This is a genomic window from Peribacillus simplex (assembly GCF_900156045.1).
Taxonomy (GTDB): Bacteria; Bacillota; Bacilli; order Bacillales; family DSM-1321; genus Peribacillus; species Peribacillus simplex_D.
On sequence record NZ_FTMX01000003.1, the window covers coordinates 230,687 to 288,357 of the forward strand.

Below are 57,671 nucleotides of genomic sequence, written 5' to 3' on the forward strand. Positions count from 1 at the left end.
ATAGTGACCAGCCTCCAGCAATTGTAAAAATGAATCGGGTTTCAGGCTTGCACCGCCAACCAACGCACCGTCTATATCAGGCTGTGCCATGTACTCTTTAATATTCTCAGGTTTTACACTGCCACCGTACTGAATGCGGATGGCTGCAGCTGCTTCATTTGAAAATTTGTCGGCAACAACTGAGCGGATATGTGAACAAACTTCATTTGCATCTTGAGCAGATGAAGATTTTCCTGTTCCAATCGCCCAAATCGGCTCATAAGCAATAACGGCTTGTTTCAATTGATCGTCAGATAAACCTGCCAGGCCTTTTTCAATCTGGCTGCCTACGAAATCATTCGTTTCGCCAGCTTCCCTTTGCTCAAGTGTTTCACCGCAGCAAACGATCGGGGTCAACTGGTGGGCAAAAGCGGCATGAGCTTTTTTATTAACGGCTTCATCCGTTTCGTTGAACATTTCCCGGCGCTCAGAATGACCAAGAATGACGTAGGATACACCAAGATCAGCTAATGCGATTGGGCTGATTTCTCCTGTGAAAGCACCGCTTTCTTCAAAGTGCATGTTCTGCGCCCCGATTTTCACATCGGTTCCTTTTGCTGCTTGAACCAGCTGATCCAAAAATAAAGCTGGAGCACATACAACCGTATCAATTACATCTTGCTTCGGAATCAAATTGCTCACTTCTTCTAAAAAGGCAGTCGCTTCAGATAGTGTTTTATTCATTTTCCAGTTTCCTGCAATAATCGGTTTACGCATTTGGTTTCTCATCCCTTCTAAAGTTGAAATATGTAACGGATTGATCTTATTTATCGTTCAAGGCCACAACGCCAGGCAACTCTTTGCCTTCCATGAACTCAAGAGATGCACCGCCGCCAGTTGAAATATGGGACATCTTTTCTGCCAAGCCAAACTTTTCTGCAGCTGCGGCTGAATCTCCTCCGCCTACAATGCTGTACGTATCTTTTGCTTCCGCCAATGCTTCAGCAACCGTTCTCGTTCCATTCGCAAATTTATCGAACTCGAATACACCCATTGGTCCATTCCAAATGACAAGCTTAGAACTTTTGATTACATCCGCAAATAAATCACTTGTTTTTGGACCGATATCAAGAGCCATTTTATCATTTGGAATAGCATCGATATCGACATTCTCTGCCTCTGCATCAGGTGAAAATTCAGCCGTTACGACTGCATCGATAGGCAAATGAAGTTTTACGCCCTTTTCTTTTGCACTTTCGATGAAAGATTTGGCCAATTCTATTTTGTCTTCTTCCAATAAAGAATTACCGATTTCATGACCTTGCGCTTTAATGAATGTATAACCAAGACCACCACCAATGATCAAGTGATCGACTTTTTCCAAAAGGTTTTCGATGACGCCTATCTTATCCTTTACTTTTGCTCCGCCAATTATAGCTGTAAAAGGACGTTCCGGGTTCGATAGGGCCTTTCCTAGTACAGAAAGCTCTTTTTCCATCAGCAATCCGGCAACAGCTGGGAGATGGTGCGCTATTCCTTCAGTTGAAGCATGTGCACGATGCGCAGCTCCGAATGCATCGTTAACATAAACATCAGCCAGGGCAGCAAATGACTTCGCCAATTCTTGATCGTTCTTCTCTTCTCCTGGATAGAAACGAACGTTTTCCAACAACAGGATTTCGCCATTTTGCATGTTACCAATGATTGATTGCACGGTCTCTCCGTAAGCTTCTTCTGCCTTTTTCACGTCTTTGCCACTAAGTTCGCTTAATCTTTTTGCAACAGGTGCTAGACGCAATTCTTCAACGACTTGTCCTTTAGGACGGCCAAGGTGGCTGGCTAAGATGACTTTAGCTCCCTGTTCCGTCAGATAGGAAATCGTCGGCAGTGCTGCTTTGATTCTAGTATCGTCCGAAATCTTTCCGTCCTGCATCGGCACATTGAAATCAACACGGCAAAATACGCGTTTCCCCTTTAATTCAATATCTTTAATCGACTTTTTATTCATAATCCAAGAACCCCCTTAGATATTGTTATCATATTTTTGATTCTTTTAGCCAAAAAGGGAGAGGGTAAATTTCCCAACTCCCCTTTTCTCTTTTTCATTATAGTCGGTTTGCAGGAAATTATCCAAAAACAAGAAATGTAAACGCTTGACTGATTAATGACTTACTAATAATATCATCTTCTGCCAAGTTTTTTTAGAGGTGTGATAAAAAAAACCTCACCTTGGTGAGGTTTTTTTATTATTCTAATTACAATCCTTTTTTAGCCAAATAGTCGATCAAATCAACAACACGGCTAGAATATCCAGTTTCATTATCATACCAAGATAACACTTTAACCATGTTCCCTTCCATTACCATTGTGGAAAGGGCATCAATTGTAGATGATGATGGGTTACCGTTATAGTCAGTTGATACTAGCGGAAGTTCGCTGTACTCAAGGATTCCTTTCAATTCGCCTTCAGAAGCCTTTTTGAATGCTGCATTAACTTCTTCAACTGTTGTGTCTTTTTCAAGCTCTGCAACAAGGTCGACAACAGACACGTTTGGAGTAGGTACGCGCATTGCCATACCATTCAATTTCCCTTTAAGTTCAGGAAGGACAAGTGCAACAGCTTTTGCTGCCCCAGTTGTTGTAGGAATGATATTCTCGGCAGCTGCCCGTGCACGACGGTAATCTTTATGAGGCAAATCAAGGATTTGCTGATCATTTGTATAAGAGTGAACAGTAGTCATCATACCGCGTTTGATTCCGAATTGTTCATGAAGCACTTTAGCAAAAGGTGCCAAGCAGTTCGTTGTACAAGAAGCATTAGAGATAACATGGTGGTTTGCTGCATCATATTTGTCTTCATTTACACCCATTACAATCGTGATATCTTCATCAGATGCAGGAGCAGAGATGATTACTTTTTTCGCGCCAGCTTCTAAATGCTTAGCTGCATCCGCACGTTTTGTGAAACGTCCTGTAGATTCAACAACTACTTCTACACCCAGTTCACCCCATGCTAATTGTGCAGGATCACGTTCAGCCAATACTTTTACTTTGTGACCATCAACAACAAGGTAATCCCCATCAACTGTTACTTTTTCATTAAGAGATCCATGAATTGTATCGTATTGAAGAAGGTGCGCTAACATATTAGCATCTGTTAAGTCGTTAATAGCAACAATCTCTACCCCAGGATTACTCAATGCCGCACGAAATACATTACGTCCAATACGTCCAAAACCATTAATACCAACTTTTACTGCCATGAAAAATTCCTCCTTTTAAGTTCGCAATTATATTAAGGGGTGTAATTCCCCTGAATTAACTCTTGTGCCGCTGCTTCATCCGTGATCAAAACCGTTGATGAAGGTGCGCCTTTCATGTAGGAACGGATAGCCTTTGCTTTAGTTTTGCCACCTGCCACAGTTATCACTCGCTTTTCAGGGCTAAGGTCATCTAACTGGATGCCGACTGTCAAAACTTTATGAACAACTTTGCCGTTTTCATCGTAATAATAACCGAATGCCTCTCCTACAGCATTTCCATCTAACAGCTTCTTTAACATTTCTGGCGATGAATTTCTTCTCTCTGCCATCGCCATGGCATCACCGATTCCATGAATGATCATATCGGCAGATTTAATTTGGGATATCACTTCTTTAATTGCAGGTTCCTTCTGAAACGAAGCATACACCTCACCGCTTAATTGATCGGGTACATATAACACTCTGTATAAGGCCTGTGCCTTCTGTGCCATTTTTTCGACAATCGTATTGGCCTGATTCTGCACCGCTTCACCAATTCCCCCGCGGGCAGGGACAAATATCAATTTCTTCGACGCTTCATCAGGTGACAACGAATTAGCCACTTCCGCCATTGTCGATCCGCCAGTAACCGCAATGATATTCTTTGAGTTCCATTCCCGTTTCATACGGTTTGCACAAGCTTTACCCAATTCTTTTTTCACCCATGGGGTCTCATCACAATTTCCTGAGACAATAATGACCTCATTCACTTGTAACAAATCCTGCAATTGCCGTTCCATTATGTCTATACCCATTACTTCACGCATTATTCCTTCTAACTTATCCAGGATTTCAATCCCTTCATCAGTCAGCGTCATGCCAGAACTGAATATGTTAACCAGGTTCTGACTTTTCAGAAAATCAACCTCGCCTCTAAGCGTCCGTTCTGTCAAATTAAGGCTCACGGACAGACTGCGCCTTCCAACCGGCTGCATCATTTTGATATAACGCAGGATATCATATCTTTTTTGCATAACCAGAAGGAAATCTGGTAATAATTTTCTTTGTACCTCGAGTAATGTACGCATATTTAAAACTCCTAAAAAGTTAAGTTGGACATTTAATGTCCCGCGTAGTCATTTTCTGTCCCACTTAAAACAAAAAAATATTCCTGCTACATATTTTATTCTAGCAGGAACGGAATGTTTCTTCAAATGATTTGAAAAATTATTTTTCCAAAAGCCTATTTAGAGCTGATTTATCAACATTTCCGTATTGAACGATATCATCTTTCCATTCTACGACAGGAATCATCAGCCCGAATTTCTCTAGCAAATCATCATCCGTATGGATATCGATTTCCTTATAGCCTATGCCCGACTCCGCTTTCACTTCTTCAAGTACCTGCTTGGCCTTATCACATAACGGGCATTTATCCCTACTATATAAAACAAACGCATTTGATTCCAAACCACTCATCCTTTTCAATCATATCTTTTTCGTTTAGATGAAGAAGGGATCCCTAATTGTTCCCGGTATTTGGCAACGGTTCGGCGTGCCAGGATAATTCCATGCTCCTCTTTCAACCGTTCTGCCAGGTCTTGATCCGAAAGCGGCTTTTGTTTATTTTCCCCATTGATGGCTGCCTGCAGGCTCTTTTTTGCTTGCATGCCCGACATATCTTCATCAAGGCCGACTGACTGCAAAGAAGTAGTGAAAAATATCCGCATCTCTATCGTTCCAAATGGTGTCTGCACGTATTTCCCTTTAACCGCCCGGCTAACTGTGGACTCATGTATACCAAGTTCGTCAGCTATTTCTTTCATCGTCATCGGCTTCAAATAGTTCAGGCCATGATGAAAGCACGCCGGCTGTTTTTCGACGATGCACTGAATGACCTTCAATATAGTTTCTTTTCTTTGTTGGATCCCTCTGGAGATCCATTGGTATTCCTGCCACTTATCCTGGATAAACCGTTGAACTCCCTGATCCTTATGGCTCTTCATTCTGTTTAAATACCCTTTATCCACATTAAGGTTGGGTGTGTTACCATCATAATTCCCTACAAGCAGCATGCCATCCCGAACTTCCACGACCACATCCGGCACTATATAAGAAGGCTTTTCCTGAAAAAAGAGCGAAGCCGGACGCGGGTTCAACGTCTGGACATAATCAAATACTTCTTGAATCTCCTTCATTGTAACACCGATTTTCTTACTTAGGTCCTTCCAGCGCTTTTCAGCAAAATCGAGGAAATGATTTTCTATGATCGATTCTGCCAGCAGGTCCCCCCCTTCTGCTATCACCTGAAGCAAAAGGCATTCCTGAAGGTTTCTCGCTCCAATGCCATGCGGCTCGAGCTCCTGTAAAATCGAGAGACTCTCTTCCAAAACGGCCGGAGATATGCCTGGGACGCATATATCATCCAGCTGAATCCTCAAGTAACCGTTTTCATCAAGGTTATGAATTAATAGCAGCATTGCCTTCTGCTGCTCACCCGAAAACTGCTGGTGATTCACCTGGGACATGATATGCTGTTCAAGCGATAAAGTATCTTCACTGATCTGTTCAATCCAATAGTTGGCATCATACGTATTTTTAAGAGTCCGTTTACCCTTTTTCCGGTCAAAAGTTGGCTGAAATAAAGAAGATGTTGGCTGATCTATGGACAGTAATGGATTCTCCACCATTTTATTTTCTAAAAAAGCCGATAGCTCCTGCGAGGAGTATTGCAGCAATGTAATAGCTTGCATAAGCTCCTGGGTCATTGCCATCTTTAATGTTTGCTGTTGAAAAAGTCCTGCTTTCATATTCATACTCATCGATTCATCCCTCCCCCACTCCATTTTACATTATCAGGAGAAAATTCTACACAAAAACCCATGAAAACGCTTACGATTTTTTTCTGAATAGTTTATTTGTTTTAAATACTATATGTTAGAAATGCAAATTTAACAACTACTTTTATTGAAAAACCACCATTTTTCAATAGTGTGGGCGGATATTTTCAAGATAGGAATGGCATTACAAGATTCGATGGAATATTACGGAAATCGAGTGAATTCACCAAAAATCTTAGGGAATCGTTTAAAAATGCCCAATAAAAAATCCCCCACTTTATTAAGCAGAAGATTGGTAATGCCCTCGGCAGGAATCGAACCTGCATTTCAAGCTTCGGAGGCTTGCGTTCTATCCGTTGCACTACGAGGGCGTGATAGAAAATATTTTTTAACAGACTTCATTATATGATAGAATCCCCTTCTTTGCAAGGGGTATCAGGTTTAAAACTTTGTCTTTTGGGTATTATGGGTAATGTGGAAATTCATCCCTGTGCGGCATAAATATAAACTAATCTATCGGGAAGGAGCCTTAGCCAGAAAATTGTCGAACAAATTATCCAATATAGGGTTTGTTTTGTTTGACCTAAATTGACCAAAAAGTGTATCATACATACATAAAGAATTTAAATGATTCTCTTAATCGAAGGAGGAAATGAACATGAATTTAATTCCTACAGTTATCGAACAAACAAGTCGTGGGGAGCGTGCCTACGATATTTACTCCCGTTTATTAAAAGACCGGATCATTATGCTAGGAAGTGCAATTGACGATAATGTTTCCAACTCCATTGTTGCTCAATTACTATTTTTAGAAGCGGAAAATCCTGAAAAAGATATCACTCTATACATCAACAGCCCTGGCGGAAGCATCACTTCCGGTATGGCCATTTACGATACTATGCAATATATCAAACCTAATGTATCAACAGTATGCATCGGTATGGCCGCTTCCATGGGCGCTTTCCTATTGGCCGCTGGTGAAAAAGGCAAACGTTATGCGTTGCCAAACAGTGAAGTCATGATTCACCAACCGCTTGGAGGAGCTCAAGGTCAAGCTACGGAAATTGAAATTGCTGCCCGCCGTATCCTTCACTTGAAAGATAAACTGAACCAAATCCTGGCAGAACGTACTGGTCAACCTATTGAAGTCCTTCAAAGAGATACGGAACGTGATAACTTCATGACTTCCGAAAGAGCTCTTGAATATGGCTTGATTGACAAAGTCATCACGCGCAGCATCCTTGATGACAAAAAAGACTCTAAATAATTATGCAACAAAAGGCTCCGGAGATCGCCTCAAGCGACTTCCGGAGCCCTTTTTACATGATAAGAGAAAAGGATGCACTTTTAGGCATCCCTTTCTTTTAACCCTCTTGCTGAACGAATTCTTCCAATGCCTCTAACGCTTCTTTTTCATCGCGTCCTTCGACGATTAACTTCACGGACACGCCAGAACTGATGGCAAGGCTCATTAACCCCATTATACTTTTTGCATTCACTTTCTTTCCTTCTTTTTCAAGAAAAACATCTGAATGAAAGCGGTTAGCTTCTTGTACAAAAAGAGCTGCCGGCCGTGCCTGCAAACCTGTCTTCAATTTTACCTCAACTTGTTTTTCCACCATCTTGATCTCCCCTGTTAGCTTTATTTTTTCGCAGCAATAGCCTCTCCCCCACGGAGCCTGTCAGCTATTTCATCAATCTTTCTTAATCGGTGATTAATCCCGGACTTACTGATGGTTCCCCCGGATACCATTTCCCCAAGTTCCTTTAAGGTTATATCCTGAAACGCTATCCTAAGCTCCGCAATTTCCCTAAGCTTATCCGGTAAAATGCTTAATCCTACCGTATCCTCGATATAATGGATATTTTCAACCTGGCGCAATGAGGCCCCGATCGTTTTGTTCAAATTGGCTGTTTCACAATTCACAAGCCGATTCACTGAATTCCGCATATCACGGACAATCCGTACATCCTCGAACCTTAATAAAGCTGAATGGGCGCCAACTATACTTAAAAACTCGGCAATTTTTTCGGCTTCTTTCAAATAAATGATGTACCCTTTTTTGCGTTCAAGCGTCTTGGCCTTCAAGCCAAACTTATTCATTAGCTCACACAGGGCATCATTGTGCTCTTTATAAAGTGAGAAAATCTCGAGGTGATAGGAAGAAGTTTCCGGATTATTTACCGAACCCCCCGCAAGAAATGCGCCTCTTAGGTAAGAACGCTTACAGCATTTCTTCCCAACAATAGTATCGGATATATCATGAAGAATTTCAAAGCCATCGCCTAAAATTTCCAAATCGGTTAAAACCCGCTGCCCTCCGGATGACATCCTGACAATATATACATTATTCTTTTTAAGCTTCATCTTTTTACGGACCAACAGCTCGACCTGGACCTCATAACTTTTTTTCAGCAGCGTATAGATCCTTCTGGCAATCGCAGCATTCTCAGTTTGAATATCCACAACAAGCTTCCGATTAGAAAATGAAAGGGATCCGTTCATCCGGATAAGCGCACATAATTCCGCTTTTCCGCAGCAATCCTTTCCCTCTAATGTAGTAAGCTCTTTTTTCGTTTCTGAAGCAAAAGACATCCATTTCACCCCCAATCGAACGCAGGTAATCTATTTTTATCAATCAAAAAACCGTCCCCGCTTATATCTACGGTATTATGGGGCTTTTAGTTTCATTTACAAGCATATTATAAAGCAAATCCGCCACTTTTTTCGTATCATGGCGTATTACATTCCCCTCATAGCTGAAAATGCGTTCTTGTATGATTTCAAGACCCATCCGTTTTAAACTTTCCACATCATACATGACCGGTTTGGCATATTCAGCTTGATAGCGTTGCTGAATCTCGGTTGGTATTTCCTCATTATTAACAAGTATCCTGTCAATATATGCATTTCCCATATGGTCATATATCGCTTTTATATGATCGCTCGCACTATAATCCAGCGTCTCGCCGGCTTGTGTCATCAAATTGCAAATGTACACCTTCTTAGCCTTGGAACGGGCAACCTCTTCACCTAGGCCAGGGACAAGTAAGTTAGGCAGAATGCTAGTATATAGGCTTCCCGGACCTATGACAATAAGATCTGCCTGCTTGATTTCCTGGAGAGTTTCACTGAGCGGCTTTATATGATGAGGAGACAGAAAAACTTTTTTTATTTTCTTTCCTGAGAAGGGGATCTTGGATTCTCCTGTAACAATCGTTCCGTCATCCATCTTCGCATGGAGAACCACACTTTGGTTGGCAGCCGGAAGCACTTTACCGCGGACATTAAGGAATTTACTCATTTCCTGGATCGCATGGACGAAATCGCCGGTCAAAGAGGTCATTGCCGCCAGTATCAAATTCCCGAGCGAATGCCCGGACAGCTCATTTTTACTCTGGAAGCGATGTTGAAACATTTGTTCAACAAGGGGCTCTACATCCGATAACGCAGCCAGCACGTTACGGATATCACCCGGAGCCGGGATGTCCATATCCTCGCGAAGACGGCCTGAACTGCCGCCATCATCGGCTACCGTAACGATTGCCGTAATATCCACTGGATGCTTCTTTAACCCTCTCAACAAAACGGGAAGGCCGGTTCCCCCTCCAATGATCACAACCTTAGGTTGTTTCTTATTATTTAACATCTGCTTTCCCCTTACTTTTTTCGATATCGCGGTGTGATACTTGAACCCTGTAATCCTTTTTGAAGTGGTTTGAAATATACTCCGTCAACGCTACTGAACGGTGCTGCCCGCCTGTACATCCAATTGCGACAACAAGCTGTGCCTTCCCTTCACGTTTATAATATGGAAGCATGAATGCAAGCAGATCGGTCACTTTTTCCAAGAATTTTTGCGTCTCACTCCATTTTAAAACGTAACTCGAAACTTCTTGTTCCAAGCCAGTCCTTGGCCTCATATGGTCAATATAATATGGATTTGGCAGGAAACGTACATCAAACACAAGATCGGCATCTATGGGCAGGCCATGTTTGAACCCGAACGACATGACATTGACTGTAAACCCGACACTTTTATCGGCAGAAAATTCCGAAGCGATTTTCTCCCTCAATTCACGCGGTTTCAGTTGGGAAGTATTAAAGATCAATTGAGCCCTTCCCTTCAATTCGTCCAAAAGTTCCCGTTCCATTTTAATGCCTTCCAATGGCCGGCCTAATGGAGCAAGGGGGTGGGTCCTTCTCGTTTCCTTATATCTGCGTACCAAGGAATCATCATCAGCATCAAGAAAAAGGATTCTTGGTGATACTGCAGCTGTATCCGTTAAATTATCCAGTGCAAGAAATAAGGAATCAAAAAACTCCCTCCCCCTTAAATCCATGACAAGAGCCACTTTATTCATCTTATTCCCGGAGTCCTTCATTAACTCCAAAAACTTTGGCAATAGCGTGGGCGGCAAATTATCGACGCAAAAAAAGCCGAGGTCTTCAAAACTTTGAACCGCCACTGTCTTACCTGCTCCGGACATTCCGGTAATGATGACCAATTGCGTTTCACTCATCTGCCCTGTACTCATAGTTTCTCCGCCCCCATGTATATCTTTTTTTATATTTAAAATTAACCTGGATCCAATCGGTAAGAAAGCAGCTTGAATTCAGGCGTATAGGTAAATGTTCCATAGATGATCCCACTTCCATGAACCATATAGTCCAGAATGTGAAAATCACCCTCAGCCATCATCAGCCTTTTAACATCTTCAACCGGATGCCAGCTAAGTTCCCCTTCTTCACAAACATCCACATTTACACCATCGGAATCCGTTGCAAAGAAAGTGAACATCATCCATTCTGACAAAACTTTATCTCCGTCCTTCATAATGAAGGTGAAAATACCTTTGATGGAAGGGTTTTTTAAATAAACGCCCGTTTCTTCGCGATATTCCCTAATGCAAGCATCGCGTACAGATTCCCCAGGTTCCATCTTGCCGCCTGGAGCTACCCACCATCCGCGTCTAGGCTTTTTCAATAAGAGGATTTGATTATCTTTTATCAATACACAGTTTGTGACACGTTGCACGTTCTTCACCTCAATTGGCTCTGCTCGACTATAGAAACCTTCCCCCCATAATGAAGAGATTCAGTTTATATCCTTAAACCGCCGCTAGATATCCATTTGGCGATTTACAAATGCTAATAGTTCAAACAAGTTGTATTTTTCATCTTCTTACCATTATGAAAGATTATGTTTAGTATATCTTATCATTATACTATTTTTGAAATGAGCTAACAATAAAGTAAACTTCCTGCATTGGGGGAATATTCATTCGCAAGGAATCACATCGGTAAGCCTTTATCCTGCTTAACTCCTATTCTTCTCCACTTTCGCTGCCTAAATGCAATGGGCTTGCTTACTTCACATTAAAAACCATTTAAAAATGTCCTAAAAATTGGAACCAAAGATATAGTCTCAAAGCAGGAAAACAAAAAAAAGACACAGAAACTCAATCTGTGTCCTAAACGTTTATAATTAAAGGGGGTCAACTTCTACCCATACTATACCCAATTATTATTTCACGCGTGTTACAACGTCGTTAAAACGGAATTACGATTGCATATTCTTGAAATCAAGCCTTTGGCTGCAATTTTTCTTGAAGTTCCTCAACAAAATGCTGAGCGGATTGAGCGGCAATGCTTCCATCGCCTGTAGCCGTAACGATTTGGCGCAATGTTTTTTCACGAACGTCACCAGCAGCAAAAATACCAGGGACGCGTGTTTCCATCTGATCATTCGTTTCAATATAGCCTGTGGAATTCAAGATGCCTAAGTTCTCAAATGGTTTAGTTAGCGGAAGCATTCCGATATAAATGAATACACCGTCTGCGTCCATCACTGTCTCTTCTCCGTTTTCAGTGGAAACTAGAGTGACACCGCCGACTTTGCCGCCTTCTTCATTGATTTCCTTCAAAGTATGATTCCAGATGAAGTTAATTTTCTCATTGGCAAATGCACGATCTTGAAGAATCTTTTGAGCACGAAGTTCGTCACGTCTGTGAACGATCGTCACTTTTGAAGCAAAACGGGTTAAGTACACACCCTCTTCTACAGCAGAGTCTCCGCCGCCGATAACGAACAGTTCCTTTTGCTTGAAGAAAGCACCATCACAAACTGCACAATACGATACACCGCGGCCGCCCAATTCTTTTTCGCCAGGAACGCCGATTTTCTTGTATTCGGCACCAGATGAAATGATGATTGAACGTGCTTTGAATTCCTTGGAACCGGCTTTGATCGTTTTATACTCTTCACCGTCAATGATTTCCTTAACATCCCCATAGGCATACTCCGCACCGAATTTCTTTGCATGGTCAAACATTTTCGTTGAAAGTTCAGGTCCGAGTATAGTGTCGAATCCAGGATAATTTTCTACTTCCTCAGTATTGGCCATTTGCCCGCCCGGTACTCCGCGTTCTAACATCAATGTTGAAAGGTTCGCACGTGATGTATAGACAGCCGCCGTCATCCCTGCAGGACCAGCTCCAATAATAACAACGTCATAAATTTTTTCAGACATGTTTTCACTCCTCCATATTCCATTACAAATGGAACCTTCACTACGGTTAGTGTTCCCTACCTATTATCCTATATAACAAATAATTTTTCGTCCAAATATCTGCTCATCCCAGTAAGTTTTGAACCAACTTTACGTACTTCGATAAGGTGGACACCGATATGAAATGTTTGTCTGCGATTGCCTGTTTGCTCGCCTTCTCATTTTTAAGCTGATTCCACACGTACTCCACAGCGGATGCCCAGCCTGCTGGATTATTTAACTTCTGCTCGGATTTCACCGCTTCGATGAAGACGGAAAACCACATTAAATAGAGCCCGGCTTCATTTAATTGTATCGGCTGGAAATGACGATATAATAACTCAGCTGTGCGATCGGCAAAATCAATCGGTGTTAATTGGCGATCTTTAGCTGGAACTTGAACAAGTTCAGCATAATCACGTTCCAAATCAGTGAAATTCTGATTTAGGTTGAGGACCTGGTTTTTCAATAGCTTCTGTTTATGAACCGAATGTTTCAGAAGGAAAATAGCAAACAGCCTTTCTTCGATGAATTCACTTTCCAGCCTTTTCATAATAGAAGGAAAATGATGTTCAAAACCATCTGAAGTTGTATTCATATCTCCCCAAGGCTCCATGCCTTCCTTTTCCGGGTTCATTTCCACGACCTTTTTCCATGCCTTTTGGGCAGCCTGTTCATGGCCTAAATGGTAAGCGGAAATGGTAAGCCAATAGTAGAAGGTTCCATCTCCCTCGAACCCTTGCTTTTGGAGTCCTTTCAGCCATTTATATGCAGAAGCATAGTTTCCGATCAAAGCGAAGGTCGCTCCAAGCTTGAAACGATGTTCGGATAGCATCGGCCGAATTTTCTCCAGCATCTGTATGAGCTCTTCAACCTTTGCTTCATCCTGTTGATAATGATGAAAAACAACAAGGTTACAAAGCGCATGCAGGTTTCCTGGACTTTTTTCCAGAACCTCTTCAAGTGTTTCAAACGCTTCATCTACCTGACCTAGATAGAAATAGGCAAGTGCCAGGTTATTATAAGCGGACCAGTAATCCTCGTACTCGGCAATCGTTTCTTTCAGGACTTCGATTGCCTTCGGGAAATTGCCTGATTCCAGGTACTCACGGGCTTGTTCCTGTTTGGTAATGAGCCCATCATGCTTAAAGGGGTTTTCTTCTGACTCATCCGACTCAAAAGTTATCAGTTCAAGCAGATCCTCTGCATCATCGCTGAACTCCCCGTCTTCTTCTTTATCAAGATAAGCACTGGCGTGACGATAAGCCTCCTTGAACATGCCTAAGTGGGCATAATTATTCGCCAGGAAGTAATGACATTCCGACATATAGGGATCCATCACATCCAAGATGTTCTCCAATAGGTTGTTTGAATAATTATATTCACCGATTTCCGAGCAGGTGATTGCCAATTGACAGGCTATCATCGGTTCAGCAGGTTCAAGTTCCAGCGCACGCTCCAGGTATTTTTTTGATTTAGGTAATTCTCGTCTATGATAAGCTTTTAAACCCTTGGTGAAATAATACTCACCTGTTGGGTGAAAAGTTAGAATTTTTGCCTGTTGGCCAAATTTAGAGTCTTTACTCATGTAATCCTCCATCTACAAGTTGATTAACCATAGTATTATAACATATTGAAGAAAATTTGCCGAACAATTCAAGAAAATGGAAAACGGTAATTACCATGCTTTCTTTAAGAAAAAATCGAATGATATCCCTAGCCAAATGGGGATTCTCTTTCAAATGATGGTAATGATTTTCACCAAAATTAGTAGCAGAAGTTGAGTGGAGAGGAAGGTGCGAGACTCCTGCGGGAAAAGCGCGTCTAGGGAAGACCCCGCAGGCACAAGCCGAGGAGGCTCCCGGACCGCCCGCTGAAAGCGAGTGCCTGGAGCGGAAATCAACGTCCAAATTGTACAAGCCATAAAGTTAGTTGATAAAAGGGGTTGGAAAATATCTCTTTCATAATGATGGTCCCGAACAAAGCAACACCTTCAAATCTCAGGTATGGTTTTCACCAAAATTAATAGCAGAAGTTGAGTGGAGAGGAAGGTGCGAGACTCCTGCGGGAAAAGCGCGTCTAGGGAAGACCCCGCAGGCACAAGCCGAGGAGGCTCCCGGACCGCCCGCGGAAAGCGAGTGCCTGGAGCGGAAATCAACGTCCAAATTGTACAAACCATAAAAAAACTGAAGACAAACCTGATTTTCATCGAGTTTGTCTTCAGTCTGAGCCCTCCTATTGACGGAGGGCAATCACCATTCATTCGGTTTCTTTCGGTTCGTCCTTATCGGCATGTCTAGCCTTCAATACATCAAGCACTGATTGGAAAGGCAACTCCTGCTCCCGAAGAAGAACGAATAAGTGATAGAGGAGATCGGCACTTTCCATCGAAAGTTCCTCTGCATCACGGTTCTTAGCTGCAATGATCACTTCTGCCGCTTCTTCACCGACTTTTTTCAGAATCTTATCTACGCCCTTATCGAATAAGTAGGTAGTATATGAACCTTCAGGCATTTCCGATTTTCTTTTTTCAATCAACCTTTCCAATTCCGTCAAGAAAGTCACATTCGCCTTCACGTCTTGTCCAGCTTCACTGTTTTGATAAATCGTTTCACTAAAACAGCTTGTTGCCCCTGTATGGCATGCAGGACCTGCAGGAACGACCCGAACGACTAATGCATCTTGATCACAGTCATACTTCATCTCGATGATTTTCTGGGTATTGCCGCTGGTCGCCCCTTTATGCCATAATTCATTGCGCGAACGGCTGAAGAAGACCGTTTCACCTTTTTCAATCGACAATTGCAGCGATTCTTGGTTCATGTAAGCAAGTGTCAGCACTTTGCCGGTTCCTGCATCTTGAATAATTGCCGGTATCAGGCCTTTTTCGTCGTATTTAATAGTTTCAAGATTCATCGTACAACCACTCCTTGTTGTTTGAGAAACGCTTTGACTTCTTTGACGGATGTTTCTTTATAATGAAAAATCGATGCGGCTAATGCTGCGTCGGCTTTACCTTCTTGGAAGGCTTCCTGGAAATGCTCGGCGTTACCAGCCCCGCCTGAGGCGATGACCGGCACTGAAACGGCTTCAGATACCGCTTTTGTCAAAGCGATATTAAACCCTTTTTTCTCGCCGTCACAATCCATGCTTGTCAATAAAATTTCACCTGCACCGCGTATTACGGCCTCTTTTGCCCACTCGACTACTTCCCATTCAGTCGGTTTCCGACCGCCGTGGGTATATACGCGCCATGACCCAAGCTCTTCATCATATCGGGCGTCTATGGCGACAACGATACATTGGGAACCAAAATAATCAGCACCTTCATTTATTAAATCAGGGCGCAGAATGGCTGCTGTATTTAAGGATACCTTATCGGCACCTGCTCGTAAGATCTTCTTCATATCCGCCAATGAATTAATGCCGCCGCCCACCGTGAACGGGATTGCCAAGCTGCCCGCTACCGCTTGAACGACGTCGACTATCGTTTCCCTGCCTTCATGTGATGCGGAAATATCCAGGAAGACAAGCTCATCAGCACCTTCTTGGTCGTAAAAGGATGCAAGTTCGACCGGATCTCCAGCATCCCTAAGGGACACAAATTGTATCCCTTTGACTACGCGACCATCCTTTACATCGAGACATGGAATAATTCGTTTAGTGAGCATTTAACCACGCACCTTTTCTAGTGCTTCTTCTACAGTAAAGCGATTGGTATAAAGTGCCTTGCCAATGATTGCCCCTGCAATGCCTTGGGCTTCATACTCTTTGAGGGTGATAAGGTCTTCGAGCGAACTAATGCCTCCCGAAGCGATCACATTTTTACCAGTTTCCTCCGCCATGGCCAATATGCCTTTCACATTCGGACCTGAAAGCATGCCATCCGTCGCGATATCGGTCACGATAAAGGTCTCTGCACCAGCATCGGCCAGTAATTTACCAAGATCTATCGCAAGGGTTCCAGAAGTTTGAAGCCAACCATGAGTGGCAACCTTGCCATCTTTCGCATCGATCCCGATTGCGATGTGGCTTCCATATTTCCTTATCATATCTTTAGTGAAATCAGGGTCTGAAACGGCCGTACTGCCTAAAATGACCCGTTCCACTCCATTATCCAGGTAATGGGCTATATCCCGTTCCGTACGGATGCCGCCGCCGATTTGAATGCGGGCCCCTAACTCACTTGCAGCTTTTATTACGTATGAATCATTGATGCGCACTCCCTCTTTGGCGCCGTCAAGGTCGACCATATGTATCCAATCGGCTCCTTGATCCGCAAAGCTTTTAGCCATATCGAAGGGGGAATCGCCATAAACGGTTTCCTGATTGTAATCTCCCTGGATTAAGCGGACGCACTTGCCTCCGCGCATATCAATCGCCGGGTAAATAGTAAAGTTGCTCATGCTTCTTCCTTCCCTTCTACTAATGACAGATAATTTCTCAAGAGTGACATGCCCATCTTCCCGCTTTTTTCCGGATGGAACTGCATGCCGAAAACATTCCCTTTACCGACGATCGCCGGCACTTCCACATCATACGTCGCCGAAGCGGTAACGAATGATTCATCCGTATCGACGTAGTAAGAATGGACGAAATAAACATGGTCCTCTTCCAGTCCCTCATTCACTGGTGACGCCTGTTTAAATTCAAGACAATTCCAGCCCATGTGCGGCACTTTATAAACCTGGTCATCCGCATCCACTCCCTTAAAACGAACGACTTTACCTGGGATGAGGGATAATCCCTTTGCAGGTCCATTTTCCTCACTTTCATCAAAGAGAAGCTGCATACCAAGGCAGATGCCTAAAAGATAACCTCCATCGGCTACATATTCCTTCAGGAATTCATCAAGCTTTTGTTTTTCCAAGAGACTCATGGCATCCCTGAAAGAGCCCACGCCGGGAAGAATGATCCCATTCGACTTTGAAAGTTCTTTTGGGTCATCGGAAATGAAAGAATCGGCACCAAGGCGCTCCAGCCCTTTACTTACGGAAAATAAATTCCCCATGCCATAATCGACGATCCCGATCATTTACAACATTCCTTTCGTCGAAGGGATGCCTTTGACACGCGGATCGATGGTCGTAGCTTCATCCAACGCTCGTCCAAGCGCTTTGAATATCGCCTCGATCATATGGTGTGTGTTGTGTCCGTAATGAACGACTACATGCAGGTTCATCCTGGCTTCAAGAGCGAATTTCCAAAGAAACTCGTGCACCAGTTCAGTATCGAAAGTACCGACCTTTTGCGAAGGAAACTCAGCCCGGAACTCCAGGTGCGGACGATTGCTTAAATCGATGACAACCTGGGCGAGTGCTTCATCCATAGGTACGAAAGCATTTCCGTAACGCTTTATCCCGCGCTTGTCTCCAAGGGCCTCCAATAACGTCTGCCCCAAGCAAATGCCAATATCTTCAGTTGTATGATGATCGTCCACGTCTGTATCCCCGTTTGCATCTACAGTCAAATCAAACTTCCCGTGTTTCGTGAACAAATCCAGCATATGCGTCATAAACGGAACACCCGTCTTAATGGAGGAATTACCTTCCCCATCCACACCAAACTTCAAACTTATTTCCGTTTCATTCGTCTTTCGCTCCACACTAGCAAAACGTTCCATTACAACTCCTCCTAAACGGGGTATGACCCCTTTTCCCAAGATGTAAAAGCATGTCAAAAGTCTTTATATCGGATTGCACTTATTTTAATAATTCAGGACTTTTTCCCGGATTCAGTCACAGCACGTGATTCAATGGCACGGGCATGAGCCTCGAGTCCTTCCATCCGGGCAAATGCTGCGATTTTTTCTGCATTTTTGCGGAAGGCCGTTTCACTATACATGATGATGCTCGATTTCTTTTGGAAATCATCCACATTCAGCGGGCTGGAAAAACGGGCGGTTCCATTGGTAGGCAACACATGATTGGGACCTGCAAAGTAATCCCCGACGGGCTCCGAACTAAAGCGGCCAATGAAGATTGCACCGGCATGGCGGATTTTAGCCATGATTTCAAGTCCATCCTTGGCCACAATTTCCAAATGCTCCGGTGCAAGTTCATTAATCGCTTCAACCGCTTCTGCCATATTCCCGCATACAACGATCCGTCCGTAATCCCTTATGGATGCTGCAGCAATATCATGGCGTGGAAGTAACGCCACCTGCTTGGTCACTTCTGCTGCCACTTCCTCTGCAAGAGACGTTGACGTCGTCACCAAAACACTGCATGCCCGGGCATCATGCTCCGCCTGTGATAGCAAGTCTGCCGCAACTTCTGCAGCGATGGCCGATTCGTCCGCCAATATCGCTATTTCACTTGGACCTGCTATCATATCAATGGCAACATCCCCGAAAACTTCGCGCTTCGCTAACGCAACATAAATATTTCCCGGACCCACTATTTTATCCACTTTCTTAATTGTTTCCGTCCCATAAGCGAGAGCAGCTATGGCCTGGGCCCCGCCAACTTTATAGATTTCCTTAACCCCGGCAATTTTGGCAGCTGCCAAAACCGCTGGCGATAATTTCCCATCTTTTCCTGGAGGGGAAACCATGACGATCCGTTCCACCCCCGCGGCCTTCGCAGGCAACACATTCATCAATACTGACGAAGGATATGCCGCTGTGCCTCCAGGTACATAAACACCTACAGCATCAAGCGGTGTCAATTTTTGTCCTAGCATCGTTCCTGTATCATCAGTCGTAAACCATGAATTTCGGATTTGTTTCTCGTGAAACATTCGAATATTATTTGCAGCTTCTTGAATAATATCAAGCTGCTCAGCAGTCAAGGCTGCCGTCGCTTCTTCCAATTCCTGTTCCGATACAAGTAATTCCCCTGGACTGACACCATCGAAACGTTCGGTATAGGTATGTAAAGCGGTGTTTCCGCTTTTCCTGACATCATAAATAATATCCTGAACCGCTTTTCTTTGGTCGGCAGTACCTGCCTCAACCGAGCGTTTCAGTGAAATCCCTTCAGCAAACCGTTCTATTTTCATACCTTCACCTCATTAGCGATTCTTTACTATTCAATAATTTCTGCTAGCCGTTCCACGATTTCGGTAATCCTTGCTTCTTTAATTCGATAACTGACAGGGTTTGCTACCAGCCTCGAAGTCACATTGGCGATTTTTGCATATTCCACAAGCCCGTTTTCCTTCAATGTCCGCCCCGTTGAAACGATATCGACGATTCGTTCAGCTAAACCGATTAACGGTGCTAACTCAATAGACCCATTCAGCTTTATAATCTCGACTTGCTCCCCCTGCTCGCGAAAATAACTGGAAGCAACGTTCGGGTATTTACTCGCTATTTTGGGGGCGATGTCACTTATTTTCGTACCAGGCAATCCAGCTACTGCCAAGTAGCAGGCACTGATTTTCAAATCAAGTAACTCATAGACATCACGTTCTTCTTCCAACATGACATCCTTCCCTGCAATGCCAATGTCAGCGACGCCGTGTTCCACATATGTTACGACATCCATCGGTTTTGCTAAAATGAACCGCAGATTCTCCTCTTCCACTTCAAGGATCAATTTCCTGGAATCATCAAACTCGGGAGGGAGACGAAATCCGGCCCTTCTTAACAGCTCTGCCGCTTCTTCAAATATTCTTCCTTTCGGCATGGCAATCGTTAAAAAGCTATTATTCATCTTTTCCATTCCCCCCATTCCCTACGAATAAATGAACTTCAGAAAATGTCCGTGTAAAAGCATCGACATTTTGGACGACCGTAATATCTTGAATCGTTACCAATTTCCCTTCGGAGCGTTTTTTTCTTGCAAATTGAATTGCTTCCAATCTCCGTTCGGGACTGAATAAAATGCATTCTGGCGCGACAGGCTGGATCGGCTCCCCAAGAGCTTCTGCAAGACGATCCACCCGGATTGCAAAACCTGTGGCCGAAGCATTCCAGCCGAACTTCGCAAGCAGATTATCATACCGGCCGCCATTACCGATTGGCGAACCCACTTGCCCGGCATACACCTCAAATAAAGTTCCCGTGTAATAACTCATATGACTGACCAATGTCAAGTCGAAGCTCACATATTGTTCAACGTCAAATTCTTTCAGCTGCGCAGACAATTCCTTCAGTTCAGCCAAAGAATCTTGACCTTTATTATTTTCCACCAACCCTAGCGCCTTGTTCAGGGTTCCTTCACTGCCCCTTAATGAGGTAAATTCGATAAGCCGTTGTTTATCAATGGATGAAAGCGGCAGTGATTTAACATGCTCGCGATAACCGACATAATTTTTTTCGTACAAAAACTTCCTTAATATAGAGGCTCTTTCCTCCGTACCTAGAATGCTTAAGAAAAATTCTTGCAGAAATCCGATATGTCCAATGGAAATCTTAAATTCCTGAAGCCCTGCAGCCTTTAGTGCATCCGCAAGCAGGGCAATCATTTCAGCATCAGCACTTATAAACTTATTTCCGATACATTCAATGCCAATCTGTTCGAATTCTGCCGGCCTGCCTCCTTCACGCTGCTGTGCGCGGTATACATTCGCGGAATAGGCCAGGCGAAGCGGAATTTGCTGTTTTAGCAATTTGGATGCTGCGACCCGTGCAATGGGAGCTGTCATCTCGGGACGGAGTACGAGCGTATGCCCCTGGGAATCAAGAAGTTTAAACAACTGTTGATCCAAGATTGCCGAAGCATCGCCAATTGTTTCATAATATTCCAAAGCAGGCGTTTCAATAAATTGATAGCCCCACTTCTTGATTTCATCACTCATTTTATTTCTTGCCGATACTTTCGTTTCATATAGCACCGGCAATGTATCTCTCATGCCTAACGGTTTTTCAAACATAAATGGCTTTGTCACGACTGCACATCCTTTTGAAATTTTGATTACTATCTATATCCAATCGGTCCGCCTATAGGCAAAAACCGATACACCCATTCCTAATTTTGTTTATCCCTTTATCTTTCCAAGGTTTCACGCTTAAATCCAAATTTCGGATAACATATAAAAATAGTAACAAATAAACTGACATAATAATATAAATAATCACAATAATCGATCAATACACTTTAGTTCGCTAATATGGTAGTAGGTTGAAGTTATTAATAGTTTACCCCTGCCCCCACCTTACGTCAAGGGAAATATGCCTATTCTCATTACTTCAATACCATGGCGGTCTTGGATATTCTTCATGATCGGTTAAAGTCCAAACGGAAGGAGTTGTACCTTTCCACCCGAATATTTCTTCCTATTTTTAGCCATTCACCGTTATTAATGTATACCTTTTGGTTTAGCTGTTTTATAATGTTTAGGAGTTTGGTAATATTAGAAAATTTTAGGGGGATATGGGAATGACGAAATATTTTTCGTTTTTTTTGGCATTTATCGTTCTTTTTTCACTGGGTTTAAGCGGAACGAAGGGTTTTGCGGCAACTAAGATCAACCAGGATGAGCTTAATGCATACCTTTCTGAAGTTAGAATGACGCAAGAAGAATTGGAAGAGTATTTATCCTATTACGACTTATCATTGAATGAACTGAAATCGGTAGAAGAGTTGCGTGATACATTGGGGCCGGCCGTCACTCCTGAGACCATCCAGAATCTACTTAAACAATATGAAATGACAGAAGCTGAACTTACGGAATTATTAATAGAATACGGCGAACTGGAAGAGGGGGATTCTATCATCGATACCTTCCATTTCATTTACGATATTGAGGATATCATCGATTTAGAAATGGATTATGATGAGGAAGAGATGGAATATGATGACGAAGAGATCATCGATTTAATGGATGGTCTCTTTACTGAGATCGGCCTTACAGACGAAGAACTCGATAGATTCATGAACCACCTTTTGCCTATCGTCGAAGACCCTTCTTTTGAAGCTCGTTTAATGGCGATCTCCGATAGGATGGATCAACTCGAGGATTTTGAAACAATTGATGAATTATCTGCAGAACAAGTGGCAGAATTGCTTTCTATATATAAGGATCTTCAAAGCTTGCTGCAAATTCAATTCAAATTCGCCTTAATTCAGGATGGTGTCACGACAAACCTATCCCTTGAGGCTTTATTCCAACTTAAGGAATTGACGAATGCTAGTTTACTAGTTTCCATTTATGATTTAAACGGCAATTTTTTGCTCGATTTTACATTGACAGGTGAAATGATCGGTTCCGATTTAGTGAAGGAAACCGGTAATGACATTAAACAATCCACTGAGGTCATTTCTAAAGTGGTTGAGGTAAAAAAGGAAAAGAAAAAACCCACAAAACCTGATCATAAAACGGAAAAAGGCGGAGTGCTTCCTAAAACGGCTGGTAATTACTTATTCGGCGCTTTAATCGGTTTAGCGTTAATGGGTATCGCTTTCGGATTGATCAGAAAAGCGAGACTCACTAATTAAGATGAGCAAAAATAGGCAATCCAGGCATAAGAAAAAAACGTTACTTATCACTGCTGTCTGCATTTTAACCTTAGGTTTTTATTTTACAACGACAAATGCCTATACGCTGTTAAAAGGCTATGCCCTATATAAATGGAATAAATCTGACACAATGGAAGCGACGGCTAAGCTACCCGAACCGAAGCCTAAAGCTGATATTCCCGATGAGCTTGAACTATATGAAGAACGACCGGAGACAGGTGATTTGATGGGTGAGCTTTATATTCCGAAAATCGAGGCAACACTTCCAATTTATCACGGAACGGACGAAGATGAACTCGAAAAGGGCGTCGGCCATTATGCGGGGTCCGTCCTCCCCGGTGAAAAGGATAATTCCGTTTTATCCGGTCACCGAGATACAATTTTCAGAGATCTAGGTGATGTCGGCGAGGGTGACTTGCTGATTGCCAAGACAGAAGCCGGTACGTTTACATATAAAGTGAGGAAGGTTCGTATCGTCGATGCAGATGACCGTACCGTGATCGTTCCCAAGCCTAAAGCCACACTTACAGTAACAACCTGCTATCCTTTTTCATATATTGGCAGTGCACCGGAACGATACGTATTGGTTGCCGATTTATTGAAATCGGAGATAGGTAAATGAGATGCAGGGCTGAAGTTGTTCAGCCCCCTTTCATAAATCTTCAATAGATGATAGGAGGACAAACTCAACATGGAAAAACAGGCACAGCAAAGGTTTTTTCAAATTTTAAAAGAAACGTATGAAGCAACGGTGAACCAGGAAAATGTATCAATCAACGAAGTGATGGAGCATCTTAAGAATGAACTGACTCCGTTATACCCAAAATGCCATTAAAAAGGACTTGCCGCATATATGGGCAAGTCCTTTTTTCATTCATAAGGAAGTTTGCTGCTCTCTCTCAAGCATTTCCTCTTTGGTATATATGATTTTCATTGGATTTCCCCCGACGAAAGCTCCCTCCGGAACATCCTTATGGACAAGCGTCCCCGCAGAGACAATCGCCCCATTACCAATTGAAAGTCCTGGAAGAATGGTCGAATTGGCTCCAATCAATACTTCATCACCAATGACTACATCTCCTAAACGATATTCATGAATCAAATATTCATGAGCAAGAATCGTCGTATTATAGCCAATGACAGTATTTATTCCAACCGATATTTTTTCCGGAAACATCACATCCGGCATGACCATCAAGGCAAACGAAGTATGCTTTCCTACTTTCATATGTAAAAAAGTCCTGTATAGCCAATTCTTCATGCCCAGAAAAGGCGTATAACGCGCTAGCTGTATCACAACAAAATTCTTTACGACTTTCCAGAATGGAACGGTCTTATATACATGCCATAGTGAATTTGCCCCTTCAACTGGATAGCGGGACGTGCGTCTCATTTTCTAGCCTCCGTGAGTTTTTCAACCTCAACGATATTCAATAAATCCGCCATCTGCTCAAGCATATAATCAGGGTGATAACTTTCCAAGAATTCACGGCCTTTAATGGACCATGAGACCCCTGCCGTTTTTGTGCCTGTATTTTTACCGCCCATAATATCATGATAACTGTCGCCAATCATGATCGCTTCTTCAGGAACCGAACCGAGTTGATTTAAAGCTTTTACCAAAGGCTCTGGGTCCGGCTTTGCCTTTTCCACTTCATCCAGTGTGACCACCACTTCAAAGAATTGATCCAGTTTGCTTAAACGCAGGCCCTTTTCAACGACATCACGCTTCTTTGTCGTAACGACTGCCAATTTATAACCGCTCTGCTTCAACGTTTGAACGGTTTCGAACACCCCGTCAAATTGTGTGACAAGCAAATCATGATTCCTCCAATTATGCTCCCGATAGTAAGCGATCATATCATCCACACGTTTTGGATCAATGGAGGAGAAAGTATCGACCAAAGTCGGTCCGATAAATGGAATGATATCTTCCCGTTTGAACTTTCCAGGACAAAAGTGGTTTAAAGTTTCAGTAAAAGAGGCAATGATCAATTCATTTGTATTGATCAACGTCCCATCAAGATCAAATAACAATGTAGTTATGTTACTGTTCATATACAGCTTCCTTTCTCTGTACCCTGTCAGTCCGATTCCATATATACGCAACGGCCATCGTTAAAACAATGGCAGTGAGTAGCCGAATAAGCAACAATGGCAAGACCGGAATCCCCAGCGGAATAAAAATCAGTGTGTCTTCTACAACAGCATGGCAGGCAACTAAAAAGATGAACGCAATCGTCATATCCTTCTTCGATACATTATCTTCTTTAGCGGCTTGAATCATTACGCCTGCCCCATATGCCAAACCGAGAGTCAGACCTGTAACGAAAGGCATGGAAGCATTCGGCTTCATCCCCAGGACCTTCATGAAGGGAGCAAGGGCTTTCGAGAATGCTTCCAGCCATTTTAAATCTTTCATGATTTGAACCGCCACCATGAGCGGAATAACGATGACCGCCAGCTGACCGATACCGGAAAGTGCCTGGATGACCCCATGTAAAAGGATTGCACCCGCTCCGTTAATTTCTGCAGCCTCCCCGATAGCCGCTCCTTGGGCCATTTCAGATCCGCCCTGCCAAACAAGATTGATGACGATAGCTGATAAAAGCGCAAGTCCGATCCGTACCGTTAGGATGATCCACAGCTTGACACCGGTTTTCATTGCCACACCTGACTCGATCAATAAATTATGTGAAAAAGATAGCATCATAGCGATAATAAAAACTTCTTTCACAGTCAAATCAAGTGTTAATATGCCCGCGATCGCCGCGTATAAATTCAGGAAATTCCCTAACACAAGCGGAATTGCCGCATCCCCTGGAAGGCCGATGAGATTCATCAAAGGCGCTATCAAGTTAATGATGAATGGCAATACAGGCGTATATTGAAGCACAGTGACGATCAAAGTGACTGGAAATATCACTTTCCCCAAAGACCAAGTTGTATTCAAGCCTGAAAGAAGTCCCTTTTTAATCGAATCTACTATCACTATGCCCTCTCCCTTTACACATATTCCCTATGCATCTAAATACCGTTTGTTTGCATGCCCGCTGACCCTTCTATAGACCACCAAAGCAATGGCTACAACTACCAACACAATCGAGATCACTTGTGCGATACGCAGTGACTCCGTCAGCATCAAACTATCCGTCCGCAATCCTTCAATGTAAAAACGGCCGATGGAATACCATAATACATAGGTTAAAAATAGTTCCCCCCTGCGCAAGTTCACTTTCCGTAAACTTAAGAGGATGATGACGCCGGCGATGTTCCAAATCGATTCATACAAAAAGGTCGGGTGATAATATGTACCGTTTATGTACATTTGATTTATGATGAATTCAGGCAAATGCATATTTTCCAGGAATGACCTTGTTATTTCTCCCCCATGCGCTTCCTGATTCATGAAATTACCCCAACGGCCAATCGCCTGCCCCAACAATAAGCTCGGTGCAGCAATGTCCGCGAGCTTCCAAAATGACACTTTCTTGACCTTGGCAAAAACGATGGCAGTCAGCACCGATCCAATCAACGCACCATGTATGGCAATTCCGCCATTCCATATTTTTATGATATCCCCCGGATTTTGTGAATAGTACTCCCATTGGAAGATCACATAATAAATACGGGCACAAATGATTGCTATCGGGACAGCAAACAAAATCATATCAGTAAATATTTCCTTATCAAGGCCTCTCCGCTCAGATTCCCTCAAAGCAATAATAAGACCCAATAACACACCGAAACCGATAATAAGTCCATACCAATGTACCTGGATGGGACCAAGATCTATCGCGATTGGATTCAGCGGCTGTATTCCTTGTTCCATTTTGTCCCCTCTTTTCCTATAACCTATTAAAATTCATCATGTTCCGGATCTGCAATGGCATGGTTCAAGCGATCTGAAAACTGTTCTGCAGCATTTACTCCCATTCGTTTAAGGCGGTAATTCATGGCTGCCACTTCAATGATAACAGCTAAATTTCGCCCTGGACGGACAGGTACGGTAATTTTCGTCACTTCCGTATCGATGATTTTCATTTTTTCCTCATCAAGACCCACCCGGTCATACTGCTTGTTTTTTTCCCATAGCTCCAGATTGATGACGATTGAGATCTTTTTGTTGCTCCGGACTGCACCAGCCCCAAAAAGCGTCATTACGTTAATGATTCCCAATCCTCTTATTTCAAGAAGATGTTCGATTAAATCCGGGGCATTCCCTACTAGCGTATCTTGGTCTTCCTGCCTGATTTCGACGCAGTCATCGGCTACGAGACGATGACCCCGTTTCACTAGTTCCAGGGCTGTCTCACTTTTACCGACTCCGCTTTTCCCGGTGATTAACACCCCTAACCCATAGATGTCCACCAATACACCATGAACAGCAGTAGTTGGTGCCAACCTGCTTTCAAGGAAATTGGTCAGACGGCTGTATAACCTTGTTGTCTTCATATTAGATCTCATCACAGGAACGGATTCCCGCTCAGAAGCTTCGATCAATTCTATCGGTACTTCCTGGCCACGCGTAATGATGATGCCTGGAGTAAAGTCCCTGCACAACTCTTCCATCCTCTGTATTCGCTCCGGTTCATTCAACCGATTAAAAAAGGACATCTCCGTCATACCTAAAAGCTGTACTCGATCCGCGGGATAATAATCAAAAAAACCGGCTATTTCAAGTCCGGGACGAGATAAATCACTCGTGACTATTGGTCGGTTAATTCCTTCTTCCCCACTGATAAGTTCTAGACCGAACGCTTCTACTATATCCTTTGTACGGACTTTTGCCATATATCTTTCCTCCTTTTGGAGCGTTGCTATTTTTCGAGATACTTTTTCTATTTTAGCATTTTTCTGTTAATAACCAAACAAAGCATTATCGATTTACTGTTTTTTTATTCACTGCAACCGGATGATGACAGCGGGAAGGTCCCGGGAACAGGAAAGAGATGAGATGAAACTGCATGAATCCTAAGGAAGCACCAAGTTTATATTGGCGGGCTCACTTTGTAGCCAAAAGGGATCACAAAACGTATTTTTCATCAAATGATGTTCCAAAATCAACTCCTTAGATATGGTTTCTATCCAAATTTAATACCAAAGTTGATTGAAGAGCAAGTGTGCGAGACTCTGCGAAAGCGCATCAAGGGAAGACCCCGCATGCGGAAAGCGAGTTTCGGGAGCGGAAATCAACATCCAAATTGTACTAGCCATAAAAAAAATGTAGGCAAACCCGATTTTTGCCGAGTTTGCCTACATTCTGAGCAGCTATATCAGTGCGCTTTCTTTTTCTTCAGGAAACCGTTATCGCTGCAGTCTTGGTTTCTGCAAAAACATGAAGCACAGGAACCTCTTCCTTAACCGTCTTAAACTTAAGGACCTTCTGAACCACATCACTTTTCTCTTCGATGATGGTCATCCCTTCCAAAGTTACATTAAAGCTTCCTAAATTGGATTTCAGCTCTCCTTCGATCGCCTTACCTGGTGGCAGGGTCAGCAGGACTTTTCCAGTGACTGACTTAGCATGGATCGAATCGCAATCCATCCCTGAATTCGTACAGATGATTTCCCCATTGAAAGTTTGGACATCCAATTTCTTGAAGTATCCATCGGCATTAATCGCTCCATTCAGGGTCTCGGCTTCCAAGTCATTAAAGTTGGTATCCGAAATGGTGATCATCCCGTTAGCTGTTTCAAGCTCACACGAATCACCCGTACCCTGCATGATATGAATGGCACCATTAGCCGTCTTCGCTTTAAGGTTCTCTGTTTTCAATGATTCAGTCGTGATAGCGCCATTGAACATCCTTACATGGATATCCTCATATTCCTTCCTTGGAATGTACATGATCGTATCAACCTTTATGGATTTTTCACGAACCTTGAACCTCAATTTTCCATTTTCAATCGTGAAATCGACTTCTTCCAAGAAGTTCTTCCTGGCTTCTTCTATATCTTCCACACGGTACACCTTAGCTTCACACTCTACCCGGACATCATTATGGTCCCATGCGGCGATTTTTATTTTCCCATTTGCTATATCCACATCAACTTCATTCAGGAAATCATGATCATGCTGGAAAATATGACTTACCTCTACAGATTTCCCAAAATTGAAATCAAGATCCGTTTCTTTGATTTTCTTAAAAGCACTTTCAACGAAATCCATAATCTTTTCTTTCGATGACTGGATATTCTTCTTAAACGTATCCTGAGTGCTTCCCTCGCTTTTCTTATCCACGACAACCGTCGATAATTCATTTTGTAATTTTTGCTCTTTAGCTTCACTTTCCTGACTGGCTTTATCTAATTCTTCCAATAAGCCCATGGCTTCTTCTGCTGATAACTTTCCATCCTGAATCATTTCTAAGATTTTCTTTCTTTCCTCCTGCATGAACATTCCTCGCTTTCTTCTATCATTTTATTCATACATACGCCCAGATATTTAAAAAGTTTCATAAATACCGTTTTTCCTATCATTCGACAAAGGAAAATGACAATTTCCGAAACGGGAGATTTATGATTTCCCCGGAAATATCTTGTTTTCCCATTCTTTAATCAAATGATTGATTAAATGCCCACCGTCATTTTTCTACATAAAAACAAGCTGATGGCTTGTTCCAGACTGTAGACAAATTGAACGTTGATTTCCTCTCCAGGCACTCGCTTTCCGCGGGCGGTCCGGGAGCCTCCTCGCCGCCTTTGCGCCTGCGGGGTCTCCCCTGGCCTCGCTTTTCCCGCAGGAGTCTCGCACCTTCCGTTCCAATCAACTTTGTTTTAACTTTTAGAAACCCTTTTACCTATAGTCTTCATTGTTCTAAAATAGAATGAATAAAACTTGAGGTAATAAAGATGCTTTCTAATCATGCTTCTATTCAACGAAATCAACTGGTGCCAGCGAACCATTTGGTTCGAAAAATCGAGGCTGCCATTAACCCTTCTCTTTCATTTATGATTTGGTGAAAGAAATGTATTCAGAGGTAGGACGCCCAAGTATTGATCCAGTTATTTAGATTCCACACAAATGTCAAAAGGGTTCGGAATTTTTTAATTCCGAACCCTTTTGTCTACAAACTGAACAAGCCTGATGGCTTGTTCTTTTATGCATGTTCATGCTGAGTTTCTTTTTCTTCAATCCAATTTTCCATGCGAATTTGATCACGGGTAAGTACAGGTTTTAAGTATTTTCCCGTATACGATTCGGAAACTTCACATATTTTTTCAGGTGTTCCATAAGTGACGATCGTTCCGCCCTTATCTCCGCCTTCCGGGCCCAGGTCAATAATATGGTCCGCCGTCTTGATGACATCCAGATTATGCTCGATCACCAGAACTGTATCCCCATTGTCAACCAGCCGCTGCAGAACCTGTAGCAGCCTTGCTATATCGTGGACATGAAGCCCGGTAGTTGGTTCATCCAAGATATAAAAGGAGCGCCCAGTGGAACGGCGATGCAATTCAGAAGCTAGTTTCACCCTTTGCGCTTCACCGCCTGATAAAGTGGTAGCAGGCTGTCCAAGCTTGATATAACCTAATCCAACATCATAAATCGTTTGTAGCTTCCGTTTGATTTTCGGGATATTTTCAAAGAAACCAACACCTTCCTCAACTGTCATATCGAGGATGTCGGAAATGTTTTTCCCTTTATATTTCACTTCAAGAGTTTCCCGGTTATAACGTTTCCCATGACAGATTTCACATGGGACATAGACATCCGGAAGGAAATGCATTTCAATCTTGATAATGCCATCTCCACGGCATGCTTCACAGCGGCCGCCCTTCACATTGAAACTGAACCTTCCTTTTTTATAACCGCGGATCTTCGCTTCATTAGTCGAGGCAAATACGTCACGAACATCATCGAATACACCCGTATAGGTAGCTGGATTCGATCGTGGGGTTCTGCCGATCGGTGATTGATCGATATCAATGACTTTATCTAAATGCTCAATTCCCTTGATCTCACGGAAATCGCCTGGTCTGGCTTTTGCCCGATTCAGCTTTTGAGCCAACGATTTATGGAGGATTTCATTGACTAATGTACTTTTCCCTGATCCAGAGACTCCTGTAACGGCAGTAAAGACCCCAAGCGGGAATTTCACATTAACGTTTTTCAAATTATTTTCCTTGGCACCTTTTATCTCAATGACACGGCCATCATTTTTTCGGCGTTCCAATGGCAATGGAATGAATTTCTTCCCTGCCAAATATTGGCCCGTTAAGGATTTAGGATTATTCATGACCTCTTCCGGAGTACCAGCGGCCACTATTTCCCCTCCATGTGCTCCTGCTCCAGGACCAACATCGATCAAATAATCCGCAGCAATCATCGTATCTTCATCATGCTCGACAACAATCAGGGTGTTCCCGATTTCGCGCATATTCTTCAATGTATCGATCAATCGATCGTTATCCCTCTGGTGCAGCCCTATTGAAGGTTCATCCAAAATATAGAGTACTCCCGTCAATCGGGAACCGATCTGCGTAGCCAATCGTATACGCTGGGCTTCACCGCCTGATAATGTTCCCGCTGCCCTGCTCAACGTCAAATATTCCAAACCTACATTAGCCAGGAAACCGAGCCGCTCACGAATTTCACGTAAAATCAATCTCGCGATTGCAGCTTCCTTTTCAGTCAAATCAAGCTCATCGAAAAATACTAAAGCATCTTCCACTGATAAGGCTGTCGTTTCACTTATATGGACCCCTTGAATAAGCACGGAAAGACTCTCTTTTTTCAATCGATGACCCTTACAGGCCGGACAGTGATGTTCCGACATATATTTCTGCATTTGCTCACGAATATAGTCTGAACTCGTCTCCTTGAAGCGCCTTTCGATGTTTCTTAAAACTCCTTCAAAAGGAATATATCCTTCTTGCACTCTTCCAAAATCATTTTTATAACGGAAATATATCTTATCTTTACCTGAACCAAGCAAGACCTTATCCATCTTCTCTTGCGGTAAATCTTTAACGGGCACATCCATATCTATCCCATAATGGTTGGCCACCGCTTCAAGGAGCTGCGGATAATATTGGGAGCTCGTCGGCTCCCATGGCGCAATCGCATGTTGACGGAGGCTTAATTCGTTATTCGGGATGACCAGATCACGGTCCACCTCAAGCCTCGCCCCCAAGCCATCACAATCCGGGCATGCCCCAAACGGGCTATTGAAGGAGAACATTCTCGGCTCTAGCTCTTCAATCGAAAATCCGCAGTATGGACAAGCATGATGTTCACTGAACAGCAGCTCTTCCTCTCCCATGACGTCAATGATGACTTTGCCTTCGCCAAGCTGCAAAGCACTTTCCAATGAATCTGCGAGCCGTGCCATGATACCCTCTTTAATGACGATCCGGTCTATGATGACCTCGATTGAATGCTTTTTATTTTTTTCGAGAGTGATCTCCTCACTAAGATCATGCATTTCCCCATTCACACGAATGCGGACATATCCTTGTTTCTTAACTTCCTCCAAAACTTTTGCATGTGTCCCTTTTCTGCCTGAGACAAGCGGTGCCAATACCTGAAGCTTGGTTCGCTCAGGGTAATCAAGAATGCGGTCCACCATTTGCTCAATCGTTTGTGAGGTGATTTCAATATTATGGATCGGACAGGTCGGTCTGCCGACACGTGCAAATAACAGCCTTAAATAATCATAGATCTCCGTAACAGTCCCTACGGTTGAACGAGGGTTTCGACTGGTCGTTTTCTGGTCTATGGAAATGGCTGGTGACAAGCCTTCGATCGCATCGACATCCGGTTTATCCACTTGGCCTAAGAATTGACGAGCATAAGCGGACAGTGATTCTACATAACGTCTTTGCCCTTCTGCATAAATCGTATCAAAAGCCAAGGAAGACTTTCCAGATCCGGATAATCCGGTCAGCACAACAAGTTTGTCTCTCGGTATCATGATATCAATATTCTTTAAATTGTTGGCCCTGGCGCCTTTTATCACAATTTTATCCATTGCCATGTTTCGTCACCCTTCCGCTTTCAACTCTAGTAATAAATCACGCAGCTCGGCAGCTCGCTCGAAATCCAGTGCCTTTGCCGCTTCCTTCATTTCTTTTTCCATGCTCTCCATCACTTTTAAACGCTCTTTTTTAGGGAGCTTCGCGAGGCTTGGTGCAAGGTCTTCTTTATACTCTTCGCCTTCTTCGGCTACATGGGTCGCCCTTATGGAGTCCCGGATATCCTTTTGGATGGTTTGAGGCAATATTCCATGCTCTTTATTATAATTCTCCTGAATTTCACGGCGCCGCCTCGTTTCATTGATGGCAAGTTCCATCGAATTCGTGATGCGGTCTGCATACATGATGACATGGCCGTTGGCATTACGGGCTGCACGGCCCATCGTTTGAATAAGCGAACGCTCTGAGCGAAGGAACCCTTCCTTATCGGCATCCAGAATGGTCACCAATGACACTTCCGGTATATCCAGGCCTTCCCTTAAAAGATTGATTCCAACGAGTACATCATATTTGCCCATTCGAAGTTCCCGAATGATTTCTATCCTTTCCAAGGTCTTCACTTCCGAATGAAGATATTGGACCTTGATGCCGATTTCCTTTAAATAATCAGTTAAATCCTCAGACATCTTTTTCGTCAAGGTCGTAATGAGCACTCGCTCGTTCTTTTTGACGCGCTCCTGTATTTCACCGATCAAGTCATCTATCTGCCCTTCAATCGGCCGCACTTCCACCGTCGGATCCAGCAATCCGGTAGGACGGATGATCTGCTGAACCATTTCTGGCGTATGTTCAAGTTCATATGGTCCCGGAGTTGCCGAAACGAATATGGATTGATGTACCTTTTTTTCAAATTCTTCAAATCTTAGCGGGCGGTTATCTTTTGCAGACGGCAGACGGAAGCCATGATCGACGAGCACTTGCTTCCGCGCCTGATCTCCATTGAACATTCCGCGGATTTGCGAAAGGGTTACGTGTGATTCATCCACGACCAATAGGAAGTCCTCTGGAAAGTAATCCATTAAAGTGTATGGTGTCGCACCTGAGGGACGAAGGGTTAAATGGCGGGAATAGTTCTCGATCCCTGAACAAAATCCCATTTCCCGCATCATTTCCAAATCATAACGGGTCCGCTGCTCCAAGCGCTGTGCTTCAAGGAGTTTTTCATCTTCCCTTAATTCCTTCAATCGCTCTTCCAGTTCCGTTTCGATATTTTGAATGGCAATCCGCATTTTCTCTTCGCGGGTTACGAAGTGGGAAGCCGGGAAAATGGCGATATGTTCCCGTTCACCAGTAATTTCACCAGTCAGGGCATCGACTTCACGGATACGGTCAATCTCATCCCCGAAAAACTCGACCCGTACGCAATGTTCATCACGTGAAGCCGGGAAAATTTCGACCACGTCGCCGCGAACGCGGAAAGTCCCTCGTTGGAAAGCAATATCATTCCTCTCATATTGAATATCCACGAGTCTGTGCAGCAGGGCATTCCGGTCTATTTCCATGCCTGTTCGGAGGGAAACGACCATCTCCCGGTACTCTTCAGGGGAACCGAGGCCATATATGCACGAAACACTGGCAATGATGATGACATCTTTCCTCTCGAACAAAGATGAGGTTGCCGAGTGACGCAGTTTATCGATTTCATCATTGATGCTTGCATCCTTTTCGATGAATGTATCCGTGGATGGGACATAAGCCTCTGGCTGGTAGTAATCATAATAGCTCACGAAGTATTCAACGGCATTATTAGGGAAGAACTCTTTGAACTCACTGTAAAGCTGCCCTGCCAACGTTTTATTGTGGGCAATGACAAGAGTCGGTTTATTGATTCTTTGAATCACATTGGAAACGGTGAACGTTTTCCCTGTCCCCGTCGCTCCCAATAACGTCTGCATTTCCTTGCCTTCCTTAATCCCTTCGACCAGCATGTCAATCGCTGCCGGTTGATCTCCTTGAGGAGAGTATTTTGAGACTAACTCAAACTTATCCTTCACCAAGCATAGCCTCCTATTGAAATATTTTTATATGAAAACGGGACATGCCTATATCCCTTCTATTTATTCCGGTTTAATAAAGCATATATACACATTCTACCACAATAGCCTTAAAACAAACCAGCAATAAGCGAACATCCATTCTATTTTCAGTTTATGGACTTCATGATGTGTTGAGGGGAATGACATGTTTGAGTACAAAAAAAGCACCTTTGGTGTCAGGCGCTCTTGGATGTACGTTTCATCATTTTTTTTGATAACCAGAACCCCACTGTCAGGGATAAGGCATCGACGATGATCAATAAGTTTGTATGCGTATAACCTTTATATGCGGAAGCTGTAATCAAGGCAACAGTTAAAACAAGGCCCACGACATTGTTATAGGTGACTCTTGAAAATAGCATGACAAGTAGACAAGGAAGGAAAAGGGCAGAAAGAAGTTTAATCATTTTTTCATCTCCTTTATAAGAGAAAAATAGAGTAGTTTCAGTTTAAATGATTATCAAGTTTTTTGCCAATCAATTTCCTACTTGATTTTCAAGGAATCATCGGAAGAGCATTCCACACATCCTCCAATTATGCCCATAAAAAAAAGAGGCAAACCCCTTTAAAGGGAAGTTTGCTTCTTTCCAGCCCAATCAATATGGATCCGCTTCATGTCCTTTTCTAACCGCGTCCTCAGGGTTATCCGTCCCACCCAGAGGTTTTGAAGAGTCCGTATGTTCAGCTGCCGCGGCCAGTCCCTCTTTCAATCTGCGACCATACTCTGCATCGGCCTCTTCGGCAAGTGCTATCATTTTTTCCTGAATGCGCTTGTCGGCAGGAGCCAATGCCGCCACTAAATTGGAAATTAAATCGTCTTTTTCCCAATCCTCAAATTCACGGAATGTTTCACCAGCCTGTTTCGTATTGTTTTGGCGGTCGATTGTCTCACGAACAAGTTTCCCTTCCACCATGGGTGTATACTCCTTGCCCGTCTGCTTGGCTTCTTTCAAGCCGCCGACAGTTGATGGTTCGTAGTTGATGTGGGGGCTTTGGCTGCCTCTGCCAACTTCATATTGCATCTGTCCGCCAGTCTGATTCGTGGCTGTTGGTTTCTTTGGAGCATTTATCGGCAATTGCAGATAATTCGCGCCGACACGATGACGCTGTGTATCGGAATAAGAGAATGTACGCCCCTGTAACATCTTGTCATCGGAAAAGTCCAGCCCATCCACTAGGACACCAGTGCCGAATGCAGCCTGTTCGACTTCAGTGAAATAGTCTTCTGGGTTTTTATTCAATACCATCGTACCGACATGAAGCCATGGGAACTCATCTTTCGGCCAAATTTTCGTATCATCCAGCGGATCAAAATCCAACTCAGGGTGATCATCATCACTCATGATCTGTACGTTGAGATCCCATTCAGGATAGTCCCCGCGTTCGATCGCTTCATATAGGTCCTGTGTGGCATGATTGAAATTCGTCGCTTGAATTTCATTTGCCTCTTGCTGTGTCAGGTTCTTGATCCCTTGTTTCGGTTCCCAGTGATACTTGACAAGCACCGCTTTCCCTTCTTCATTCACCCATTTATAAGTATTGACCCCTGACCCTTGCATCATGCGATAGTTAGCCGGGATGCCCCATGGGGAAAACACAAAGGTAACCATATGGAATGTTTCAGGCGAACTCGAGCAAAAATCGAAAATCCTCCTGCCGTCCTGAATATTCGTGACCGGATCGGGTTTGAAGGCATGAATCAAATCCGGGAATTTCATGGCATCACGAATAAAGAAAATTTTCAGGTTATTACCTACAAGATCCCAGTTTCCATCCTCAGTATAAAATTTAACGGCAAATCCCCTGGGATCACGTAATGTTTCCGGGGACGTCCCTCCATGAATAACAGATGAAAATCTCACGAATACCGGGGTTTTTTTACCCTCTTCCTGAAAAACCTTCGCTCTCGTATATTTTGAAATCGGCTCGTCCCCCGCTTTACCGGTCGGAATGAAATAACCATGGGCACCTGCACCACGGGCATGCACAACCCGTTCAGGGATACGCTCCCTATCGAAGTGGCTGATCTTTTCCAGGAAATCATAGTTCTCAAGTGTACTAGGGCCTCTGTTCCCTACAGTTCTAAGACTCTGGTTATTCGTTACCGGGTGCCCTTGCCTGTTCGTTAATGTTTCTTTCGATTCATCATTTGGTTTTTTAGATTTATCAGACAAAAAAATCCCTCCTCTGTTAATAAAAGCCACAATACTACCATACTTTCCCCTATTCCCTATATTTAACTCTTTAATCTTCAAATTTAATTGAAATTAGTTAAATAAGTACTTTCCCCCTATATATCGCTGAGCATAGGTTTATGCCATTAACAACTGGTTTAAATCATATAATGATTAGAAAGCTTTAATGCATTTAGTAGAAATAGGGAGTGAGCATACCCATTTTTGTATCTGTCAACAGCGCTCCATTATAATGAACTAAGGATAAAAAATTTTAAAAAACGGGGTGCCTTCATTGGACGAATCAATATTAGGAAGACTTGGCAGGATGATGACTGGAAAAACCAGTCGTTGGGCTATCATTGCTGTATGGATAATTGCAGCTATTGCATTAACCTTCACATTGCCTGCCGTTAATGATCGAACAGCAAATAATGCCGCAGACTTGCCTGAAGACTCACCTTCTGTCGTGGCTGATGAACTTATTAAAGAAGAGTTTCCAAAATCCTCTGGATTACCTGCCCTCCTTACATGGCATCGGGAAAGTGGACTGACAGAGGCCGACTTGGCTGAAATTCAGTACCTTTCCAAAGAACTGACAGATAACCCATTGACACAGCAATCCTTTTTACCGCCGCTTCATGAAATTCCGTTGCCTGCTCTTCAAGGATCGGTTTCAGAAGATGGAACGACTTTCGTACAGCCGCTTTTCTTTAAAGAAAAGACCGAGACTGAAATTCTCGAAAAAAATCTTGAAAGCATTAATGAAGCTGTATCGGAACGCATTGGATCGGACCCATTCAAGGTCCCGACGGATTCAGATGATTTATCCCTTCGAGTGACAGGCCCTGTAGGGATATCCGTCGATGCAACGGGTTTATTTTCAGGTGCTGATTTCAAATTGCTGTTAGCGACGGTAATACTAGTACTTGTCGTGTTATTACTCATTTACCGCTCTCCTCTTTTAGCCATCATTCCTCTAATCGGAGTGGGCTTCGCCTATATTGTCACGAGCCCGATTCTAGGATTCATGGCAGATCATGGTTGGATTACAGTCGATTCACAGGCAATTTCAATCATGACCGTATTATTATTCGGTGCCGGAACGGATTACTGTCTATTTTTAATTTCTCACTACAGAAGTGAATTAAGGAATCATGAAAGCAAACGGAAGGCCATGATCGCCGCATTTAAAGATTCATCAGGCGCCATTGCGATGAGCGGCCTTACGATCGTCATCTCCCTGCTAACATTGCTTGTAGCCAAATACGGAGCCTATCACCGTTTCGCTGTACCATTCAGCTTGTCCATTTTTATCATGATGCTCGCAGCTTTAACACTTGTACCGGCATTGCTTTCTGTATTCGGAAGGGCTTCCTTCTTCCCGATCGTTCCGCGTACACCTGAAATGGAAGAAGCACGGGCCAAGAAGAAGGGAAAACCCGTCAAAAAGCATAAAGAAGGCCGCATCGGTAACTGGATTGGTCATATCGTCACGACCAAACCATGGACTGTCATTCTTACATGCCTAGTCATCTTCAGTGTTTTAGCTGGATATTCTTCACAAATAAAATATTCATATGATATTCTCTCTTCCTTCCCTGAAGATATGAACTCCCGTGAAGGCTATTCTGTCATTTCCGATTCGTACTCACCTGGCGAACTGGCACCAGCCACAGTGGTCATCGATACGGATGGAAAAGATATCGATTTAGCGCCGGCATTAGAAGGAATGAATATTGTTGAAAGTGTTGCCGATCCAGTCACAAGTAAATTCAATAAAGATTTGCAATCCTATGAGGTCACCTTCAACTTGAACCCATATGCTATCGAGACCATTGATTCCATTCCGGAAATCCGCAAAATGGCGGAGAGAGAACTGAAGGCCGCCAATATATCTTCCGTTGATGAAAAGGTTTGGATTGGCGGGCAAACTGCGGCGCAATTCGATAAAAGGGATACCGTAAAATCTGATGAATTCATGATCATCCCGATCATCATCGTCCTGATTTCCTTGCTCCTTTTAGCGTACTTGCGATCTGTGATAGCCATGGTGTATTTAATGGGGACAGTCATTCTCTCATTCTTTGCCGCTATGGGCTTAGGTTGGTTAATCCTACACTATTTCATGGGTGTAGATGCCATAGAGGGGACCATTCCACTTTATTCTTTCGTATTCCTGGTTGCACTTGGAGAGGATTATAACATTTTCATGGTTTCAAGCATTTGGCGTAAGAAAGAAACAATGCCAATCAAGCAGGCCATCAGAAAAGGCGTTGCCGAAACTAGCGGAGTCATCACTTCAGCCGGAATAATCTTGGCAGCCACTTTTTCCGTTCTAGCCACACTTCCGATTCAAGTATTGGTTCAATTCGGTCTCATTACTGCTCTTGGTGTCTTAATGGACACATTCATTGTGCGCCCGTTCCTTGTTCCTGCAATCACCGCCTTACTTGGCCGCCGTGCTTTTTGGCCGAGTAAAGTGACCAATCAAGAAGAGAAAGAGCATGCCAATTAATATAGGCAGTCTTCATAAGACAAAACCCTGTGCCCCATAAATGCACAGGGTTTTTCATGTTTTCAAAATTAAGGAAAACTTTCAGTTGACACTATTGATTTAACCTCATATAATTACATTAAGTTAAGATATCTCAAATTAAAGATATATAAATTCAAGATTAATAATCAGGAGGAATAAACATGACAAATACAAAATGGACAGTCGATCCTACTCACAGTGCTATTGAATTTTCCGTAAAACATATGATGATCGCTAAAGTAAAAGGAAGTTTTAATAAGTTTGAAGCAAGCATTCTAGCAAACCCATTGGATCTAACGACTGCAGAAATCGATTTTACCGTTGATGTGGCCAGTATCGACACACGCAATGCAGACCGGGATAATCACTTGCGTTCCGCTGACTTCTTTGATGTAGAAAACAATCCTACATTAACATTCAAATCAACAAAAATCGTGAAAACGAGTGAAGATGAATACGATGTAACCGGAAATGTGACTCTTAATGGAATCACACAAGAAGAAACTTTCAGCATCACCTTCGAAGGCCAAGGAAAAGATCCATGGGGAAATGAAAAAGCAGGATTTAGCGGCAAAGGGAAAGTCAAACGCAGTGATTATGGTCTAACCTATAACGCGGCATTAGAAACAGGCGGCGTACTGATCGGCGATCAAATCACGCTTACCATCGAAATCGAAGCAGCTAAAGAAGCTTAATGAAAAAAAAGCGAGCCTGCCTACAGTCTTTTTAGGTTTAGTATAATTCGAACATTGATTTCACTTCAGGCACTCGCTTTCCGCGGGCGGTCCGGGGGGAAAAATGAATATGGGCTATGGTTCTAATGAAAAGTCTGCAATTTCTCTAAATTTGGTAAAAACAACAGAAGGGGTTTAGGAAGGCCAATCAAAACCCCTTTTGTCTACAAACTGAAGAAGCAGCCATCCCTAGAGGGTGGCTGCTTCTTTCTGCATTTTCCGGATTTACGAATTTCTCGTTTTATATAGTAAATAAATGAAGTATGGTGCCCCGATGCTCGCTGTGAAGACACCAGCCGGTATTTCCAAAGGTGAGAATAAGGTCCGTCCAATCAAATCCGCCACCATAACCAGGATGCCCCCAAGCAAAGCTGAAGTGGGCAGTAACACACCAAAACTCGAACCAACCAGCCTTCTGGCCATGTGGGGTGCCATTAATCCCACAAATCCTATTCCGCCGGCAAAGGCCGTGGATCCACCAATCAAGGCCGTACTGATCATCAATAATGCAAACCGCTGTTTTTGGACATGGCCCCCAAGCCCCGTTGCAAGGTCATCGCCAAGCTCCTGTAAATTAATATTCCTGGCATACAGGAAGGCGATTAACAGGAATATAATCGTCCATGGTGCCAGTACAGCGATATTATTCCAGGTGGAGTTTGACACTGACCCCGTGATCCAAAGGTTGGCCTGGCTCGCTTGATAGACTGGGCCAAGAATCATCATCATCGTAGTGAGTGCCTTCATTAAAGCCATCACCCCGATCCCGATCAACACAAGCCTTATCGGGGGAACTCCATTTTTCCAGGCTAATGAATAAACAAGAAAGGCCACGACCGTCGCCCCAATGAATGCAGCTAACGGCAGCCAATTGATGCTCACCGTTAAAGAATGATTCTTATCGCTAAAAATGGCCAGGAATCCAACGACCGCTACAGTCGCTCCTCCTGTTATCCCCAAGATATCCGGGGAAGCAAGTGGATTTCGAATCATCCCTTGAAGGATCCCTCCAGCTACGGCAAGGCCCATCCCTACCAGCAAGGCAACAATTATTCTAGGCAGGCGGAAAGATTGAATGATAAGCCGATCGCTCTCCGTCCCCCCTCCGATAAAGACCTGGAGGACACTTAACGGATTTATATTCATTTCACCCACTCCAGTACTGATCACAAACACTAGTGAAGTGGCTAAAAATAATATGAAAATCACGATCATAGCTTTTTTATCCATCAAGAATGATATTTTTTCATTAAACAAACGAAAACTCTTATATGACTTCATCGACCGCTGAACCCCTTTCTAGCAATATAGATAAAGAATGGGGTCCCGATTATGGCTGTCATGACTCCAACCGGAACTTCTCGAGGCATCAGGATATACCTGGACATGACATCGGCCGCAATCAAAAGCACCGCCCCGAAAAGTCCAGAGAAGGGAATCAACCAGCGATGATCGATGCCTACTATAGAACGGGTAAGATGCGGAACGACGATTCCTATAAAGCCAATCGGACCCGCAACCGCCACTGATCCGCCAGCGAGCAGTATGATTGCCAGTCCCAGGACCAGTTTAAGGAAAACTATATTCAGTCCAAGGCCTTTTGCAACATCTTCACCCATTGATAACACATTCATTTTACCGGACATGATCAAGGCAATGCCCCATCCTACGATAAGATAAGGCAGGACGGCAACTAAATTGTCCAGACTTCTACCGGAAACCGATCCGGCAAGCCAGAATAGGACTTGATCTAAAAGAGCCTCATTGGAAACAAGAAGACCTTGGGTAAGTGAAGCTACCATGGCCGTCATGGCCGCACCAGCCAATGTCAGCTTCATCGGTGTCAAGCCGCCGCGTCCCATGCTTCCAATCATATATATGCTTATCGCGGCTATGGCCGCCCCTATGAATGACAGCCATGTGAATACTTGAAGATTGCTTATCCCAAACACGGTGACCCCAGTGACAACCGCCAACCCCGCCCCGGCGTTGACCCCGAAGATATCTGGAGAGGCCAGTGGGTTTTTAGTTAGCGTTTGCATCAAAACCCCCGAGATGGCTAAACTTGCACCAATTGCCGAAGCAATCAGGGCACGCGGAAGTCTGACTGATTGAATGACGATGTGTTCATTCGTCCCATTGAAATGTGTAAAAGCATCGATCGCCATTTTCCATGTCGTATCTGTATAACCGTATACAATGCTTGAGCACAGTAAAAACAGCAGCAAAAGAATGGTAATGAACAGCCCCATCCATTTCTGCCATGTATATTTTAATAACATATCAAGTTACCTTTCCAATCACGTTTGTATAGTAATATTTTACTGGTGGTAACGGGATGATGTCAACGAATTTGAGAATCATTTTCATTTATATATTGACAGAAAAGTATATTCATTTTATGATGATGCTGTTAAGTGCGAATGATTATCATTTGCTGAAAAACTGGGAGGGATACATAGATGTTTAGATTTAAGTCATTATTAACGATTTTTACAATATTTGCAGTCTTTCTTCTAGCAGCTTGCGGGAATTCGGATGATAAAGCCGATGGAAATAAAGCTGAAGACAAGAAAGAGGAGAAAGGCTACACAATCGAGCATGCCATGGGCACTGCCGAGTTGAAAGAAACGCCTAAAAGAGTGGTCGTTCTGACAAATGAAGGTACTGAAGCATTGCTTGCTTTAGGAATTAAACCTGTCGGTGCCGTTCAATCATGGCTTGGTGACCCTTGGTACGACCATATTAAAGATGATATGGATGGGGTCGAAGTTGTTGGTGTTGAACATGAAGTTAACTTAGAAAAAATCGCATCACTGAAGCCTGACTTGATTATCGGAAGCAAGATACGCCAAGAGGCTGTTTATGATAAATTAAATGCGATCGCCCCTACCGTTTTCTCGGAAACATTAAGAGGAGATTGGAAAGAAAACTTTAAACTATATGCAAAAGCCTTGAACCTTGAAGAAAAAGGTAACGAAGTAATTGCAGAATTCGATAAAAACACAGAAGATCTTAAAGCTAAATTGGGTGATAAAGTAAATCAAGAAGTTTCCATTGTTCGTTTCATGGCTGGAACTACTCGTATTTATTACACAGATTCATTCTCTGGAGTGATTTTCGATCAATTAGGATTTAAACGTGCAGAACAACAGAAGGAACTATTCACTGCAGACAATAAATTAGGTAACCTTGCCATTGAGGTTGGGAAAGAAGTCATCCCTAAAATGGATGGAGATATTCTCTTCTACTTCACTTACGCTCCTGAAGGGGACAAACAGGCCCTAAGCACAGCAAAAGAATGGACTAATGATCCACTTTGGAAAAACCTTGATGCAGTCAAAAATGGAAATGCCCATGAGGTTAGCGACGCAACTTGGAATACAGCTGGCGGAGTAATAGCAGCTAATAAAATGCTGGACGATATAGAAAAGATCATGCTTGAAAAGTAATATTTTGAAAAAAGGCCTTTCTCGATCTATTCGAGAAAGGCCTTTTATTTTATATTAATGTATCATTAACCCACTTGTCCGCTTTCCTTTAATTGATCGTCTACGAACAAGATGCCCAATTCGTAATGCTCCCCGTCAAAAAGAGCTCTTTGCACAAAACGTATCTGTTCATTATTATCGATGACCTCAAGCTTGCAATGTGCCCGGTTTATTTGGAGCGCCCGGTATAACTCTTCTTCTTCCCTGACGACGACCCCATTTATTTTAGAAATGACCTCGCCTTTTTGCAGCCCCATTTTATCTGCCGGAGATTGAGGGATAACGCCCAAGATCTGGACACCCAGCTTACTTTTCGAAAAATAAAAAGGAAGCTTTTGATCCATTGCCTTTTGGGTATAGTGCAGGAATTCACGACCAAGGATTGCTAAAACAGCCGTTATGATTGCCAATGGAGGGTACCAGTATCCCACTGCCGCCAATAGCGTAATCACAATTCCCAATGCCCCTACCTTTTTGCCTTGCGCCCTAATGGCCAGTTCCGGAAGCGTCCCATGAACTTTTTGCTTAAAGCCGATTAACATGGGCAGTACGATCGGCGATAGGGACATGTCCCCGATTGAAAAAACCGGATACCAATCGAAAGGCACTGGAAGTTGTCCTCCAGGAATCATGACGAACATGGGAATCAGCCAAACTCGCTGTGAAACATACACACCTATCGGCTGCCCCCTCTTGGATACCTCCAACTGAGGAGAGACCTTTTCACTTCCATTGCCAGCAATCAAAAACCCTTCAACAATCAGTAATAACCCTATCAAAATAACAAGTGTCGGATATACGGACCGATCAAGCTGATTAAAGGCATCCTGAAATAAAGCCAGCTGGACATCACTATCATTTAAAAAGAAAAGGATGAAGAAGGTGAGTCCCACTGTATAAACGGGGGAAACAAACCTCTTTTTCATGGATAGCATGGACAAAACCGTAACCACTGCCATGATGAACAGAGCCGCCAAAGGAATGGCTAGTCCAGTAGCCAGCGTGAGGAAGGAAAGGATCAATCCCCATATCAATCCTTGAGGTAACATGGAACGCAGCTCCATGGAAAAACCGTAAATCTTCGTATTGAAATCATGGCGTTCCCGTTTAACGCGAAGATAGCCGATGAATAAACAATAGGCAATCGAAACATAAAGCAAAGGATGAAGGAAGAGTTTTCCTAATCCCATTAAGCATGCAATCAGCCAATCCGTTGTCAATTTCTTTCCACCATCCTCAAAAGTAATCAAAATTTTGTCAAATTTCGTTCTGGTCAGTTACCTCCTATTCTATCAAAAATGTAACCTTCATGCCTATTAAGATGCAGAAAAAGTAGCTTTATCTTAAGTCTCCCCTATACTGCCTTCATGTTCGCAGGCAAGGCTCGATCAAATGCAAAAGAGGCACCGCTCCAAGGGGAACGGTGCCAGCAATTTATTTCACTAAATAATTCAAAGCCGTACGTAACTGAATATCATTATCTTCATCCTGGATCTTATCCAGAATGGCGGATTCCAGATGTGCTGCGGTTTTAGCGTCCAGTTTACCCGTAACTTCCAGTCCGAATTGTTTTTGGAATGCCTTTACTGCAATTTCCGTACTCCAATCATAATATCCATCCTCACGACCCGGTTCAAACCCTAGTCCTTTCAGAATGCTTTGGGCATACTGGATTTGTTCATCATTCATATCCCGCTGCAACACCTTCTCGATGGCCAGCTGATGTGCATCAAAATACTCCGGTTGTTTCACTTTAATTGTCGGTTTGATCCCTTTTTTATGGATCCAGTTCCCTGAAGGTGTCAGCCACTTATATAACGTAAGTTTAATCTTACTGCCATCACCCATTGGTACAGCTTGCTGTACAGTGCCTTTCCCGAATGTCTTCTCACCGACCAATGGATAGCCTCCCGCCTCTTGCATCGCGCCAGCCAGGATTTCCGAGGCTGAGGCGCTGCCTTTATCCGTCAACACGGCAATGGGATAAGCTTTCGCTTTCTTAAGACTTGTAAAAAAGGATTGTGTTTCTCCCGTTCTTTCCGCAATTTGCAAATAGGGTTTGTCTTTTGTGATAAACTCACCAAGGATCGTTTCCACACTGGACAGAAGGCCGCCTGGATTGCCGCGTACATCTATGACCAAGCCCTGGATTCCCTTCTTTTCCATCTCCTTCAACTGCTTTTTGAAATCAGTCGCAGTATTTTCCGAGAATGTGGTCAACTCGATATAACCGATTTGTTCTCCGGTGACTTCCTTAATTGATGAAAATACGGTATCCAACGGAATTTCGGCACGCACCATATTGAATTCTAGAGGATTGTCCACCCCTGCCCGCTTTATTTCCATTTTGACGGGTGAACCTTTTTCGCCACGGATTTTCAGGCGTGTCTCATACAGATCCAAACCTTCGACACTCTCGCCATTCACCTTAAGGATTTGATCTTTCGGCTTTAATCCCGCTTTTTCGGCAGGTGAATCTTTGTAAGGAGAAACAATGATGACCTTACCATCTTCCATTCCGATTTCAGTCCCAATCCCTTCAAAGGAGGAGTCCAGGGTTTCATTGAATTGCTTAGCGGTCTCCTTGTCCATATATACGGAATAAGGATCCTTCAACGCTGACAGCATGCCTTGGATGGCCCCTTCGACCAGTTTGGAACCTTCAACCTGTTCTACATACTGGCTTACGATCAAACCGTAAGCTTGTTCAACTTTTGCCCATTCCTTATCCTTCGATATTGCTTGGCTTTCATCCTTTACTTCATTCTTGGCCGAGAAGCTTGTCCAATATATGCCCCCCACTGCTCCAATGGCTAATGACATGATGATTGCTAGAGGAAGTACCCATTTTTTGACCATATTTATCCCCATTTCTGACCTGGTATGTATTTCACTATATGAGGGGAGTGGAAATAATATGCTTATAGATAAAAGTGACACCACAAAAAAACAGACCAGGAATTTAATCCTGGTCTGTTTTCTCATTGATATATTGGGTATTAATTAGGTATATAGTTTAATGGATTAACAGCATTTGACTTGCTATAATTCCATGGGCCTTTATGTAGTTCAAAGTGTAAATGCTGACCGAAGGAATGTCCTGTGTTACCCATGATTCCAATTTGTTGACCTTTGGCAACTACAGCACCTTCGCTTGTTAATCTAGAGCTCATATGTGCATACACTGTAGTCCATTGCTGACCGCCGATTGAATGGGTAACGAAGACGACGTTACCGTATGAACTGGAGAAGTAAGAACGGCTTACGACCCCGTCTGCTGCCGCTACAATTGGAACCGTTCCGCTAGCAGCGATATCGATGCCGGCATGCTGTTTATTCCAGCGTTCACCCATTGTTGAAGATACATAACCCGCACTTGGTCTAGTGAATGTACCCGATGATACAGCTGGCGCTTGACTTACATTAGACGAAGATTGTGAAGGTGATGATGAGCTGTTGCTTTTTGAACTATATCCTGAAGAAGTGGATTGTTTTTTAGATTCGGATGCTTGTGATGCTTGAGAAGCTGCTTGTGCTGCCGCTTGCGCTGCTTCTTGCTCTGCACGTTTTTTCGCCTCGGCTGCCGCTTTTTTACGGGCTGCTTCCAATTCGGCAAGACGTTGATGCTCTAAGCTGATGGCAGATTTGATCGCTCTTTCTTGAGCGGCAAGATTCGCTTTCTCTTCCTCTAGACCCATCTTCTCGTCTTCATGCTTTTTAGTTTGTTGCTTTAATTTCTTAACCAAAGCATCCTTTTCTTGCTTCTGCTGTTTTTGCTGCTTTTGAATTTCCAATAGTTCAGCTTTTGCCACTTCTAAACTGGCTAGCTTCGTTTCTACAGCTTTTTGCTTTTCTTCCAGATCCTTTTTATCCAGCTCATGCTGCTTTAAAATATCGCGGTCGGCTTCAGCGATTGTCGCTACAGCTCCGACACGGTCAACTAAATCCCCAAAACTGGATGATCCGAATAATACTTCAAGGTAGTTCACGTCCCCGCCAGTCTCCTGGAAAGAAAGGGCCCTTTCCTTCAATACTTCATTACGTTTGGCGATCCGCTCTTTTAATACTTTAATCTCTTCTTTCAATGCCTCGATTTCTTTTTTCGTTTGTGTAATTTCAGCATTTTTGGCATCGATCTTTTTTGCGGACTCGGCAATTTTCGCTTCAAGGGCAGCGATTTGATCTTCTGCTGTCATTTGCTTATCCTGCAGGTTATCGATTTTCTTTTCCGTTTCGGAAATATTCGATTCTACACCAGAACGTTTTTCCTGGATGGATTCTTTCTGTTTCTCTAAATTCGAAATCGACTCAGCATAAACCGAAGGTGCCGCTAGAATGCTTCCCAACCCGATCATGATGGAGGCATTCATGGCAATGATATTTTTTTTCAACGTTTCATTTCCCCTTTCAACCCGTTACATCCTTGCCTTGTAACGTCTCTCTATTTATGTCTGGCTTCTTTTGGCTTTCGAGTAAAGATTCACTTTTATACTTTCAAGAACTTCCTGACGGACATCAAGCTGCCCCATATCCCGATAACGGCACCAATTACGATGAGGATGGCCGAAACTTGATAAATAAATGGATTTGCAGGCAGGAAATCTATGAATTTGAACGTGATTTGCGGTGCTGCATATTTATATAGATTGTAGTAGAGTACTGCTACCAGACCTATCGGAATGATGGAACCAAGGACTCCCAACCAGAGACCCTCCAAGAAGAATGGCCAACGGATGAACGTATTCGTCGCTCCTACCAACCTCATGATCTCAATCTCTTTTCTTCTGGCTACAATGGTAATTTTAATCGTATTCGAAATCAGGAACATTGCAGTAAATAGTAACCCTACAATAAGAACGATCCCTATGTTTCTAGCAATATTAACAAAGCTGAATAGTTTCTCGACGTAGCCTTGTCCATATTTAACACTTTGGATATACTCCAAACCTTCGATCTTTTTTGCCACCTTGATGACATCTTGCGGGGATTTCGTTTTGATAACATAAACGTCCCTTAATGGATTATCCTGTTCAAATGGTTTAAACGCATCACCATTATCTCCTAAATCATCTATTAAATTGGTAAGCTCTTCATCTTTTGGAGAGAAAATCACTGATTCTATGCCGTTCATCTCTGTAATTTGCTTACCAATTGCTTTTATATCGTCATCATTCGCCGCATTATCAATATGTGCCCGAACTTCGACATCTTTCTCCACATTTCCCGCGATATGATTTAAATTCATCATGAGCACTAAAAAGACGCCAACCAATGTTAGAGTGACCGTTACTGCACTGACTGAAGCAAACGTCATCCATCCATTACGGCCAATATTTTTAAAACTTTCACGGAAGTGACGGAGCAATGTTCTAAATTTCATATCCGTAATCACCTCGATGTTCATCGCGAACTATTTTTCCACTTTCAATGGCAATGACACGTCGTTTAATATTGTTGACGATGTCCCTATTATGAGTGGCCATGACAAGCGTAGTTCCGCGTTTATTAATTTCTTCAAATATGTTCATGATTTCCCATGATGTTTCGGGATCAAGATTACCTGTAGGCTCGTCGGCTATGACTACCTTAGGGTCATTGACGATCGAACGGGCTATTGCAACCCTTTGCTGCTCCCCACCGGATAACTCGGAAGGCAGCATCCTCGCTTTATGTTTAATGCCAACCAGATCGAGAACTTCCATGACTCTCTTTTTGATTTCTTCTGGTTCCTTTTCAATAACTTCCATAGCAAAAGCTACATTTTCATATGCAGTGAATGTTTGAAGGAGTTTAAAATCTTGGAATACCATACCGATATTACGGCGGAATAGGGGAACTTTCGAATTGCGGATACTTGGAAGGCTGAGGCCATTGACCAAGATATTACCGCTTGTAGGCTTTTCTTCCCTATACATCATTTTGATGAAGGTCGATTTTCCGGCACCGCTCGGACCCACTACATAAACGAACTCGCCTGCCTTTATTTTCACATTGATTCCATTAATGGCAATTACGCCATTTGGATATGTCTTTTTCACATCTATCATTTCTATCATTCTAAAACCACCTAATTTGCTTGGATTATCACTATGTACCAACAGCTTTTTCGACAATTTTCACTGAAATCTGACAAGAATCTCTCTTACTTGAGCACAGAAACATTATAACATCATATTTTGTCAAATTAAGCATAAATAATATTACAGTTTCATTTCAGTTAGACATATATCAACATCTATGTAATAATTCCAGGATTTGATTGCTTGATAAGGGATTAAATGTGAGTTGTTCCGAGGTTTTAAAGGAGTCTAAATGAAACGTCCTGCTGAAGCAGGACGTTTGTCGATCATTACTTATGTCCAGCAAGCCATTCTGCGACCATACTCGCTTCCTTGCCCTGGATTATACCTTTTGGCATTCCACCTTGGCCATTCGCAATGACTTTTTCGATGTCTTCTTTCGAAAGCTTAGAACCGACCTTCGTTAAATTCGGTCCCACGCCGCCTTCAAGATTCACCGCGTGACAGCTTGAACATTTGTTTTCATAAATTTTAGCGGCATCACCGGCACCTGCCGTAGTCGTTTCATTATTTTCACTTGCAGGCTCTTTATCTGCCGCATCATCGTTCCCACCGCATGCAGCCAAGGCCAAAGAAGTACCCAGAACTAAGGCTAACCATTTCACTTTCATTGAATTTACCCCCTCTGATTTATACCAGCACAAGAACATTATACCAATTTCAATCCAGTTTAAAACCCTCCCCAAGTACCTCCGATGCGTCCATTACAATTACAAACGCTTTAGGGTCAACGAGTTTCACCAATTGTTTCAATTTGGTGAATTCCGACTGGTCTATTACGCACATCAAAATCGGACGAGTAACATCCGTATAGCCGCCATACCCGGATATGCCTGTTACACCCCGGTCCAGCTCATGTATGATAGCATCCCTTACTTCCATTTCTTTATTCGTGATAATTAATGACATCTTCGACCGGTTCAATCCAATCTGGATGAGGTCAATCGTCTTGCTTGTCACATATAGCCCTATTAATGCATAAAGCCCTTTTTCAATATCAAAAACGATGGCAGCACTTAAAACGATGATTCCATCAATGACAGCCACACATGTCCCCAATGACAGATGGGTATACTTATGGAAAATCTGTGCCGCCAAATCGGTCCCCCCTGTGGAGCCCTTCCCGCGAAAGACGATCCCCAGCCCAAGTCCGACCATCATCCCCCCGCAAATCGAACCAAGCAATGCATCGTTCGTCCATGCATCCCAATCCTTTGTCAGAAATACCACTAAAGGCAAAAACAAGGTTCCAATCAGGCTCTTGGCTCCGAAATGTCTTCCAAGGATAATAAGCCCCGCAATGAACAAAGGGATATTAAAACCCCAAAGTACATAAGCCGGCTCCCAACCGAGAGTTGAATCGAGAATCGTGCTAATCCCGCTGACCCCTCCGGATGCAACCTGGTTAGGCAGTAAGAAAACATTAAAACCAATGGCAATTATGGCCGAACCGACAATCACCAATCCATACTCCATTAACTTTTGAATTAAAGGGTGCTTCTGCTCCCGGTACCTTTTCTTCATTTTGCGTATGTCTCCTCGAACCATCATTATTATCTAGTATTGGCCGAACGAGGTAGAGCATCCCTTTTCCATCCTGTAAATGTCAGCCAGGAAATCATAAAAAAAGCCGGACCGGGGAAACCGGTCCGACTGGCTGATCTTATAATTTTGAACGCAAGTACGCATCAATGAACATATCGATATCCCCATCCATGACTGCTCCCAAGTTTCCCGTCTCCGCACTAGTACGGTGATCCTTAACCATGGAATACGGGTGGAATACATAAGAACGAATTTGGCTGCCCCAGCCAATTTCCTTTTGCTCACCACGGATTTCATCCAATTCCGCTTGTTGTTGTTCAATTTCACGTTGATACAATTTTGCTTTCAGCATATTCATGGCCTGGGCCTTGTTTTTGATTTGAGATCTCTCGTTTTGGCATGTTACCACGGTGTTCGTAGGTATATGGGTGATCCGGACTGCGGAGTCCGTTGTATTGATATGCTGACCACCTGCACCACTTGCCCGGTACGTATCGATTTTCAAATCTTCAGTCCGTACTTCTATATTGATCGTCTCATCGAATTCCGGCATGACTTCACATGAAACGAATGAAGTATGGCGTCTCCCTGAGGAATCGAAAGGAGAAATCCGGACAAGACGGTGTACCCCTTTTTCCGCTTTCAAATAACCATAGGCGTTATGTCCTTTGAAAATTAAAGTGACACTCTTGATTCCAGCTTCATCACCTGGAAGGTAATCAAGGGTTTCCACTTTGAAGCCTCTTTTTTCACCCCATCTTGTATACATACGAAGCAGCATGGAACCCCAATCCTGGGACTCCGTTCCGCCTGCACCAGGATGCAGTTCGAGAATGGCATTTTTCGAATCATATTCTTCACTTAGTAAAAGTTGAAGTTCAAAGTCATTCATCTTTTGTGAAAGAATCGTGATTTCTTCTTCCAGCTCAGCCAAAAGTTCTTGATCATTCTCCTCTTTCACTAATTCATATGTCAAATCCAGATTTTCATATGATTCATTCAGTTCGGACAATTGAGTGACTTGCTCTTTCAATGCATTCGTTTCATTGATGACAATTTGTGCTTTTTGCTGATCATTCCAAAAATCGGGATGTGTCATCTCATTTTCAAGCTGTGCGATTCGTGCCTCTTTTTCATCTAAGTCAAAGAGACCCCCTAAAGTCCGTTAATCGTTGCGCTGTCCGTTCAAGTTCATTTCTTATTTCTGCTAATTCCATTTCTCTTCACCTCATTAAGTATGTTAAAAAAAATCCCTGAAGAGGGATTCGTTTCATTACAAATAAACCTCTTAAAACTATATGCAAATATATGGCTTTATGCAAACTAAACATGAAAAGAGGCGGCAAGCCTTACACTTAACCGTCCCATATTCATTATACACCTAACTTTAGCCTAAATTGCCATGGCAATTCTTATATTTTTTACCGCTGCCGCATGGGCATAACGCGTTTCGGCCAACGTCTTCCTTTTTACGGGCAGGGGCCTTTTTCACTTTTCCCCCGTCTTCTTCCTTCGGATTGACCGCTTGACCTTTAATGACTTCCTTACGCTCCAAATTGTTGCGGATTTCTGCCTTCATGATGTATTTGGCGACTTCATCTTCCATTGAAGCAATCATGGCTTCAAACATTGCGAAACCTTCAGATTGATATTCACGTAACGGATCGATCTGGCCATAAGCACGAAGGTGGATCCCTTGGCGCAATTGCTCCATCGCATCAATATGGTCCATCCACTTACTATCGACTGCACGAAGAACGATTACTTTTTCGAATTCACGCATTTGTTCTTCAGATAGCTCTTCTTCTTTTTGGTCATAGCTTTCTTTTACTTTTGCTAAAATGAACTCAACTAACTCCGATTCATTTTTTCCTTCCAATTCAGCTACAGTGATTGAACCTTCATTAAATAGGTTACCATTCAGGTAATCCACAAGGCCTTGTAAATTCCAGCCTTCCTCATCACCCATCGGTGCAAACGCGACAACATTTCGCTCGATGGATGCCGTAATCATCGTTTCGACAATCTCACGTAAGTTTTCACTTTCCATGACATCGAAACGCTGTTTATATATAATTTCCCGTTGTTGACGGAGAACATCATCATACTGCAGTAATTGCTTACGTGAATCGAAGTTATTGCCCTCGACCCGTTTCTGTGCAGATTCAACGGCCCTTGTCACCATTTTACTCTGAATTGGCTGGGAATCATCCATACCAAGGCGTGCCATCATGTTTTTCATGTTATCCGAACCGAAGCGGCGCATCAATTCATCTTCCATTGATAAATAGAATTGAGTGACCCCCGGGTCTCCCTGACGGCCTGACCGACCACGCAGCTGGTTATCTATACGCCTGCTTTCATGACGTTCCGTGCCGATGACGGCAAGGCCTCCAAGCTCCTTGACACCTTCACCAAGCTTGATATCCGTACCGCGCCCTGCCATGTTCGTAGCAATCGTAACTGAGCCCTGATTACCTGCATTCGCAATGATTTCCGCTTCACGCTCATGGTTCTTGGCATTCAAAACATCGTGAGGGATTCCTTTTTTGGATAAATAGGCGGAAATGACTTCAGATGTTTCGATGGCAACCGTACCGACAAGCACTGGCTGACCCTTTTGATGACGCTCGGCGATATCTTCCACAACAGCCTTGAATTTCCCATCAGTCGTCGCGTATATAAGATCTGCCCTGTCATCCCTGATGATATTCCTGTTTGTCGGGATCGCAATGACATTCATATTATAAATATTGCGGAATTCCTCTTCTTCCGTTTTGGCTGTACCGGTCATACCTGAAAGTTTTTCATACATCCTGAAATAGTTCTGGAATGTAATCGTCGCAAGAGTCATGCTTTCATTTTGAATTTCAAGTCCTTCTTTCGCTTCGATCGCCTGGTGGAGACCTTCACTGTAACGGCGGCCTTTCATCAAACGGCCAGTGAATTGGTCAACGATGACTATCTCGCCTTCCTGGACCACATAATCCACATCCAAATGCATGGAAACATGCGCCTTTAACGCCTGATTTATATGATGATTCAAAGTAACGTGATTAATATCGAACAAATTATCGATATTAAACGCTTTTTCAGCCCGATTCATCCCATCTTCCGTCAGCTGTACACCTTTTGTCTTTTCATCATATGTGTAGTCCGTTTCTTTTTTTAAGGTTCTCACAAACGCATTGGCCTGGATATAAAGCTGAGCCGATTTTTGTGCGGAACCGGAAATGATCAATGGCGTTCTCGCCTCATCGATCAAAATCGAATCGACCTCATCAATGACAGCAAAGTGCAGCGGGCGCTGTACCATCTGTTCTTTATATAACACCATATTGTCACGAAGATAATCAAAACCTAACTCATTATTCGTACTGTACGTAATATCCGCATTGTACGCCGCCTGCTTTTCTTCTTTAGAATGACTGTTCAAATTCAATCCGACGGTCAAACCAAGGAAATCATACAATACACCCATCTCGGTGGCATCACGGTGTGCCAAGTATTCATTGACAGTAACGACATGTACACCTTTACCGGTAAGCGCGTTTAAATAAACAGGCATGGTCGATGTTAAGGTTTTACCTTCCCCTGTTTTCATTTCGGAGATATTTCCATCATGAAGGGATGCCCCACCCATGATTTGAACACGGTAAGGATATAAGCCCAGAGCACGCTTTGCACCTTCACGCGCAACCGCAAAAGCCTCGACAAGCAAATCATCAACGGTTTCCCCATTTTGATAACGCTCTTTAAACTCATCCGTTTTGGCACGCAACTGTTCATCCGATAGTGCAGCCGTCCCATCAGCCAGTGCTTCGACCTGATCGGCGATTTTTTCTAAACGTTTGATTTCTCGCTTATTCGGATCAAAAACTTTATTTAATATATTAAGCATTCAATAACGCTCCTCTATTATGGTAATGATCGTTCAATGACTAAATTCATATAAGTAAGAAGAAACACATCTTCTATTATTACTAATGCACGCTTAATTTTACCACTTCTATTCTAGAGGTACAACTTCATGTCACTTGCCTGGTATAGACCTGAATTCAATTCTTGAGAAAAACAATGGATAAATGAGGAGCAAAACTGTTAAAATAGAAGGAAGTATATAAAATATGTTGCAAACTCCCCACTATTCCATGTGTAAATGAGAATTATCCATAACCTTCCATCACTAGATGCTGTGTCCTCTCTAGCGATAGCATGTCAAGGTAATCCAACCTTACAGGCGTCATGTTTTGAATGATAAGGTGGGCTATTGAAACTTAATAGCGGAAGATAAATAGAACATGTTTCGAGGTGGTATTGATGATTGGTGAACGTGTAAAAAAACTGCGAGAAGAAAAGAAAATGTCGATGACTGAACTTGCCGATAAAGCGGGTGTGGCAAAGTCTTATTTAAGTTCGCTCGAGCGGAACTTACAAACGAATCCTTCTATTCAATTTCTTGAAAAAATCTCCGCCGTACTTAACATTCCTGTCGATGCCCTGCTTTATGATGCACCAAATAAGGAAACTTTGGACAATGACTGGATGAAAATCGTTGAGGAAGCCATGAATTCAGGTGTTTCAAAACAACAATTCAGGGAATTCATCGAGTTTAATAAATGGAGAAAAGATAAAGAAGAGTAGAGTGGTAGTGCACTAGTTTACCTACATAATCCAAGTTTGAATAAACTAGACTCGCCAGAACCTCAAGGAGAAATAAACCCTATAAACAGCTAATGAATCGAACCACTGTTTATAGGGATGTTCTCGATCTTGTTCGGAACCTATTTTCCATCGTTCTCCTCAAATGTTACCTCAAGGCTTTCCCTTTTCAAAAAAGCACTGATTTCCTCTTTTTTGAAACCCAAGCTCCTTGCTTCTGAAATCAATTTCACCCATTCTTGATCCATTGCCACATTAGCCACCTCTTCTACCTCCTAAAATACTCTTGTATTTCAGGCAGACCAGCCATCATAGTCATAAGGACCTTAGACCTGTGCCTTTGCGCCCCAATCTTTCAATAAGTTTGCCTTTGTCGTGGTATTTATTACCAAATACAGCGCTTATAATCATATTATAATGGATATACACTCCATATATTGCTATTTTATGTCGGTAATCCACATAAAAGCAAAAACTTTTATCCGACAAAATATTACAATATTAAGAAAATTCATGGTGCAGGTAAATTATCTTGGACTAAATCAATTTCGTTTCTTTGTATAATAGTGAATATTGCTCTTCTTAATAGTTGGTTGGGGTATATTGATTCTCTCAATTATAAGTGCATCGAAGGCTTTTTACGCAGTTAAATCCTCATCGCAGGTCGGGCAAAGCCAATTTCCATATTCCGCACTGCTAAAAGATGCCCTATGGCATGTATGGCAATTCTTTTGATACAAGTTATCCAACCCCTCTGCACCTTGATCAAATTGTTTTTTTATAAAATACTATACGTTCTTTTTAAAGAACCAACAATTCGAGTATAGTGCAAAAGATAGAGGTGATTAAATAGGTAAAACTGACTATTTATCTTAATAAAGAACGATTTTTGTTCCTCGGAATAATCTTTTGGTTTTTTAGAGAACAAAATTTTCTTAGTAAATCCAAAAGTAAACGAATCCTATCAAAAAAGCACAACCCAGAGGCTGGGTTGTGCTTTTGATCTTAGATTAATAGTTAACTAGGTTCAATCAACCCATAGCGTCCATCTTTTCGGCGGTACACTACGTTCGTTGTATTCGTATCCGCATTCGTGTAAACGAAGAAACTGTGACCAAGCATATTCATTTGTAAAATAGCCTCTTCACTGTCCATCGGCTTTAAATCAAAGCGCTTATTGCGGACCACTTCAATATCATTATCTTCTTCGAATTCATCCACCACTTCGTCAACATCCGTATTGAAGGCGAATGCATCGGGTGTAGTAGATAGATTGTTCCGGAACTTACGATTGACCTTCGTTTTATGTTTACGAATTTGGCGTTCAAGCTTATCATTGATCAAGTCAATGGCAGCATACATATCCGCATTTTCCTCTTCAGCGCGAAGAACCAAATTCTGCATGGGAAT

54 protein-coding genes, 1 tRNA gene, 1 pseudogene and 1 riboswitch (3 of these 57 only partly in view) are annotated in these 57,671 nt (G+C 43.0%); of the genes and pseudogenes, 10 read left to right on the forward strand and 46 right to left on the reverse strand.

What is annotated here, in order from left to right; all coding sequences use genetic code 11:
• A protein-coding gene (gpmI, locus tag BW986_RS12520; protein ID WP_076368238.1) for a 2,3-bisphosphoglycerate-independent phosphoglycerate mutase crosses the window boundary here: on the reverse strand, nucleotides 1-2 show a 2-nt sliver of it. Its footprint begins 1,534 nt before the window's first position; only 2 of the gene's 1,536 nt are visible here; the start codon is cut by the window's left edge — 2 of its three bases fall inside, at nucleotides 1-2; its stop codon lies off the left edge, out of view.
• Nucleotides 1-756, reverse strand: the 5' portion of a protein-coding gene (tpiA, locus tag BW986_RS12525; protein ID WP_076368239.1) for a triose-phosphate isomerase. 6 nt of this gene lie to the left of the window's left edge; 756 of the gene's 762 nt are visible here — the first part of the coding sequence; its start codon is at nucleotides 754-756; its stop codon lies off the left edge, out of view. The genes gpmI and tpiA overlap by 8 nt, the downstream gene beginning before the upstream one ends.
• A 46-nt stretch (nucleotides 757-802) precedes the next feature.
• Entirely contained in the window at nucleotides 803-1,987 is a 1,185-nt protein-coding gene (locus tag BW986_RS12530; RefSeq protein ID WP_076368240.1) for a phosphoglycerate kinase, read from the reverse strand.
• Nucleotides 1,988-2,234: 247 nt separating this feature from the next.
• Nucleotides 2,235-3,242 (reverse strand): type I glyceraldehyde-3-phosphate dehydrogenase, encoded by a 1,008-nt coding sequence (gene gap, locus BW986_RS12535; protein ID WP_076368241.1) that lies wholly within the window; start codon nucleotides 3,240-3,242, stop codon nucleotides 2,235-2,237.
• A gap of 32 nt (nucleotides 3,243-3,274) precedes the next feature.
• On the reverse strand, nucleotides 3,275-4,309 hold the full coding sequence (locus BW986_RS12540) for a sugar-binding transcriptional regulator (RefSeq protein WP_076368242.1): 1,035 nt from the start codon (nucleotides 4,307-4,309) through the stop codon (nucleotides 3,275-3,277).
• Between the two features lie 139 nt (nucleotides 4,310-4,448).
• Nucleotides 4,449-4,691, reverse strand: coding sequence for a glutaredoxin family protein (locus BW986_RS12545; RefSeq protein ID WP_260320840.1), 243 nt, complete (start codon nucleotides 4,689-4,691; stop codon nucleotides 4,449-4,451).
• A 14-nt stretch (nucleotides 4,692-4,705) separates the two neighbouring features.
• On the reverse strand, nucleotides 4,706-6,043 hold the full coding sequence (rpoN, locus tag BW986_RS12550) for an RNA polymerase factor sigma-54 (RefSeq protein WP_311316555.1): 1,338 nt from the start codon (nucleotides 6,041-6,043) through the stop codon (nucleotides 4,706-4,708).
• A gap of 317 nt (nucleotides 6,044-6,360) precedes the next feature.
• A tRNA-Arg gene (locus BW986_RS12555) sits at nucleotides 6,361-6,432 on the reverse strand.
• A 287-nt stretch (nucleotides 6,433-6,719) separates the two neighbouring features.
• On the opposite strand from BW986_RS12555, the gene clpP reads away from it, so the two are divergent.
• On the forward strand, nucleotides 6,720-7,328 hold the full coding sequence (gene clpP / locus BW986_RS12560) for an ATP-dependent Clp endopeptidase proteolytic subunit ClpP (RefSeq protein ID WP_063233960.1): 609 nt from the start codon (nucleotides 6,720-6,722) through the stop codon (nucleotides 7,326-7,328).
• 97 nt (nucleotides 7,329-7,425) lie between these two features.
• Here the strand turns inward: clpP and BW986_RS12565 are convergent, their stop codons facing one another.
• The 15 genes from BW986_RS12565 to BW986_RS12640 form a co-directional block, all read right to left on the reverse strand.
• Entirely contained in the window at nucleotides 7,426-7,683 is a 258-nt protein-coding gene (locus BW986_RS12565; RefSeq protein ID WP_048688029.1) for an HPr family phosphocarrier protein, read from the reverse strand.
• A 20-nt stretch (nucleotides 7,684-7,703) separates the two neighbouring features.
• Nucleotides 7,704-8,657, reverse strand: coding sequence for a DNA-binding protein WhiA (gene whiA, locus BW986_RS12570; protein ID WP_034309971.1), 954 nt, complete (start codon nucleotides 8,655-8,657; stop codon nucleotides 7,704-7,706).
• A 67-nt stretch (nucleotides 8,658-8,724) separates the two neighbouring features.
• Nucleotides 8,725-9,711 carry a gluconeogenesis factor YvcK family protein gene (locus tag BW986_RS12575; RefSeq protein ID WP_076368243.1) on the reverse strand — a complete coding sequence of 329 codons (987 nt, stop codon included), beginning with the start codon at nucleotides 9,709-9,711 and terminating at the stop codon, nucleotides 8,725-8,727.
• Nucleotides 9,701-10,600 carry an RNase adapter RapZ gene (gene rapZ, locus BW986_RS12580; protein WP_076368244.1) on the reverse strand — a complete coding sequence of 300 codons (900 nt, stop codon included), beginning with the start codon at nucleotides 10,598-10,600 and terminating at the stop codon, nucleotides 9,701-9,703. Before rapZ ends, BW986_RS12575 begins: the two co-directional genes overlap by 11 nt.
• A 41-nt stretch (nucleotides 10,601-10,641) precedes the next feature.
• Nucleotides 10,642-11,100, reverse strand: coding sequence for an NUDIX hydrolase (locus tag BW986_RS12585; protein WP_076368245.1), 459 nt, complete (start codon nucleotides 11,098-11,100; stop codon nucleotides 10,642-10,644).
• Between the two features lie 547 nt (nucleotides 11,101-11,647).
• The gene (gene trxB / locus BW986_RS12590; RefSeq protein WP_076368246.1) at nucleotides 11,648-12,595 is read right to left on the reverse strand and encodes a thioredoxin-disulfide reductase; all 948 of its coding nucleotides are present in this window, start codon (nucleotides 12,593-12,595) and stop codon (nucleotides 11,648-11,650) included.
• Nucleotides 12,596-12,698: 103 nt separating this feature from the next.
• Nucleotides 12,699-14,201 carry a tetratricopeptide repeat protein gene (locus BW986_RS12595; protein ID WP_076368247.1) on the reverse strand — a complete coding sequence of 501 codons (1,503 nt, stop codon included), beginning with the start codon at nucleotides 14,199-14,201 and terminating at the stop codon, nucleotides 12,699-12,701.
• A 671-nt stretch (nucleotides 14,202-14,872) separates the two neighbouring features.
• Nucleotides 14,873-15,529 (reverse strand): bifunctional phosphoribosyl-AMP cyclohydrolase/phosphoribosyl-ATP diphosphatase HisIE, encoded by a 657-nt coding sequence (hisIE, locus tag BW986_RS12605; RefSeq protein WP_076368249.1) that lies wholly within the window; start codon nucleotides 15,527-15,529, stop codon nucleotides 14,873-14,875.
• Nucleotides 15,526-16,284 carry an imidazole glycerol phosphate synthase subunit HisF gene (hisF, locus tag BW986_RS12610; RefSeq protein WP_076368250.1) on the reverse strand — a complete coding sequence of 253 codons (759 nt, stop codon included), beginning with the start codon at nucleotides 16,282-16,284 and terminating at the stop codon, nucleotides 15,526-15,528. The genes hisIE and hisF overlap by 4 nt, the downstream gene beginning before the upstream one ends.
• Nucleotides 16,285-17,019, reverse strand: a complete 735-nt coding sequence (hisA, locus tag BW986_RS12615) for a 1-(5-phosphoribosyl)-5-[(5-phosphoribosylamino)methylideneamino]imidazole-4-carboxamide isomerase (protein ID WP_076368251.1) — start codon at nucleotides 17,017-17,019, stop codon at nucleotides 16,285-16,287.
• Nucleotides 17,016-17,648: an imidazole glycerol phosphate synthase subunit HisH gene (gene hisH, locus BW986_RS12620; RefSeq protein ID WP_076368252.1), complete on the reverse strand. Its 633-nt coding sequence runs from the start codon at nucleotides 17,646-17,648 to the stop codon at nucleotides 17,016-17,018. Before hisH ends, hisA begins: the two co-directional genes overlap by 4 nt.
• A complete protein-coding gene (gene hisB / locus BW986_RS12625) occupies nucleotides 17,649-18,236 on the reverse strand; it encodes an imidazoleglycerol-phosphate dehydratase HisB (protein ID WP_063233950.1) in 588 nt (195 codons plus the stop codon). It abuts the gene before it with no gap.
• Between the two features lie 92 nt (nucleotides 18,237-18,328).
• Complete coding sequence (hisD, locus tag BW986_RS12630) at nucleotides 18,329-19,615, reverse strand: histidinol dehydrogenase (RefSeq protein ID WP_076368253.1); 1,287 nt, start codon at nucleotides 19,613-19,615, stop codon at nucleotides 18,329-18,331.
• Between the two features lie 26 nt (nucleotides 19,616-19,641).
• Entirely contained in the window at nucleotides 19,642-20,271 is a 630-nt protein-coding gene (gene hisG / locus BW986_RS12635; RefSeq protein ID WP_034311625.1) for an ATP phosphoribosyltransferase, read from the reverse strand.
• On the reverse strand, nucleotides 20,264-21,448 hold the full coding sequence (locus BW986_RS12640; protein ID WP_076368254.1) for an ATP phosphoribosyltransferase regulatory subunit: 1,185 nt from the start codon (nucleotides 21,446-21,448) through the stop codon (nucleotides 20,264-20,266). Before BW986_RS12640 ends, hisG begins: the two co-directional genes overlap by 8 nt.
• A 491-nt stretch (nucleotides 21,449-21,939) precedes the next feature.
• On the opposite strand from BW986_RS12640, the gene BW986_RS12645 reads away from it, so the two are divergent.
• From BW986_RS12645 to BW986_RS30215, 3 genes are all read left to right on the forward strand, one after another.
• On the forward strand, nucleotides 21,940-22,998 hold the full coding sequence (locus tag BW986_RS12645; protein WP_076368255.1) for a processed acidic surface protein: 1,059 nt from the start codon (nucleotides 21,940-21,942) through the stop codon (nucleotides 22,996-22,998).
• 1 nt (nucleotide 22,999) lies between these two features.
• Nucleotides 23,000-23,641 (forward strand): class D sortase, encoded by a 642-nt coding sequence (locus BW986_RS12650; protein WP_076368256.1) that lies wholly within the window; start codon nucleotides 23,000-23,002, stop codon nucleotides 23,639-23,641.
• 69 nt (nucleotides 23,642-23,710) lie between these two features.
• Nucleotides 23,711-23,854: a YwzD family small protein gene (locus BW986_RS30215; protein WP_179086064.1), complete on the forward strand. Its 144-nt coding sequence runs from the start codon at nucleotides 23,711-23,713 to the stop codon at nucleotides 23,852-23,854.
• A gap of 39 nt (nucleotides 23,855-23,893) precedes the next feature.
• Here the strand turns inward: BW986_RS30215 and BW986_RS12655 are convergent, their stop codons facing one another.
• From BW986_RS12655 to BW986_RS12680, 6 genes are all read right to left on the reverse strand, one after another.
• Nucleotides 23,894-24,412: an acyltransferase gene (locus BW986_RS12655; protein ID WP_063233944.1), complete on the reverse strand. Its 519-nt coding sequence runs from the start codon at nucleotides 24,410-24,412 to the stop codon at nucleotides 23,894-23,896.
• On the reverse strand, nucleotides 24,409-25,077 hold the full coding sequence (ppaX, locus tag BW986_RS12660) for a pyrophosphatase PpaX (protein ID WP_076368257.1): 669 nt from the start codon (nucleotides 25,075-25,077) through the stop codon (nucleotides 24,409-24,411). Before ppaX ends, BW986_RS12655 begins: the two co-directional genes overlap by 4 nt.
• Nucleotides 25,067-26,011 carry a nucleoside recognition domain-containing protein gene (locus BW986_RS12665; RefSeq protein ID WP_076368258.1) on the reverse strand — a complete coding sequence of 315 codons (945 nt, stop codon included), beginning with the start codon at nucleotides 26,009-26,011 and terminating at the stop codon, nucleotides 25,067-25,069. Before BW986_RS12665 ends, ppaX begins: the two co-directional genes overlap by 11 nt.
• A 27-nt stretch (nucleotides 26,012-26,038) precedes the next feature.
• Nucleotides 26,039-26,851, reverse strand: a complete 813-nt coding sequence (gene lgt, locus BW986_RS12670; RefSeq protein ID WP_076368259.1) for a prolipoprotein diacylglyceryl transferase — start codon at nucleotides 26,849-26,851, stop codon at nucleotides 26,039-26,041.
• A gap of 26 nt (nucleotides 26,852-26,877) precedes the next feature.
• Entirely contained in the window at nucleotides 26,878-27,813 is a 936-nt protein-coding gene (gene hprK, locus BW986_RS12675) for an HPr(Ser) kinase/phosphatase (RefSeq protein WP_076368260.1), read from the reverse strand.
• A gap of 502 nt (nucleotides 27,814-28,315) precedes the next feature.
• Nucleotides 28,316-29,416 (reverse strand): DUF4097 family beta strand repeat-containing protein, encoded by a 1,101-nt coding sequence (locus BW986_RS12680; protein ID WP_076368530.1) that lies wholly within the window; start codon nucleotides 29,414-29,416, stop codon nucleotides 28,316-28,318.
• Between the two features lie 458 nt (nucleotides 29,417-29,874).
• Between BW986_RS12680 and BW986_RS29600 the strand changes: the two are divergent.
• Nucleotides 29,875-30,032, forward strand: a pseudogene (locus tag BW986_RS29600) (transposase); the annotation flags it as partial.
• Between the two features lie 90 nt (nucleotides 30,033-30,122).
• On the opposite strand, the gene uvrA reads toward BW986_RS29600, so the two are convergent.
• From uvrA to BW986_RS12710, 4 genes are all read right to left on the reverse strand, one after another.
• A complete protein-coding gene (gene uvrA, locus BW986_RS12695; RefSeq protein ID WP_076368262.1) occupies nucleotides 30,123-33,002 on the reverse strand; it encodes an excinuclease ABC subunit UvrA in 2,880 nt (959 codons plus the stop codon).
• A gap of 6 nt (nucleotides 33,003-33,008) precedes the next feature.
• Nucleotides 33,009-34,994: an excinuclease ABC subunit UvrB gene (uvrB, locus tag BW986_RS12700; protein ID WP_076368531.1), complete on the reverse strand. Its 1,986-nt coding sequence runs from the start codon at nucleotides 34,992-34,994 to the stop codon at nucleotides 33,009-33,011.
• A gap of 218 nt (nucleotides 34,995-35,212) precedes the next feature.
• The gene (locus tag BW986_RS12705) at nucleotides 35,213-35,443 is read right to left on the reverse strand and encodes a CsbA family protein (protein WP_076368263.1); all 231 of its coding nucleotides are present in this window, start codon (nucleotides 35,441-35,443) and stop codon (nucleotides 35,213-35,215) included.
• Between the two features lie 189 nt (nucleotides 35,444-35,632).
• On the reverse strand, nucleotides 35,633-37,216 hold the full coding sequence (locus BW986_RS12710; protein WP_142244609.1) for a catalase: 1,584 nt from the start codon (nucleotides 37,214-37,216) through the stop codon (nucleotides 35,633-35,635).
• A 289-nt stretch (nucleotides 37,217-37,505) separates the two neighbouring features.
• On the opposite strand from BW986_RS12710, the gene BW986_RS12715 reads away from it, so the two are divergent.
• Complete coding sequence (locus BW986_RS12715; RefSeq protein ID WP_081395599.1) at nucleotides 37,506-39,728, forward strand: MMPL family transporter; 2,223 nt, start codon at nucleotides 37,506-37,508, stop codon at nucleotides 39,726-39,728.
• 182 nt (nucleotides 39,729-39,910) lie between these two features.
• Entirely contained in the window at nucleotides 39,911-40,444 is a 534-nt protein-coding gene (locus tag BW986_RS12720; protein ID WP_076368266.1) for a YceI family protein, read from the forward strand.
• Between the two features lie 264 nt (nucleotides 40,445-40,708).
• On the opposite strand, the gene BW986_RS12725 is transcribed toward BW986_RS12720, so the two are convergent.
• Together BW986_RS12725 and BW986_RS12730 are read right to left on the reverse strand one after the other, a co-directional pair.
• Nucleotides 40,709-41,764, reverse strand: a complete 1,056-nt coding sequence (locus BW986_RS12725) for a FecCD family ABC transporter permease (protein WP_076368267.1) — start codon at nucleotides 41,762-41,764, stop codon at nucleotides 40,709-40,711.
• On the reverse strand, nucleotides 41,761-42,765 hold the full coding sequence (locus BW986_RS12730) for a FecCD family ABC transporter permease (RefSeq protein WP_076368268.1): 1,005 nt from the start codon (nucleotides 42,763-42,765) through the stop codon (nucleotides 41,761-41,763). The genes BW986_RS12725 and BW986_RS12730 overlap by 4 nt, the downstream gene beginning before the upstream one ends.
• Nucleotides 42,766-42,821: 56 nt before the next feature.
• On the opposite strand from BW986_RS12730, the gene BW986_RS30705 reads away from it, so the two are divergent.
• Nucleotides 42,822-42,953 (forward strand): hypothetical protein, encoded by a 132-nt coding sequence (locus BW986_RS30705; protein WP_260320841.1) that lies wholly within the window; start codon nucleotides 42,822-42,824, stop codon nucleotides 42,951-42,953.
• Nucleotides 42,946-43,935, forward strand: a complete 990-nt coding sequence (locus tag BW986_RS12735; RefSeq protein WP_076368269.1) for an ABC transporter substrate-binding protein — start codon at nucleotides 42,946-42,948, stop codon at nucleotides 43,933-43,935. Before BW986_RS30705 ends, BW986_RS12735 begins: the two co-directional genes overlap by 8 nt.
• Before the next feature lie 65 nt (nucleotides 43,936-44,000).
• Here BW986_RS12735 and BW986_RS12740 read toward each other — a convergent pair whose 3' ends face one another.
• The 9 genes from BW986_RS12740 to secA form a co-directional block, all read right to left on the reverse strand.
• On the reverse strand, nucleotides 44,001-45,194 hold the full coding sequence (locus tag BW986_RS12740; protein ID WP_081395622.1) for a PDZ domain-containing protein: 1,194 nt from the start codon (nucleotides 45,192-45,194) through the stop codon (nucleotides 44,001-44,003).
• A 214-nt stretch (nucleotides 45,195-45,408) separates the two neighbouring features.
• Nucleotides 45,409-46,833, reverse strand: a complete 1,425-nt coding sequence (locus BW986_RS12745; RefSeq protein ID WP_076368270.1) for a S41 family peptidase — start codon at nucleotides 46,831-46,833, stop codon at nucleotides 45,409-45,411.
• Nucleotides 46,834-46,973: 140 nt separating this feature from the next.
• A complete protein-coding gene (locus BW986_RS12750; protein ID WP_076368271.1) occupies nucleotides 46,974-48,365 on the reverse strand; it encodes a murein hydrolase activator EnvC family protein in 1,392 nt (463 codons plus the stop codon).
• 95 nt (nucleotides 48,366-48,460) lie between these two features.
• Nucleotides 48,461-49,354: a permease-like cell division protein FtsX gene (gene ftsX / locus BW986_RS12755; protein ID WP_076368272.1), complete on the reverse strand. Its 894-nt coding sequence runs from the start codon at nucleotides 49,352-49,354 to the stop codon at nucleotides 48,461-48,463.
• Nucleotides 49,344-50,030 carry a cell division ATP-binding protein FtsE gene (ftsE, locus tag BW986_RS12760; protein WP_076368273.1) on the reverse strand — a complete coding sequence of 229 codons (687 nt, stop codon included), beginning with the start codon at nucleotides 50,028-50,030 and terminating at the stop codon, nucleotides 49,344-49,346. Before ftsE ends, ftsX begins: the two co-directional genes overlap by 11 nt.
• Nucleotides 50,031-50,323: 293 nt before the next feature.
• Nucleotides 50,324-50,665 (reverse strand): cytochrome c551, encoded by a 342-nt coding sequence (gene cccB, locus BW986_RS12765; protein ID WP_076368274.1) that lies wholly within the window; start codon nucleotides 50,663-50,665, stop codon nucleotides 50,324-50,326.
• 49 nt (nucleotides 50,666-50,714) lie between these two features.
• Nucleotides 50,715-51,530: a YitT family protein gene (locus tag BW986_RS12770; RefSeq protein ID WP_397222289.1), complete on the reverse strand. Its 816-nt coding sequence runs from the start codon at nucleotides 51,528-51,530 to the stop codon at nucleotides 50,715-50,717.
• Nucleotides 51,531-51,717: 187 nt separating this feature from the next.
• Nucleotides 51,718-52,816, reverse strand: a protein-coding gene (gene prfB, locus BW986_RS12775) for a peptide chain release factor 2 (RefSeq protein WP_142244588.1) whose coding sequence is annotated in 2 segments (ribosomal slippage) — nucleotides 51,718-52,743 and nucleotides 52,745-52,816 — 1,098 coding nt in all. Because the reading frame shifts where the segments join, the coding sequence is not laid out codon by codon here.
• Between the two features lie 170 nt (nucleotides 52,817-52,986).
• Nucleotides 52,987-55,500: a preprotein translocase subunit SecA gene (gene secA, locus BW986_RS12780; RefSeq protein ID WP_076368277.1), complete on the reverse strand. Its 2,514-nt coding sequence runs from the start codon at nucleotides 55,498-55,500 to the stop codon at nucleotides 52,987-52,989.
• A 419-nt stretch (nucleotides 55,501-55,919) separates the two neighbouring features.
• Here secA and BW986_RS12785 point away from each other — a divergent pair, with 419 nt between their 5' ends.
• The gene (locus tag BW986_RS12785) at nucleotides 55,920-56,243 is read left to right on the forward strand and encodes a helix-turn-helix domain-containing protein (RefSeq protein WP_061141195.1); all 324 of its coding nucleotides are present in this window, start codon (nucleotides 55,920-55,922) and stop codon (nucleotides 56,241-56,243) included.
• A 140-nt stretch (nucleotides 56,244-56,383) separates the two neighbouring features.
• Here the strand turns inward: BW986_RS12785 and BW986_RS29290 are convergent, their stop codons facing one another.
• Both BW986_RS29290 and hpf read right to left on the reverse strand, forming a co-directional pair.
• Nucleotides 56,384-56,524 carry an anti-repressor SinI family protein gene (locus BW986_RS29290; RefSeq protein WP_081395601.1) on the reverse strand — a complete coding sequence of 47 codons (141 nt, stop codon included), beginning with the start codon at nucleotides 56,522-56,524 and terminating at the stop codon, nucleotides 56,384-56,386.
• Between the two features lie 30 nt (nucleotides 56,525-56,554).
• A riboswitch (cyclic di-GMP riboswitch) is annotated at nucleotides 56,555-56,640 on the reverse strand.
• A gap of 638 nt (nucleotides 56,641-57,278) precedes the next feature.
• On the reverse strand, nucleotides 57,279-57,671 hold the 3' portion of the coding sequence (hpf, locus tag BW986_RS12795) for a ribosome hibernation-promoting factor, HPF/YfiA family (protein WP_076368278.1). 165 nt of this gene lie beyond the right edge of the window; the window shows 393 of its 558 coding nt (coding positions 166-558); the start codon falls outside the window, past its right edge — the gene reads right to left on this strand; its stop codon occupies nucleotides 57,279-57,281.

What these genes read in the sequence shown, in the direction of transcription:
- BW986_RS12575 (WP_076368243.1), bottom strand. Translation starts at nt 9,711, where the DNA reads ATGTTAAATAATAAGAAACAACCTAAGGTTGTGATCATTGGAGGGGGA.
- hisF (WP_076368250.1), bottom strand. Translation starts at nt 16,284, where the DNA reads ATGCTCACTAAACGAATTATTCCATGTCTCGATGTAAAGGATGGTCGC.
- BW986_RS12565 (WP_048688029.1), bottom strand. Translation starts at nt 7,683, where the DNA reads ATGGTGGAAAAACAAGTTGAGGTAAAATTGAAGACAGGTTTGCAGGCA.
- BW986_RS12745 (WP_076368270.1), bottom strand. Translation starts at nt 46,833, where the DNA reads ATGGTCAAAAAATGGGTACTTCCTCTAGCAATCATCATGTCATTAGCC.
- BW986_RS12650 (WP_076368256.1), top strand. Translation starts at nt 23,000, where the DNA reads ATGAGCAAAAATAGGCAATCCAGGCATAAGAAAAAAACGTTACTTATC.
- BW986_RS30215 (WP_179086064.1), top strand. Translation starts at nt 23,711, where the DNA reads ATGGAAAAACAGGCACAGCAAAGGTTTTTTCAAATTTTAAAAGAAACG.
- lgt (WP_076368259.1), bottom strand. Translation starts at nt 26,851, where the DNA reads ATGGAACAAGGAATACAGCCGCTGAATCCAATCGCGATAGATCTTGGT.
- BW986_RS12705 (WP_076368263.1), bottom strand. Translation starts at nt 35,443, where the DNA reads ATGATTAAACTTCTTTCTGCCCTTTTCCTTCCTTGTCTACTTGTCATG.
- clpP (WP_063233960.1), top strand. Translation starts at nt 6,720, where the DNA reads ATGAATTTAATTCCTACAGTTATCGAACAAACAAGTCGTGGGGAGCGT.
- hisD (WP_076368253.1), bottom strand. Translation starts at nt 19,615, where the DNA reads ATGAAAATAGAACGGTTTGCTGAAGGGATTTCACTGAAACGCTCGGTT.
- BW986_RS12725 (WP_076368267.1), bottom strand. Translation starts at nt 41,764, where the DNA reads ATGAAGTCATATAAGAGTTTTCGTTTGTTTAATGAAAAAATATCATTC.
- whiA (WP_034309971.1), bottom strand. Translation starts at nt 8,657, where the DNA reads ATGTCTTTTGCTTCAGAAACGAAAAAAGAGCTTACTACATTAGAGGGA.
- BW986_RS12680 (WP_076368530.1), bottom strand. Translation starts at nt 29,416, where the DNA reads ATGCAGGAGGAAAGAAAGAAAATCTTAGAAATGATTCAGGATGGAAAG.
- hisB (WP_063233950.1), bottom strand. Translation starts at nt 18,236, where the DNA reads ATGGAACGTTTTGCTAGTGTGGAGCGAAAGACGAATGAAACGGAAATA.
- hprK (WP_076368260.1), bottom strand. Translation starts at nt 27,813, where the DNA reads ATGGCAAAAGTCCGTACAAAGGATATAGTAGAAGCGTTCGGTCTAGAA.
- BW986_RS12720 (WP_076368266.1), top strand. Translation starts at nt 39,911, where the DNA reads ATGACAAATACAAAATGGACAGTCGATCCTACTCACAGTGCTATTGAA.
- rpoN (WP_311316555.1), bottom strand. Translation starts at nt 6,043, where the DNA reads ATGAGTATGAATATGAAAGCAGGACTTTTTCAACAGCAAACATTAAAG.
- BW986_RS12530 (WP_076368240.1), bottom strand. Translation starts at nt 1,987, where the DNA reads ATGAATAAAAAGTCGATTAAAGATATTGAATTAAAGGGGAAACGCGTA.
- BW986_RS12770 (WP_397222289.1), bottom strand. Translation starts at nt 51,530, where the DNA reads ATGGAGTATGGATTGGTGATTGTCGGTTCGGCCATAATTGCCATTGGT.
- secA (WP_076368277.1), bottom strand. Translation starts at nt 55,500, where the DNA reads ATGCTTAATATATTAAATAAAGTTTTTGATCCGAATAAGCGAGAAATC.
- ppaX (WP_076368257.1), bottom strand. Translation starts at nt 25,077, where the DNA reads ATGAACAGTAACATAACTACATTGTTATTTGATCTTGATGGGACGTTG.
- hisA (WP_076368251.1), bottom strand. Translation starts at nt 17,019, where the DNA reads ATGAGCAACTTTACTATTTACCCGGCGATTGATATGCGCGGAGGCAAG.
- BW986_RS12655 (WP_063233944.1), bottom strand. Translation starts at nt 24,412, where the DNA reads ATGAGACGCACGTCCCGCTATCCAGTTGAAGGGGCAAATTCACTATGG.
- cccB (WP_076368274.1), bottom strand. Translation starts at nt 50,665, where the DNA reads ATGAAAGTGAAATGGTTAGCCTTAGTTCTGGGTACTTCTTTGGCCTTG.
- uvrA (WP_076368262.1), bottom strand. Translation starts at nt 33,002, where the DNA reads ATGGCAATGGATAAAATTGTGATAAAAGGCGCCAGGGCCAACAATTTA.
- BW986_RS12595 (WP_076368247.1), bottom strand. Translation starts at nt 14,201, where the DNA reads ATGAGTAAAGACTCTAAATTTGGCCAACAGGCAAAAATTCTAACTTTT.
- hisH (WP_076368252.1), bottom strand. Translation starts at nt 17,648, where the DNA reads ATGATCGGGATCGTCGATTATGGCATGGGGAATTTATTTTCCGTAAGT.
- BW986_RS12730 (WP_076368268.1), bottom strand. Translation starts at nt 42,765, where the DNA reads ATGTTATTAAAATATACATGGCAGAAATGGATGGGGCTGTTCATTACC.
- BW986_RS12540 (WP_076368242.1), bottom strand. Translation starts at nt 4,309, where the DNA reads ATGCGTACATTACTCGAGGTACAAAGAAAATTATTACCAGATTTCCTT.
- ftsE (WP_076368273.1), bottom strand. Translation starts at nt 50,030, where the DNA reads ATGATAGAAATGATAGATGTGAAAAAGACATATCCAAATGGCGTAATT.
- hisIE (WP_076368249.1), bottom strand. Translation starts at nt 15,529, where the DNA reads ATGAATCTTGAAACTATTAAATACGACGAAAAAGGCCTGATACCGGCA.
- ftsX (WP_076368272.1), bottom strand. Translation starts at nt 49,354, where the DNA reads ATGAAATTTAGAACATTGCTCCGTCACTTCCGTGAAAGTTTTAAAAAT.
- trxB (WP_076368246.1), bottom strand. Translation starts at nt 12,595, where the DNA reads ATGTCTGAAAAAATTTATGACGTTGTTATTATTGGAGCTGGTCCTGCA.
- BW986_RS12735 (WP_076368269.1), top strand. Translation starts at nt 42,946, where the DNA reads ATGTTTAGATTTAAGTCATTATTAACGATTTTTACAATATTTGCAGTC.
- rapZ (WP_076368244.1), bottom strand. Translation starts at nt 10,600, where the DNA reads ATGAGTACAGGGCAGATGAGTGAAACGCAATTGGTCATCATTACCGGA.
- BW986_RS30705 (WP_260320841.1), top strand. Translation starts at nt 42,822, where the DNA reads ATGATGTCAACGAATTTGAGAATCATTTTCATTTATATATTGACAGAA.
- BW986_RS12785 (WP_061141195.1), top strand. Translation starts at nt 55,920, where the DNA reads ATGATTGGTGAACGTGTAAAAAAACTGCGAGAAGAAAAGAAAATGTCG.
- hisG (WP_034311625.1), bottom strand. Translation starts at nt 20,271, where the DNA reads ATGAATAATAGCTTTTTAACGATTGCCATGCCGAAAGGAAGAATATTT.
- gap (WP_076368241.1), bottom strand. Translation starts at nt 3,242, where the DNA reads ATGGCAGTAAAAGTTGGTATTAATGGTTTTGGACGTATTGGACGTAAT.
- BW986_RS12645 (WP_076368255.1), top strand. Translation starts at nt 21,940, where the DNA reads ATGACGAAATATTTTTCGTTTTTTTTGGCATTTATCGTTCTTTTTTCA.